The 57,671-nt window shown below is 57.6% G+C and carries 47 protein-coding genes and 2 pseudogenes (1 of these 49 running past the window's edge); 25 read left to right on the top strand and 24 right to left on the bottom strand.

Annotated features, from left to right (window positions below):
• From hpaD to AC1Q6I_RS28185, 4 genes are all read right to left on the bottom strand, one after another.
• A protein-coding gene (gene hpaD, locus AC1Q6I_RS28200) for a 3,4-dihydroxyphenylacetate 2,3-dioxygenase (protein ID WP_024075634.1) crosses the window boundary here: on the bottom strand, positions 1 to 754 show its 5' portion. Its footprint begins 104 nt before the window's first position; 754 of the gene's 858 nt are visible here — the first part of the coding sequence; the start codon lies at positions 752 to 754; its stop codon lies beyond the left edge, outside the window.
• Between the two features lie 148 nt (positions 755 to 902).
• Positions 903 to 2,363, bottom strand: coding sequence for a 5-carboxymethyl-2-hydroxymuconate semialdehyde dehydrogenase (gene hpaE, locus AC1Q6I_RS28195; RefSeq protein ID WP_102624522.1), 1,461 nt, complete (start codon positions 2,361 to 2,363; stop codon positions 903 to 905).
• Between the two features lie 5 nt (positions 2,364 to 2,368).
• Entirely contained in the window at positions 2,369 to 3,139 is a 771-nt protein-coding gene (locus tag AC1Q6I_RS28190) for a fumarylacetoacetate hydrolase family protein (RefSeq protein ID WP_024075632.1), read from the bottom strand.
• The gene (locus AC1Q6I_RS28185; RefSeq protein WP_069075941.1) at positions 3,136 to 3,801 is read right to left on the bottom strand and encodes a fumarylacetoacetate hydrolase family protein; all 666 of its coding nucleotides are present in this window, start codon (positions 3,799 to 3,801) and stop codon (positions 3,136 to 3,138) included. The genes AC1Q6I_RS28190 and AC1Q6I_RS28185 overlap by 4 nt, the downstream gene beginning before the upstream one ends.
• Before the next feature lie 193 nt (positions 3,802 to 3,994).
• Here AC1Q6I_RS28185 and hpaA point away from each other — a divergent pair, with 193 nt between their 5' ends.
• Positions 3,995 to 4,885, top strand: coding sequence for a 4-hydroxyphenylacetate catabolism regulatory protein HpaA (gene hpaA, locus AC1Q6I_RS28180; protein WP_102624523.1), 891 nt, complete (start codon positions 3,995 to 3,997; stop codon positions 4,883 to 4,885).
• A gap of 111 nt (positions 4,886 to 4,996) precedes the next feature.
• Here the strand turns inward: hpaA and AC1Q6I_RS28175 are convergent, their stop codons facing one another.
• A complete protein-coding gene (locus tag AC1Q6I_RS28175) occupies positions 4,997 to 6,253 on the bottom strand; it encodes an OprD family porin (protein WP_024075629.1) in 1,257 nt (418 codons plus the stop codon).
• A gap of 211 nt (positions 6,254 to 6,464) precedes the next feature.
• On the opposite strand from AC1Q6I_RS28175, the gene hpaR reads away from it, so the two are divergent.
• Both hpaR and pqqA read left to right on the top strand, forming a co-directional pair.
• Entirely contained in the window at positions 6,465 to 6,887 is a 423-nt protein-coding gene (gene hpaR, locus AC1Q6I_RS28170) for a homoprotocatechuate degradation operon regulator HpaR (protein WP_024075628.1), read from the top strand.
• Between the two features lie 114 nt (positions 6,888 to 7,001).
• Entirely contained in the window at positions 7,002 to 7,073 is a 72-nt protein-coding gene (gene pqqA / locus AC1Q6I_RS28165) for a pyrroloquinoline quinone precursor peptide PqqA (RefSeq protein WP_081329280.1), read from the top strand.
• Positions 7,074 to 7,129: 56 nt separating this feature from the next.
• On the opposite strand, the gene AC1Q6I_RS28160 is transcribed toward pqqA, so the two are convergent.
• Positions 7,130 to 7,873, bottom strand: a complete 744-nt coding sequence (locus tag AC1Q6I_RS28160; RefSeq protein ID WP_102624524.1) for a GntR family transcriptional regulator — start codon at positions 7,871 to 7,873, stop codon at positions 7,130 to 7,132.
• A 136-nt stretch (positions 7,874 to 8,009) separates the two neighbouring features.
• Here AC1Q6I_RS28160 and AC1Q6I_RS28155 point away from each other — a divergent pair, with 136 nt between their 5' ends.
• From AC1Q6I_RS28155 to AC1Q6I_RS28140, 4 genes are read left to right on the top strand one after another with little or no spacing between them, the layout of a single operon-like run.
• Positions 8,010 to 8,852 (top strand): ABC transporter ATP-binding protein, encoded by an 843-nt coding sequence (locus tag AC1Q6I_RS28155; RefSeq protein ID WP_102624525.1) that lies wholly within the window; start codon positions 8,010 to 8,012, stop codon positions 8,850 to 8,852.
• A complete protein-coding gene (locus AC1Q6I_RS28150; protein ID WP_069075943.1) occupies positions 8,849 to 9,850 on the top strand; it encodes an ABC transporter substrate-binding protein in 1,002 nt (333 codons plus the stop codon). The genes AC1Q6I_RS28155 and AC1Q6I_RS28150 overlap by 4 nt, the downstream gene beginning before the upstream one ends.
• A gap of 13 nt (positions 9,851 to 9,863) precedes the next feature.
• Positions 9,864 to 10,613 carry an ABC transporter permease gene (locus tag AC1Q6I_RS28145; RefSeq protein ID WP_024075624.1) on the top strand — a complete coding sequence of 250 codons (750 nt, stop codon included), beginning with the start codon at positions 9,864 to 9,866 and terminating at the stop codon, positions 10,611 to 10,613.
• A gap of 51 nt (positions 10,614 to 10,664) precedes the next feature.
• Positions 10,665 to 13,037, top strand: coding sequence for a CehA/McbA family metallohydrolase domain-containing protein (locus tag AC1Q6I_RS28140; protein WP_102624526.1), 2,373 nt, complete (start codon positions 10,665 to 10,667; stop codon positions 13,035 to 13,037).
• Between the two features lie 135 nt (positions 13,038 to 13,172).
• Here the strand turns inward: AC1Q6I_RS28140 and AC1Q6I_RS28135 are convergent, their stop codons facing one another.
• On the bottom strand, positions 13,173 to 14,063 hold the full coding sequence (locus AC1Q6I_RS28135) for a LysR family transcriptional regulator (protein WP_024075622.1): 891 nt from the start codon (positions 14,061 to 14,063) through the stop codon (positions 13,173 to 13,175).
• Positions 14,064 to 14,230: 167 nt separating this feature from the next.
• Between AC1Q6I_RS28135 and AC1Q6I_RS28130 the strand changes: the two genes are divergently transcribed.
• From AC1Q6I_RS28130 to AC1Q6I_RS28105, 6 genes and pseudogenes are all read left to right on the top strand, one after another.
• Entirely contained in the window at positions 14,231 to 15,313 is a 1,083-nt protein-coding gene (locus AC1Q6I_RS28130) for a 4-oxalomesaconate tautomerase (RefSeq protein ID WP_024075621.1), read from the top strand.
• 43 nt (positions 15,314 to 15,356) lie between these two features.
• The gene (locus tag AC1Q6I_RS28125; protein WP_069075946.1) at positions 15,357 to 16,682 is read left to right on the top strand and encodes a dicarboxylate/amino acid:cation symporter; all 1,326 of its coding nucleotides are present in this window, start codon (positions 15,357 to 15,359) and stop codon (positions 16,680 to 16,682) included.
• 141 nt (positions 16,683 to 16,823) lie between these two features.
• Positions 16,824 to 18,128, top strand: coding sequence for a CitMHS family transporter (locus AC1Q6I_RS28120; protein ID WP_024075619.1), 1,305 nt, complete (start codon positions 16,824 to 16,826; stop codon positions 18,126 to 18,128).
• A 93-nt stretch (positions 18,129 to 18,221) separates the two neighbouring features.
• Positions 18,222 to 19,475, top strand: coding sequence for an OprD family porin (locus tag AC1Q6I_RS28115; protein ID WP_102624527.1), 1,254 nt, complete (start codon positions 18,222 to 18,224; stop codon positions 19,473 to 19,475).
• A 78-nt stretch (positions 19,476 to 19,553) separates the two neighbouring features.
• Positions 19,554 to 20,372, top strand: a pseudogene (locus tag AC1Q6I_RS28110) (cache domain-containing protein); the annotation flags it as partial.
• Between the two features lie 36 nt (positions 20,373 to 20,408).
• Complete coding sequence (locus AC1Q6I_RS28105; protein ID WP_370694641.1) at positions 20,409 to 21,230, top strand: methyl-accepting chemotaxis protein; 822 nt, start codon at positions 20,409 to 20,411, stop codon at positions 21,228 to 21,230.
• Between the two features lie 96 nt (positions 21,231 to 21,326).
• Here the strand turns inward: AC1Q6I_RS28105 and AC1Q6I_RS28100 are convergent, their stop codons facing one another.
• From AC1Q6I_RS28100 to AC1Q6I_RS28085, 4 genes are all read right to left on the bottom strand, one after another.
• On the bottom strand, positions 21,327 to 22,625 hold the full coding sequence (locus tag AC1Q6I_RS28100) for an MFS transporter (RefSeq protein ID WP_069075948.1): 1,299 nt from the start codon (positions 22,623 to 22,625) through the stop codon (positions 21,327 to 21,329).
• A 47-nt stretch (positions 22,626 to 22,672) separates the two neighbouring features.
• The gene (gene tcuB / locus AC1Q6I_RS28095) at positions 22,673 to 23,830 is read right to left on the bottom strand and encodes a tricarballylate utilization 4Fe-4S protein TcuB (RefSeq protein WP_102624528.1); all 1,158 of its coding nucleotides are present in this window, start codon (positions 23,828 to 23,830) and stop codon (positions 22,673 to 22,675) included.
• Positions 23,817 to 25,268, bottom strand: a complete 1,452-nt coding sequence (tcuA, locus tag AC1Q6I_RS28090) for an FAD-dependent tricarballylate dehydrogenase TcuA (protein WP_102624529.1) — start codon at positions 25,266 to 25,268, stop codon at positions 23,817 to 23,819. The genes tcuB and tcuA overlap by 14 nt, the downstream gene beginning before the upstream one ends.
• 172 nt (positions 25,269 to 25,440) lie before the next feature.
• The gene (locus AC1Q6I_RS28085; RefSeq protein ID WP_024075613.1) at positions 25,441 to 26,376 is read right to left on the bottom strand and encodes a LysR family transcriptional regulator; all 936 of its coding nucleotides are present in this window, start codon (positions 26,374 to 26,376) and stop codon (positions 25,441 to 25,443) included.
• Between the two features lie 395 nt (positions 26,377 to 26,771).
• Here AC1Q6I_RS28085 and AC1Q6I_RS28080 point away from each other — a divergent pair, with 395 nt between their 5' ends.
• On the top strand, positions 26,772 to 27,566 hold the full coding sequence (locus tag AC1Q6I_RS28080) for an SDR family NAD(P)-dependent oxidoreductase (RefSeq protein ID WP_102624530.1): 795 nt from the start codon (positions 26,772 to 26,774) through the stop codon (positions 27,564 to 27,566).
• A gap of 6 nt (positions 27,567 to 27,572) precedes the next feature.
• Here the strand turns inward: AC1Q6I_RS28080 and AC1Q6I_RS28075 are convergent, their stop codons facing one another.
• A complete protein-coding gene (locus AC1Q6I_RS28075; protein WP_069075952.1) occupies positions 27,573 to 28,193 on the bottom strand; it encodes a TetR/AcrR family transcriptional regulator in 621 nt (206 codons plus the stop codon).
• Positions 28,194 to 28,355: 162 nt separating this feature from the next.
• Between AC1Q6I_RS28075 and AC1Q6I_RS28070 the strand changes: the two genes are divergently transcribed.
• Positions 28,356 to 28,796 carry a hotdog fold domain-containing protein gene (locus AC1Q6I_RS28070; RefSeq protein ID WP_024075610.1) on the top strand — a complete coding sequence of 147 codons (441 nt, stop codon included), beginning with the start codon at positions 28,356 to 28,358 and terminating at the stop codon, positions 28,794 to 28,796.
• A 521-nt stretch (positions 28,797 to 29,317) separates the two neighbouring features.
• On the opposite strand, the gene AC1Q6I_RS28065 is transcribed toward AC1Q6I_RS28070, so the two are convergent.
• Together AC1Q6I_RS28065 and AC1Q6I_RS28060 are read right to left on the bottom strand one after the other, a co-directional pair.
• Positions 29,318 to 29,674: a type II toxin-antitoxin system RelE/ParE family toxin gene (locus tag AC1Q6I_RS28065; protein WP_102624531.1), complete on the bottom strand. Its 357-nt coding sequence runs from the start codon at positions 29,672 to 29,674 to the stop codon at positions 29,318 to 29,320.
• A 2-nt stretch (positions 29,675 to 29,676) separates the two neighbouring features.
• Positions 29,677 to 29,967: a type II toxin-antitoxin system ParD family antitoxin gene (locus AC1Q6I_RS28060; RefSeq protein ID WP_057010991.1), complete on the bottom strand. Its 291-nt coding sequence runs from the start codon at positions 29,965 to 29,967 to the stop codon at positions 29,677 to 29,679.
• A 302-nt stretch (positions 29,968 to 30,269) separates the two neighbouring features.
• Between AC1Q6I_RS28060 and AC1Q6I_RS28055 the strand changes: the two genes are divergently transcribed.
• From AC1Q6I_RS28055 to AC1Q6I_RS28045, 3 genes are all read left to right on the top strand, one after another.
• The gene (locus AC1Q6I_RS28055) at positions 30,270 to 31,253 is read left to right on the top strand and encodes a 5'-nucleotidase (RefSeq protein ID WP_173903821.1); all 984 of its coding nucleotides are present in this window, start codon (positions 30,270 to 30,272) and stop codon (positions 31,251 to 31,253) included.
• A gap of 202 nt (positions 31,254 to 31,455) precedes the next feature.
• Positions 31,456 to 33,360: an ATP-dependent nuclease gene (locus AC1Q6I_RS28050; protein WP_102624532.1), complete on the top strand. Its 1,905-nt coding sequence runs from the start codon at positions 31,456 to 31,458 to the stop codon at positions 33,358 to 33,360.
• On the top strand, positions 33,360 to 35,111 hold the full coding sequence (locus tag AC1Q6I_RS28045) for a UvrD-helicase domain-containing protein (protein WP_102624544.1): 1,752 nt from the start codon (positions 33,360 to 33,362) through the stop codon (positions 35,109 to 35,111). The genes AC1Q6I_RS28050 and AC1Q6I_RS28045 overlap by 1 nt, the downstream gene beginning before the upstream one ends.
• Positions 35,112 to 35,205: 94 nt before the next feature.
• On the opposite strand, the pseudogene istA reads toward AC1Q6I_RS28045, so the two are convergent.
• Positions 35,206 to 35,869 (bottom strand): annotated as a pseudogene (gene istA / locus AC1Q6I_RS28040) (IS21 family transposase); the annotation flags it as partial.
• Between the two features lie 240 nt (positions 35,870 to 36,109).
• On the opposite strand from istA, the gene AC1Q6I_RS28035 reads away from it, so the two are divergent.
• Complete coding sequence (locus AC1Q6I_RS28035; protein WP_102624534.1) at positions 36,110 to 38,803, top strand: hypothetical protein; 2,694 nt, start codon at positions 36,110 to 36,112, stop codon at positions 38,801 to 38,803.
• Positions 38,804 to 38,938: 135 nt separating this feature from the next.
• Complete coding sequence (locus tag AC1Q6I_RS28030; RefSeq protein WP_404940813.1) at positions 38,939 to 39,865, top strand: ComEC/Rec2 family competence protein; 927 nt, start codon at positions 38,939 to 38,941, stop codon at positions 39,863 to 39,865.
• A gap of 76 nt (positions 39,866 to 39,941) precedes the next feature.
• Here AC1Q6I_RS28030 and AC1Q6I_RS28025 read toward each other — a convergent pair whose 3' ends face one another.
• From AC1Q6I_RS28025 to AC1Q6I_RS27990, 8 genes are all read right to left on the bottom strand, one after another.
• On the bottom strand, positions 39,942 to 40,700 hold the full coding sequence (locus AC1Q6I_RS28025) for a hypothetical protein (protein WP_102624536.1): 759 nt from the start codon (positions 40,698 to 40,700) through the stop codon (positions 39,942 to 39,944).
• A 343-nt stretch (positions 40,701 to 41,043) separates the two neighbouring features.
• Positions 41,044 to 41,481 (bottom strand): hypothetical protein, encoded by a 438-nt coding sequence (locus AC1Q6I_RS28020; protein ID WP_207238138.1) that lies wholly within the window; start codon positions 41,479 to 41,481, stop codon positions 41,044 to 41,046.
• Positions 41,417 to 41,722, bottom strand: coding sequence for a DUF5710 domain-containing protein (locus AC1Q6I_RS28015; protein ID WP_256581267.1), 306 nt, complete (start codon positions 41,720 to 41,722; stop codon positions 41,417 to 41,419). The genes AC1Q6I_RS28020 and AC1Q6I_RS28015 overlap by 65 nt, the downstream gene beginning before the upstream one ends.
• Positions 41,723 to 42,022: 300 nt before the next feature.
• A complete protein-coding gene (locus tag AC1Q6I_RS28010; RefSeq protein ID WP_256581268.1) occupies positions 42,023 to 42,253 on the bottom strand; it encodes a DUF2026 family protein in 231 nt (76 codons plus the stop codon).
• Entirely contained in the window at positions 42,231 to 42,668 is a 438-nt protein-coding gene (locus tag AC1Q6I_RS28005) for a DUF2026 family protein (RefSeq protein WP_256581269.1), read from the bottom strand. Before AC1Q6I_RS28005 ends, AC1Q6I_RS28010 begins: the two co-directional genes overlap by 23 nt.
• Positions 42,669 to 42,724: 56 nt before the next feature.
• Entirely contained in the window at positions 42,725 to 43,486 is a 762-nt protein-coding gene (locus AC1Q6I_RS28000; RefSeq protein ID WP_102624537.1) for an abortive infection family protein, read from the bottom strand.
• A 445-nt stretch (positions 43,487 to 43,931) separates the two neighbouring features.
• Positions 43,932 to 44,300: a hypothetical protein gene (locus AC1Q6I_RS27995; protein WP_102624538.1), complete on the bottom strand. Its 369-nt coding sequence runs from the start codon at positions 44,298 to 44,300 to the stop codon at positions 43,932 to 43,934.
• Positions 44,301 to 45,057: 757 nt separating this feature from the next.
• A complete protein-coding gene (locus AC1Q6I_RS27990; RefSeq protein ID WP_102624539.1) occupies positions 45,058 to 45,303 on the bottom strand; it encodes a hypothetical protein in 246 nt (81 codons plus the stop codon).
• A 407-nt stretch (positions 45,304 to 45,710) separates the two neighbouring features.
• Here AC1Q6I_RS27990 and AC1Q6I_RS27985 point away from each other — a divergent pair, with 407 nt between their 5' ends.
• The gene (locus AC1Q6I_RS27985; RefSeq protein WP_102624540.1) at positions 45,711 to 49,631 is read left to right on the top strand and encodes a YobI family P-loop NTPase; all 3,921 of its coding nucleotides are present in this window, start codon (positions 45,711 to 45,713) and stop codon (positions 49,629 to 49,631) included.
• 365 nt (positions 49,632 to 49,996) lie between these two features.
• Here the strand turns inward: AC1Q6I_RS27985 and AC1Q6I_RS27980 are convergent, their stop codons facing one another.
• The gene (locus AC1Q6I_RS27980; RefSeq protein WP_024075600.1) at positions 49,997 to 50,911 is read right to left on the bottom strand and encodes a LysR family transcriptional regulator; all 915 of its coding nucleotides are present in this window, start codon (positions 50,909 to 50,911) and stop codon (positions 49,997 to 49,999) included.
• Positions 50,912 to 51,177: 266 nt separating this feature from the next.
• Here AC1Q6I_RS27980 and AC1Q6I_RS27975 point away from each other — a divergent pair, with 266 nt between their 5' ends.
• The 4 genes from AC1Q6I_RS27975 to pgm all read left to right on the top strand — a co-directional run bounded on the left by AC1Q6I_RS27975 (position 51,178) and on the right by pgm (position 57,513).
• Complete coding sequence (locus tag AC1Q6I_RS27975; protein WP_024075599.1) at positions 51,178 to 52,191, top strand: zinc-dependent alcohol dehydrogenase family protein; 1,014 nt, start codon at positions 51,178 to 51,180, stop codon at positions 52,189 to 52,191.
• A 713-nt stretch (positions 52,192 to 52,904) separates the two neighbouring features.
• On the top strand, positions 52,905 to 54,320 hold the full coding sequence (locus AC1Q6I_RS27970) for a hypothetical protein (RefSeq protein WP_102624541.1): 1,416 nt from the start codon (positions 52,905 to 52,907) through the stop codon (positions 54,318 to 54,320).
• A 36-nt stretch (positions 54,321 to 54,356) separates the two neighbouring features.
• Positions 54,357 to 55,763, top strand: coding sequence for an aminotransferase-like domain-containing protein (locus tag AC1Q6I_RS27965; RefSeq protein ID WP_102624542.1), 1,407 nt, complete (start codon positions 54,357 to 54,359; stop codon positions 55,761 to 55,763).
• Between the two features lie 106 nt (positions 55,764 to 55,869).
• A complete protein-coding gene (gene pgm, locus AC1Q6I_RS27960) occupies positions 55,870 to 57,513 on the top strand; it encodes a phosphoglucomutase (alpha-D-glucose-1,6-bisphosphate-dependent) (RefSeq protein WP_024075596.1) in 1,644 nt (547 codons plus the stop codon).
• Positions 57,514 to 57,671: the final 158 nt, after the last annotated feature.

Here is a 57,671-nt window from a genome sequence, read left to right as displayed (position 1 = left end):
GGAGCATCGCGGTATCGTGCATCTTGCCTTCGCCGAAACAGTGTTCGGCGTAGTCCGGGAGCATCGCGCAGAACTCCTTGAAGCGGCCTTGCTTCCACATCTCTACGACGTGCAGGTCCATCTGCTTGTCGAATTCACGGGTCCAATTGTGGATATTGGCTTCGGCTTCGCGGTCGTCCGAGAAGCGGTGGGAGAGGGAACCCGAGGCCAGCACCAGGACTTTGCGGTCACTCTTCTCGATGGCCCGGCGCACGGCGGCGCCAAACGTGAAGCTGTCTTCCAGCCGGTGCCAGGCGCACCAGGCGGCAATCGAGATGACGTCGAATTTCTGCGCGTCCGGCACGTCCATGTGCATGTAGCGCATCGGTACCAGGGTGCCGTATTCGAGTTCCAGGCTCGGGATGTTGTGGGCCATGGTGCGCACGCCCGCCAGGTTGGCTTCGGCGGCGATCAACTCGCCCAGCTCGGGGCAGCCGGGGTAGTCGTATGCCATGTTCTTGATGAAGTGCGGCAGCTCGTTGCTGGTGTACGTCCCTTTGAAGTGCTCGCCGCAATTGACGTGGTAACCACTGTTGACCAACCAATGCACGTCAAACACCACCGCCGTGTCGGCCCCCAGTTCACGGGCGCGGCGCCCGATTTCCTTGTGCCCGGCGATGGCCGCTTCGCGGCAACCATGGTGCTTGCCGGGCAGTTCCGACAGGTACATCGAGGGGACGTGGCAGATCTTTGCGGCCAGGACGACTTCGCCCATGATGATTCTCCTGAATATTTATTCTTTTGTAGGAGCGAGCTTGCTCGCGAAAAACGTCAACGATAACGCAGCACTTCTGTTAGCCAGCGGCGCCTGCGGATTCTTCGCGAGCAAGCTCGCTCCTACCGGAAGCGGTGTTGTATCCGGGTCACACACCCCAGCGTGGAATGTGATGACTGCCCATGGAAATGCACACGTTCTTGATCTCGGCGAACACTTCGAAGCTGTACTGGCCGCCTTCACGGCCGGTGCCGGAACCTTTTACCCCACCAAATGGCTGGCGCAAGTCCCGCACGTTCTGGCTGTTGATGAACACCATGCCGGCTTCGATGCCGTAGGCCAGACGATGCGCCTTGCCGATGTCCTGGGTCCAGATGTAGGACGCCAGGCCGTACTCGGTCTCGTTGGCCAGTTGCAAGGCTTCGGCTTCGTCCTTGAATGGGATCAGGCATACCACCGGGCCAAAGATCTCTTCCTGGGCGATGCGCATCTGGTTGTTCACATCGGCAAACACTGTCGGCTGGATGAACTGCCCGCGGCTCAAGTGCGCCGGCAGGTTGGCCGGACGCTCCAGGCCGCCGGCGAGGAGGGTGGCGCCTTCCTCGATCCCAATCTTGATGTAGCCGGTGACCTTGTCGTAGTGGGCCTGGGTGATCATCGAGCCGACCTGGGTTTTCGGGTCTTGCGGGTCGCCGACGATCAGGCGCTTGGCGCGCGCGGCAAACTCGGCGACGAACTGTGGATACACGCTCTCCTGAATGAAGATCCGGCTGCCGGCGGTGCAGCGTTCACCGTTGAGCGAGAAGATCGTGAACAGCGCGGCGTCGAGGGCGCGTTCCAGGTCGGCATCTTCGAAGATCAGCACCGGCGACTTGCCGCCCAGTTCCATCGAGTATTTTTTCAGGCCGGCGGTCTGCATGATTTTCTTGCCGGTGGCGGTGCCGCCGGTGAACGAAATCGCCCGCACGTCCGGGTGGCGCACCAGCGCATCTCCGGCGGTGGCGCCGTAGCCCTGGATCACGTTCAGCACCCCCTTGGGAATGCCGGCCTCGAGCGCCAGGCGCCCCAGTTCATTGGCCGTCAGCGGCGACAGCTCGGACATCTTCAGCACCGCGGTATTGCCCAGTGCCAGGCATGGCGCGGTCTTCCAGGTGGCCGTCATGAACGGCACATTCCAGGGCGATACCAGCGCGCAGACACCCACCGGCTGGTACAAGGTGTAGTTGAGCATCTGGTCGTCCACCGGGTAACTGTGGCCGTCCATGCGGGTGCAGACTTCGGCGAAGAAATCGAAGTTGTGGGACGCCCGGGGAATCAACACATTCTTGGTCTGATGGATCGGCAGGCCGGTGTCGAGGGTTTCCAGCTCGGCCAGGTGCGGCACGTTCTGTTCGATCAGTTCACCAAGCTTGCGTATCAGGCGCGCACGTTCCTTGGCCGGTGTGCCTGCCCACTTCGGAAAGGCTTCCTTGGCCGCCGCGACCGCTTGCGCGACTTCCTCGGCGCCGCCGCTGGCGACTTCACCGATGGCTTCGCCGGTGGCCGGGTTGTAGTTGACGAAGGTGTCTTTGCTTTCGACCTCACGGCCGTTGATCCAGTGTTTGATCATATTGCTCAAGCCTCTTTACGGGCGGCGAAAAAGTCCGCCTCGCTGACAATTCGATTAACCAGGCGACCCACGCCTTCCACTTCCACGATCACTTCGTCCCCTGGCACCACATCGGCCAGGCCTTCGGGCGTACCGGTGGCGATCATGTCGCCGGGTTGCAGGGTCATGAAGCTGGACAGGTATTCGATCAAGTACGGGATGTCGAAAATCATGTCTTTCGTGCTGCCTTCCTGGCGCAGTTCGCCGTTGATCCAGGTGCGCAGTTTCAGGTTGCCGGGGTCTGGCACATCGGCGACATCGACGATCCACGGGCCCACCGGCGTGGTCGCATCGCGGTTTTTCACCCGCAGGTTGGGGCGGTAGTAGTTTTCCAGGTAGTCGCGGATCGCGTAGTCGTTGCACACCGTGTAGCCGGCCAGGTAGTCCAGGGCGTCTGCGCGCTTGACGTTGCGCGCCGGCTTGCCGATCACCGCTACCAGCTCGCACTCGTAGTGCATGTAGGCGACGTTGTCCGGGCGCCAGGTCACCTGGTTGTGGCCGGTGTAGGTGCCGGGGGACTTGATGAAGGCCAGCGGTTCGGTCGGCGGCTTGAAGGCCAGTTCGGCGGCGTGGTCGGCGTAGTTCAGGCCGAGGGCGAACATGCTGCCGGTGGCCGGTGGCAGCCACTCGACCTGGTCTTCGGCGAGCAGGCGACCGTCTGCCAGGCGCACGGCGTTTTGGGCTTCGACCTGCACCTGGTGCGTGGCGCCTTCAAAGCGAATACGGGCATGTTTCATGACAGCTCCTCTGCCTTGATGTGGTTGACCAGCCGGCCCAGGCCACTGATCTCGACTTCAACCGTGTCGCCGGGTTGCACATCCACGCGGCCTTCGGGCGTGCCGGTGATCAGCACATCGCCTTCATGCAGGGTCATGAACTCGCTGATTTCGGCGATCAGTTGGGGAATGTCGCGCACCCAATTGGCGGTAGAGTTTTGCTGGCGCAGTTCGCCGTTGACGAACAGTTTCAGGCTCAATTGGTTGGGGTTGCCGATCTGGTCGCGGCCGACCAGTTCCGGACCGAGCGCACAGAAGCCGTCGCGACATTTGGCCTTCACGGCCGGGCGGTAGTAGCTGTCTTCGGGCAGGCTGAACTCATTGACGATGGTGTAGCCGGCTACGTGCGCCATGGCGTTCTCAACGCTGACGCGACTGGCGCTTTTACCGATCACCACGCCAAGCGCAGGGCCGGCCTGCAGGCGTTCACCGGTGGGATACACAACGCTGCCGTCATGGCCATTACGGGTGTTGGGGGTCTTGATGAACAGCACCGGCTTGACCGGTGGCTTCTGGTAAGGCGCTTGTTCGAATTCGGCGAGACGTTGGTTCAGCAACCCCTGGTAGTTCAGCGCAACGCCGAACAGGGTGCCGTTCGCAACATCGTGCAGGGCACGGCTCATGCTTTTCTCCTGGCAGTGACGGAGCGGATCAAGGCCGGCTCCTGGAATTATTGTTAACCTGTTAACGTTATAATTAAGATGTTAACTATCGTCAAGCGTGGCAAACTCTTCCGAGCGTGGTGCAGGGCTAAAATCCGGCGCAGGATGAGCGTTTCAGGCCGGCTGAGCCCCCAATAAAAAAGAGAACGTCGCGATGATCGATCGTAAGCCGATCCCCAACATCAACATCGGCCAGGTGTACGACCAGCGCTACAGCGATGCCGAAGTGCATTACGACAAGCTGGGCAACCTGGCGGAGTTTTTCGGCCGCAACATGCCCGTGCATCGGCACGACCGTTTTTTCCAGGTGCATTACGTCAAGAGCGGCGCGGTGCGCGTTTACCTGGATGACCAGCAATACCTGGAGTCGGGGCCGATGTTTTTCCTGACGCCGCCGACGGTGGCCCACGCTTTTGTCACCGAAGCGGACGCTGACGGGCACGTGCTGACGGTGCGCCAGCAACTGGTCTGGGGCCTGGTCGATGCTGACCCGACGCTGGTGCCCGGTTCGCAATTGCCGGCGGCCTGCGTTGCGCTGGCCCAGTTCCCGCCTGAAGTCAGGCGGCTGGAGTTTCTGTTCGAGGAACTGAGCAATGAAATCAACATGGCCAGCGCCGGGCGCAGTGCGGCGTTGGACAGCTTGACCCGCCTGATCATGATCAGCCTGCTGCGGCTTTGCGCCAACTCGCTGCAAGCCCGGCCTGCGCGTCATGAAGACCTGCGGATCTTCCATCGCTTCAACGAGTTGATCGAGGACCATTACCTGCAACATTGGCCGCTGTCGCATTACGCTGACCGCATAGGCGTCACGGAGGCACGCCTCAATGACGTGTGTCGACGGATCGCCGATTTGCCGTCCAAGCGCTTGATCCTGGAGCGGGTGATGCAGGAGGCCAAGCGGCTCCTGCTGTTCACGGGCAGTTCCGCCAGCGAAATCTGCTACCAGCTGGGCTTCAAGGACCCAGCCTATTTCAGCCGGTTCTTTCAGCGTTACGCGCAGATGACGCCGGGGGAATATCGCCAGCGGCAATCGGGTTTGCGGTGAGGCCGTCATCGTGACTTCTCTCAGGGCGTCATTGCACTCATGATCATTGCAGCGCTGTCGCCGAAAAATGGCTTTTACGGCGAACGGCTTGCACATTTCACAGCCCTGGGATCACCACAGCGCCACGCTGTAGCCGACGATGATGCGGCTTTCGTCGATGTCGCTGGTCAAGCCATTGCTCGATCGCAGGGTGGCATTGCGCAGCCGCACGTTGACGTTCTTCAACGGCCCGCTTTGTACGGTGTAGACCAGGTCGGTGTCGCGCTCCCATTCGCGGCCATTGCGCACGGTGGCGGTTTGCGCATGCGAGCCGTCGACATAGCGCGTCATGAAGGTCAGCCCAGGCACGCCGAGGGCGGCGAAGTTGTAGTCGTATCGCGCCTGCCAGGCATCGGTGTTGGCCTTGGTGAAGATGTTGATGGTCACCAGGTTGACCGAATAGGGGTCTTGGCCCGGGAAGGCAAAGTCGCCGTCACCGGACAGGTTCTGATAGCCCAGGCCGAATTTGTGGGCCCCCACCGACAGGCTGAACATGCCGTTGAAAAAGCGGTTGTCGATTCGCCCGCCATCGACCCTGGAAGGGCTGCGCAGCCGTGCGCTGCCTTGTTCACGGGTGTCGAAATAACGCAGGTCGCTGCGCAGGCTCACGCCTTCGGCCAGCGGCAGGTCATGCACCAGGCCGATAAAATTCTGCCGGTAAATGTCCTGCATTTGCGCGTAGTAGTAGGTCGCCGCCAGATGAGGGTTGATGGCGTAGGTGCCACCGGCCAGGTCCAGGTGGCTGCTGGTGACACCGCCGTAACTCATCGATTCATTGTTGGAGGAGTCGCGCAGGTTCTGTTTCTCCAGGCGGCCGACGTTGAGGGTCAGGCCGTCGATCTCCTGGGAGGTCACCAGCTCACCGTTATAGGTCGACGGTAGCAAGCGGGTGTCGTTGTAGGCGGCCACCGGCAACAACGGTTGCAGGGTGCCGAGCTTAAGGACGGTTTTGGAGACGCGTAGTTTGCCGGTCAGGCCGAGTTCGCTGTAGCTGTCGGCCGGCTCGCCGCTGGCACCCGCCGGCAGCAGGCCGGTACCTCGACGGTCACGGCTGGAGTCGAGTTTGAGCCCAAGCTCACCCAAGGCATCCACGCCAAAACCGACCACGCCCTGGGTGTAGCCTGACTCCAGGCGCAACACAAAGCCCTGTGCCCATTCTTGCGCCTGGTTCTGCGGCGCGTTGCTCTGGCGAAAGTCGCGGTTCATATAGAAGTTGCGCAGGTCCAGGTTGGCCTTGCTGTCCTGGATAAAATCGGCGTGGGCAACCAGAGGGGTAAACGCGGCGCACAGGCCAGCGCTTGCCGCCGTGCGTAAGAAGCACGAATGCATGAGGGACGTTCCTTTTGTTGTTTTTGTGGGTATGGCCCCTGTCAGCTCAGGGCTGGCATATTGTTAACATGTTATCGTTGTGCGCGGTAGGTGGTTTTGCAATATTTTGAAAAAATGTTTCTAGGTTAACGTTTTTTCGGGGCGGCCTTATTGCACGGGCGTAGCACCGACTCTAAGCTTCGACGCTTCGACCTCAACTGTGCGTGGAACCATGTCAACCCCTAGACCATCCCTTACGCTGACTTTGCTCCAGGCCCGCGAGGCGACCATGGCGTTCTTTCGGCCGTTGCTCAATGAACATGACCTGACCGAACAGCAGTGGCGAGTCATTCGGATCCTGCGCCAGCAGGGCGAGTTGGAGAGCCATCAACTGGCGCACCTGGCGTGCATCCTCAAACCCAGTCTGACCGGCGTGCTGAGCCGTCTGGAGCGGGACGGTATCGTCCGGCGCAGGAAGTCATCCGAAGATCAGCGCCGCGTGTTCATCGCCCTCACTGAACAGGGGCAGCAGTGCTTCGTCGACATGAGCGCAGGGATGGAAAGCAACTACCTGAAGATTCAGGAGCAGTTTGGTGAAGAGTCGTTGGCGCAATTGCTCGAGCTGCTTAACAAGCTCAAGAGCCTGAAGCCTTAGTGGTCTTGCCTGGCAGGCAATGACAAGAAGGTTTGTCACGTCCAGTCAAGTGCCGCGCTCTGGCCTGGCCTCTAATAAGCTGACTTACCGCCCCCCCCATAAGAGGACATGATCATGTGGACCAAACCCGCCTATACCGATATGCGCATTGGCTTTGAAGTGACGATGTACTTCGCCACTCGATGAGCCCCCCGATACGCCTGGAAACGGCGCGCCAGCCCTAGGTGTGCGCTGTACATCGACTATTTCGCCGGGCTGGACTTGAACACGCCGCTGAGGACAAAGGCGTAGCGTTCCGGACGGATAAAGAACGTGGTGCGGTCGCAGCAGCGGCCGTCGGCAAAGTACGAGGTGCGCTCCATCACCAGCAGCGCCGCGCCGCGTTTGACGTGCAAGGTGCTGGCCAGGCTTGCATCGGCGGCTTGCGCACGAATGGCCAGGTCGGCACGGGTGACGGCCTGGCCGGTGATCGATTCCAGGATCGAATAGATCGGTTGATGCTCAACGTCGGCCCAGACCACACTGGCCAACTCGGCCGGCAGGTGGCTGCGGCCCAGGGCGATGGGTTCGTCATCCACGAAATGCAGGCGCTCCAACAGCAGGCAATCGTGCGCGGCTTCAAACAATCCCTTCAAGGCTTCCGGAACAGGCTGCAGCGTGTGGCTGATCACCTGCATGCTCGGTTTGAGTCCTTGCAATAACAAGGCTTCATGGAAACTGCGCAACGCATCCAGGCCATGTCGAACCTGTTTCGCCGCGACGAACGTGCCTTTGCCTTGCTTGCGCTCTACCACGCCGTCGTCGCTGAGCTTGCCCACCGCCAGGCGCACCGTGACGCGGCTGACCCCAAAGCGTTCGCCCAGTTCGGCTTCTGAAGGCAGTTTGCCGGAGGGTTCGAAATCACCGCGCTGAATCTCCTCCAGCAAACGATGGGCGATCTGTTCGTAGAGCGAGGTGGTGCTGTCGCGAAGAATGGACGTAGACACGGTCGGCTTCCAGGGGCCTCGGAGTGGGGCGGTGCGCCTTCACTTCTAAGGTTATAAAAATAGGTTATTGGGACAACTTGTATTAATACGTATTATGTCAGGTATTCCCATTGTAAACGACCTGACGATACTTGCCATGCCCGACTCCTTGCCTTACGCACCGCTGCAAGCCGACGCCCTGACGGTCGATGCCATCAGTTTCAGCTACCCCAACGGGCATCGGGTGTTCAACGCTTTCAGCCTGAACGCCAAGCCGGGCGAATTCGTCGCGATCCTCGGGCCGTCCGGCTGCGGGAAAACCACGTTGTTGAATCTGTTGTCGGGTTTTCAACAACCCCAGAGCGGCCAGATCAGCATCAACCAGACCGCCGTGCGGCCGGAGCGCTCGGAGTTGGGCTATGTGTTTCAGGCACCGCAGTTGTTCCCCTGGCTGAGCGCGCTGGAAAACGTGCGTTTCGGCCTGCGGATGACGGCACAGCTCAACGAGGATCAACAGCGCGCGCAGGCCTTGCAGTACTTGCGTCTGGTCGGTCTGGAAAGCGCGGCGCAACGCTTGCCCCATCAACTGTCGGGGGGCATGCAGCAGCGCGTCTCCCTGGCCAGGACCTTGGCGTTGGAGCCCAGTGTATTGCTGATGGACGAACCCTTCGCCGCGCTGGATGCGATCAGCCGCAACAGCATGAATGAAGAGACGCTGCGGATCTGGGCCGAACTGGGCCAGACGGTGCTGTTCATCACCCACGACATCGACGAGGCGGTGTTCCTGGCCGACCGGGTCATCGTGCTCAACGTCGCCCCGGGCGGCATCCATAGCGAACTGGACATTCATCTGCCACGTCCGCGTTCCAACCTGAAAACCCGTCGCCTGCCGGCCTTTCTTGATTACCGCAATGAGCTGATGGAGCGCATTTCCCACGTCATGGAAGCGGCCGACGCCATCGCTGATCCCACCCCCCGTCAACCTGAGTTAACCGCATGATCAAACGTTCGCTGCTTGCTCTTTCCTTGTCTGTTGCCGCCTTGGCAAGCAGCACATTTGCCGTGGCTGCCGAAGAGAAACCCCTGCGCGTGGGGTATGTGTTCGCCATGGCCAACGCCCCGGCGCTGATCGCCGACAAGCAGGGTTACTACCGCGAGGAAGGCTTGAATGTCGACCTCAAGGCCCTGGGCGATGGCCCGGTGATCCAGCAGGCGTTGGCGGCCGGTGAACTGGACGTGGCCTATGTCGGCACACCGCCGGTGTACCAATGGTTTTCCCGCGGCCTGCAAAGCCGGATCCTGGCCAAGGTCAACTACGGGCAAGCCGCGGTCATTGTCGACGCCAAGAGCCCGATCAACAGCCTGGAGCAGCTCAAGGGCAAAAAACTCGCCGGGGTCAAGAAGGGCAGTGGCATGGACGTGCTGTTGCGCGGCTATGTGCTGAAAGAAAAAGCCGGGCTCAATCCGGACAAGGACCTGGACATCATCGACATGCCACCGGGCAACATGAACGCGGCGCTGGAGCGCGGGATTGTCGATGCGGCGTTTTCCTGGGAACCCTTTGTCAGCCAATCGTTGCTGCGCGGGTCGAGCCGGATTCTGCTCGACGTCAACCAGGCGCTGCCGAATTACCCGTGGTACGTGGTGATCGCGCTGCCGAAAACCTTGCAGGAACGTCCGGACGATGTGGTCAAGCTGCTGCGCGCGCACCGCAAGGCCATCGCGTTCCTCAATGAGCATCCTGACGAGTCGAACCGGATCATCGCCGAGGCGTTCAAGCTTGAAGCGGTACAAGGGCCCGACGGCCAGACCATTGCCCCGCAGGCCATCGTCGCCCAGGCACGGACGCGATTGGGCTGGTCGGCGGACTTGCAGGCTGCGGACATCCAATTCATCCAGCGGCTGATGAATTACTCCCACGCGCTGGGCTTTATCGACACCACGCTCAAGACCGAGCAGATCGTGGATACCTCCTACCTGGAAAAAGCCTCGCGCTGAGTCTGAGCCTGTCATGTCCTTGCCAAAACCGAATTGGGGATGGGCTTCGCTGCCATTCCTGCTGTTGATCTGGATGGCCCTGGCCAGCCGCTTTCCCACCTACATCCTGCCGCAGCCCTGGGATGTGGCGCGCGAAGCCGTGCGCTGGCTCAGCGACGGTTCGCTGTGGCAGCACCTCAGGGCGAGTGTCCTGGAAGAAGTCGGCGGCTTCTGCGCCGCAGTGCTCGTGGCGATTGGGTTGGGCACCGCCGGTGGCCTGTCTTCGCGCTTTCGCGATTTCATCTCGCCGCTCAACAGCCTGTTCATGGCGATCCCACCCATCGCCTGGGCGCCGCTGATCATGATCATTTTCGGCCTGGGCTATGTCTCGATTGTGCTGGTGATTTTCATCGCAGCGGTGTTCCCCATGGCGGTCACGATCCAAGAGGGCGTACAGAGCATTCGCGGTGGCGAAGTCCGCGCCGCACGCACCTTGGGCGCCAATGCCGGGCAACTGCTGGCCCACGTTTATCTACCCGCTTCATTGCCGTTCGTGACCGCAGCCTTGCGCATCGGCTTCAGCCAGGGTTGGCGGGCATTGGTTGCGGCGGAAATGATCGGCGCTTCCCAAGGCATTGGCTGGATGGTCTCCACGGGCGGGCAGATCGGCAACAGCAGCCAGGTGCTGCTGGGCATCGTGCTGATCGGCCTGATTGCCTGGCTGATGGAGAGTTTTGTGTTCCGGCGCATCGAGCGTCACTACCAGAAATGGCGCGTGCAGTGAGCATCGCCATGTGTCTTCAAACCTTCAGTGGACCACTGCACGAGGTGTCATGTGAGTAACGTTTTCGATCCCCGCGAAGCCGGGCACTACATTGCCCCGCAAGGCCTCTACGAACGCAACAAGAAACGCCCGTTCCTGGGCAGCATCCACTGTGATCGCGACACGCTGGTCGCTGGCCAATGGGATGAAATCACCCTGGTCTACGAGGTGGGAGGCAGCGGCCTGGCCGACGGCGCGTGGTTGAAACTGGCCTTCAAGTTCTACTCCGACTGGGCGCTGTTCCAGACCTCGAATCCGGCCGGGCCCAACTACGTCAGCGCCGAGTATCAGGCGGGGGAACTGGTCCCTGGCCAGAGCCAGGCCACGGTGCAGCATTTGAAAGTGCGCTTCGACCAGAAGGGGCATGAGCGGCCGTTCCAGAAAGCGATCATCATCGACATCATCGACGGCTACCTGAACCCCGGTGACAAAATCACCATTCGCCTGGGCGACCGTCGCCAGGGCGGGGCGGGCACGCGGGTGCAGAGTTTCGTCGAGAAAGACTTCCGTTTCCGTCTATTCATCGACCCCTTGGGCAGCTCGAAATTTGCCGAGGTGCCAGGCGATCCGTTGCTGAACATCGTGCCGGGGCCAGCGCAGAGCGTGCAGTTGATCGTGCCGCGGCTGGTCAGCGCCGGTGAGGCGTTCGACGTGCTGCTGCGGGTCGACGATGCCTGGGGTAACACGTGCCGCAACCTGCCGCTCAAGGGGGTGTTGAGCCTGCTTGACCCTGAAGGCGGCGAGCGCCAACAAGCGTTTACCCTGGCCAATGAAGGGTGGGCGACGGCGCGGCTCGAGGGGTTTGACCTCGGGGCGGTGGGCGAGTGGCGATTGTCTGCCGAGGTGGAAACGCCTGGCGTGCGCGGCGCCCAGGCTTTCGTCAGCGTCGACCCGGCCGGCAGCGCATTGCGTCCGCTGTACGCCGACCTGCATGTGCACTCCGATGACACCGTGGGCACCAACGACACGCTGTACAACCTCAGTTACGGTCGCGATGTCGCCGGCCTCGATGTACTCGGCTATACCGCCAACGACTTCAATATCACCGAGCAACGCTGGGATCAGGCGGTGAAGCTGATTCATGAACTCAACGAGCCCGGCCGTTTCGTCTGCTACCCCGGCACCGAGTGGTGCGGCAACTCCTGTGCGGGCGGCGACCGCAATGTCGTATTCCTGCATGATCGCAAGCCCGAGTTTCCGTTCGACAACCAAGGGCGGTTGGTGCGCTCCTTTGAATGGAACGAGTTCACTGCCGGTACCATCAAGCCGGGCGCCTGGCCGGTGGATGAGTTATACGCGGCCTATGCGAAAGACCCGGAAGGTCACCTGATGATGCCCCATGTCGGCGGGCGCCGCTGCAACCTCGACTGGCACCACCCGGAGCTGGAGCGCTTGATCGAAGTCGGCTCGGCCTGGGGCCAGTTCCATTGGGTCTACGCCGAAGCCCTGCAGCGCGGCTATCGGGTCGGCGCCGCGGCGAACAGTGATGAGCATCAGGGCCGTTGCGGCGGCGGTGTACCGGCCACGGCGGTGTTCGGTTCGCGCGGCGGGCTGACCGGCGTAGTCGCCGACGGCTTCGACCGCGCGAGTGTCGGCAAGGCGCTGCGTGCCCGGCGCACGTTTGCCACCACCGGCGAGCGTTCGTTTGCCAGCCTGCGTCAGGGCCGGCACTTCATGGGCGAGGTGTTCACGGCGGATTCGAACGCAACGTTGGACTATCGATTGCTGGGCGAGGCGGGCTGGGAGCAGGTGGATTTGTTCGATGGCGATCAACGCATATGGTCGCGCAACCTGCATCAGGAGCTGGGCTTTTCCACCCAACGTATTCGCCTGCGCCTGGGCGGCGCGCGGATCAAGGATCGTTATCGCGGTGCCTATTGGACCGGCGAGGTTCGGGTAACCGGGGCGGTGATCAACGGCTTTCGCGCCTTGGGCCTGGATCATCCGGAGCAAACCGTGTGGCGCAAGGACGCCACGACCCTGGCCTTTCGCACTGACACCAACGGCGACACCGACAGTATCGAAATCGACCTGTCGCAGTTGGTCGGCGCGAGGTTGCAGGTGTGCAGCCGCATCGACAACTACATCAAGGTCGGCGATCCGTCTGAACCGCAACCCTACGTGCATGCGCCGACGGTGCTGATGGAGCTGTCCGGCGAAGAACTGCTGGCGCAGTCCCAGGTGATCGAAGAGTTGCCGGGCGCCGAATTGAAAGTCTCCCTTGAACGAACCACCGCTGCACCGCTGCCGCGCGAGCTGCAAGGCACGATCGAGCTGGCCCGACTCAACCTGCAAGCGGGCCGTGAGCATCCGCTGTTCATCTGTGCGCGCCAGCGCGATCAGTCCCGGGTCTGGACCTCGGCGCTGTTCCTGACACTGACTTGAGGCCGTCGCGTTCAGACCGTACGTCAGCACGTTTGATGACTGGACAGGGAAGTCCGCTACGTCAGTTGGCCGGCATTCGCGGACCGAGCGCCCTCTCATGAGGGCCATGCCCAGTGAAGGGTAAACGGGACGAACTCACTTCTCCCATTGTTCAAGCAGAATCGAAACAAACTTCTCTGCGGCTGGAGATAACGAAGCGCCGCGTCGGTAAACCAGCCCCAGTGAGCGGTTCACCACGGGCTCTACCAACGGGATGCTGACCAACGTTGGGTGATCCACGGCCGGCATCGCCAGGCTGGGGACGGCTGATACCCCGAGGCCCGCTTCCACCAGGCCCAGGGACGTCGAAAGATGCTGCACCTCATAGAACCACTGCGGGCGCCAACTCAACCCCGACAAGGCATGATCGAGCAACATCCGGTTGCCGCTCAGGCGTCCGACACCGATCAGACGGTAATTGCTGAGTTCCGACCAGGTCACCGCACTGCGTTCGGCCAATTCATGATCGCGTCGACACGCTAAGACAAAAGGCTCGTCGACCAAGGGGACGAACTCTATGTCGGGGTGCTGGCCGCTCATCATGTTGATGCCGAAGTCGGCTTCGCCGCGCAGTACCGCCTCCAGCCCTTCGTTCGCGCTCAGATCAAGCAGGCGGATCCGGATCTGTGGATAGCGCTCGTTGTAGAGGCGTATGACCGAAGGCAGGAAATAAAAGGCTGCGGTGGGGATACAGGCCAGGGTCACGCGCCCGCTTTGGCGTTCGGCCAACTCGCGGATATTGAGTATGGAGTCGTCGAAGTCGTCCAGCAGGCGGCGAGCCTTGGGTAGAAAGTCCCGCCCCACGCTGGTGAGGCTCACTCTTCTTGTGGTGCGGTCGAGTAGGGCTGTACCCAAGCCTTCCTCAAGTTTTTTCATGCGTCTGCTCAGCGCGGGCTGGGACAGGTGCAAGGCTTCAGCCGCTTCGTGGAAGCTGCCGAGTTCTGCGATTTTCACGAAAGATCGGATGTCGTTTAGCTCATATTGCATTTTTTATACCTCAACCAGAGGGGGCGGCGGCGCTCGCTCATCCTAATTTTATCATTCGCCAAACGCAATAATCCGGCCGATTTTTGCATTGGAAACATTTTTCAAAGCCTGCGACTCTTGCTTCAAGAGCATTAATCACCCCGATTGATCAATAAGAGTTAGTTTTCATGCAACGAATTCCTTGTGTGCTTATGCGCGGTGGTACGTCCAAGGGGCCGGTATTTCTCGCCTGGGACCTCCCTGATTCGATCGAGCAGCGCGATGAGTTGTTGCTCAACCTGATGGGCTCTGGCCACGAGCTGGAGATTGACGGGATCGGCGGTGGCAGCCCCCAGACAAGCAAGGTCGCGATCGTCAGCCCATCCCTGCACCCGGATGCCGATGTCGACTATTTGTTCGTTCAGGTCATGGTGTCCCAGCGTCGAGTCGATACAGCGCCCAATTGCGGCAATATGCTGTGCGCCGTAGGCCCGTTTGCCGTTGAGCAAGGGCTGGTCAAGGCCTCTAAAGGCCGCACGCTCGTGCGTATTCGCAACCTCAACACCGGGACGTTCGTGAACGCCGAGGTCTACACCCCCGAAGGAACCGTCAGCTATGAGGGCGACACCGCCATTGACGGCGTGCCGGGGACTGCCGCTCCGGTGCAACTGACCTTCCTCGATGCCGCGGGCAGCAAAACCGGCAAGCTTTTCCCGACGGGGCAGACACAGGACGTGATTGACGGCATCCCGATGACGTGCATCGACATGGCCATGCCAATGATGATCATCGAGGCGGGCCAATTGGGTAAGCGCGGTGATGAAAGCCCGGCTGAACTGGACGCCGACAAGGCGTTCCTGGGGCGTCTGGAGTCCCTGCGACTGCAGGCCGGCCTGGCAATGGGCCTGGGCGATGTGAGTGACAAAGTGATTCCCAAGCCTGTCCTGGTGTCTACGGCCAAGGCGGGCGGAACCATTCAGGTGCGTTATTTCATGCCGCATAATTGCCACCGCGCACTGGCGATTACAGGCTCCATTGGCCTGGCGACCGCATGTGTGACCGACGGCAGTGTGATTGCGCAATTGCTGGGCGGGGTGAGTGAGCCGCGCTTGAAACACGTGCGGATTGAACATCCAAGTGGTGGAATAGACGTTGTCTTGTCCTACACCGGTGCTCAGGGTGAGACAATTCGTGCCTCGGTCGTGCGTACGTCGCGCAGGCTGTTCTCCGGTTATGTATACGCTGCGGCTTCCCGACGACTCGCCGGGTAACTCCCCCTAGTCGTACCGTTTCTGCATCAGAACAATTCTAAAAATGGGTGATGCCATGAAGTTTGTAAAATCGCTCTACGTCCAGATTCTCTTCGCCGTTGTGTTGGGCGTGCTGGTCGGGCATTTTTGGTCGCAACAGGCTGTTGCCTTGAAGCCGCTGGGTGATGCCTTTATCAAGCTGATCAAGATGATGATCGCGCCAGTGGTGTTCTGCACGATCGTCACCGGTATCGCCGGCATGAGCGACAAACGCTCCCTCGGGCGTTTGTTGAGCAAGACCCTGCTGCTGTTCCTGGGCCTGACCGTGATCAGCCTGATCATCGGCCTGGTGTCGGTCTACCTGTTCAAGCCCGGCGTGGGCATGAACATCGACCCTGCGCAATTAAGTACCAAGGGGCTGTCGCAGTACACCGAGTCCGCGGCGAAGCTGGGCGTGGTCGAGTTTTTCATGCACATCATCCCGGAGACGTTCATCGGCGCTTTCAACAAGGGTGAAGTGCTGCCGGTGCTGTTCATTGCGGTGCTGTGCGGTTTTGCGCTTTCGTCGATTGGCGAGCGTGGCAAGCCGGTATTGGATGTACTGGAATCGGCTTCACACATGGTGTTCAAGATCTTCTCCTACCTGATGCGCTTCGCTCCCATCGGCGCCTTTGGTGCCCTGGCGTTCACGGTAGGGCAGTACGGCATCACCTCGCTGGGCTCGTTGGCCAAGCTGATCATGACGTTGTATATCGCCTGTGCGTTCTTTGTCTTTGTGGTGCTGGGCAGTATCTGCCGCGCCCATGGCTTCAGCCTTTGGAAGTTGCTGCGCTACTTGCGCGAAGAGTTCCTGGTGGTGCTCGGGACGTCTTCTACCGAGCCGGTGATGCCGCGGATGCTGGAAAAGCTCCAGGCCCTGGGTTGCAAGAAAAGCGTGGTGGGGCTGGTGTTGCCCACGGGCTACTCGTTCAACCTCGACGGCACGGCGATCTACCTCTCGCTGGCCGCCGTGTTCATTGCCCAGGCCTGCAACATCGACCTGAGCCTGACACAGATCGTGACCATGCTGGCAATCATGCTGTTGTCCTCGAAGGGCGCGGCGGGTGTCACCGGCTCGGGTTTTGTCGCACTGGCGTCGACCCTGACGGTGATCCATGACATTCCCCTGGCCGGCCTTGCCTTGCTGATCGGTATCGACCGCTTCATGTCGGAAGCCCGGGCGTTGACCAGCCTGGCCAGCAACGCGGTGGCGACCGTGGTGATATCGCTCTCGGAGAATGCCTGTGACCGCGAAGTCTTGATGCGGACTCTGGAAGGCAAGCCTTCGCCTGACGTGCCCCCGGTCCTGACGCCACACTGGGATGATGTGAAGGTCACCAAACACGTCTGACCGGTCACGGCTCAGGCCTGCCCCCCCAATTAAATCAATGAATACCCCCCGCCAGGCACCGTTGGTCGTGCCATCTGGCGGGAACGGGGTCGCGCGCCTGTGCGTCGGCCACGCTACTCATAAGAACAAGAGAACTTACCTATGCTCGCATTGCTTGGCTTGGCCATGGTGGTGGTCTTCACCTTCCTGATAATGACCAAACGCTTGTCGCCGATTGTCGCCCTGACGGTGGTGCCTATCGTGTTCGCCGTCATCGGTGGGTTCGGTGGCACAACCGGCAAGATGATGCTCGATGGCTTGAAAATGGTCGCGCCTTCAGCGGCGCTGTTGCTGTTCGCGATCCTGTTTTTCGGCTTGATGATTGACGCCGGTTTGTTTGACCCGCTGATTCGCAAGATCCTCAAGCGCGTCAACGGCGACCCGATGAAAATCGCTGTCGGCACCGCGTTGCTATCGCTGGTGGTGGCATTGGACGGCGACGGCACCACCACCTACATGATTACCTGTGCGGCCATGCTGCCGCTGTATAAACGTATCGGCATGAACCCGATGATTCTGGCCACCATTGCCATGCTTTCCCTGAGCATCATGAGCGGCATGACCCCTTGGGGAGGCCCCGCCACCCGAGCGATCGCAGCGTTGGGCCTGGACGCCGGTGCTTACTTCGTGCCCTTGCTGCCGACCATGATTGGCGGCGCGATGTGGGTGGTGTTCACCGCATTCCTGCTGGGGCGTGCCGAGCGCAAGCGCATCGGTAACGTGCAATTGCAAAGCGGCGGCGGTAACTGCTACATCGAAGCGATCCTCGAGGACACGCCGTACAAACGCCCGAAACTGGCCTACATCAACCTGTTGCTGGTGATCGCGGTGATGGTTGCCCTGGTCATGGGCATCATGCATTCGGCGATCCTGTTCCTGATCGGGTTCGTGCTGGCATTGATGATCAACTATCCGCAACTGGACATTCAGAAGGAACGCATCCTGGCCCATTCGGGCAACGCCATGACCGTCGTGCTGCTGGTGTTCGCCGCGGGTATTTTCGCCGGGATTTTCTCCGGTACCAAAATGGTCGATGCCCTTGCGCAAACCCTGGTTGACTGGATCCCACCCTCCTGGGGGCATCTGTTTCCGCTGGTGGTGGCAGTTACCAGCATGCCGCTGACGTTCGTGCTGTCCAACGATGCTTATTACTTCGGGGTCGTGCCGATCCTGGCTAACGCTGCCGCCGCCTATGGCATCGATCCGGTGGAGATCGCCCGCGCGTCGATTCTGGGTCAACCGGTCCACCTGATGAGCCCGTTGGTTGCTTCAACCTTGTTGTTGGTCGGCATGGTCGATCGCGATATCGGCGACTTCCAGAAAGCCACCGTCAAATGGGCTGTGCTCACCTCCTTGGTCATCACGGCGCTGGCGCTGTTGACCGGAGCGATCAGCCTCTTCACCTGATTCAACCAGGCCACTGGGTTCTTCTTCTGACGCGCCTCACCCGCGAGGCGCGCGACTTCCTGCACTTCAAATAACAACAATGAGTAGTTTGCCATGAGCACTTTGCATTCCCGACGCGCGCTGTTTTCAGTTATTGGTTTGTTGCCGCTTGCCACTGCCAGTGCAGAAGGATTTATCGACGACAGCAAACTCAAGCTGCAATTACGCAACGTCTATTTCAATGAAAACTTCCGTGACGAGCATGGCATGAGTGCCCGAGCCGCGAGGACGGCGAAGAGCGAGCGGACTGAATGGGCCCAGGGGTTTCTGTTGGACTACCAATCGGGATACACCCCAGGCACCCTCGGGTTCGGGGTCGATGCCCTTGGCCTGCTCGGGGTCAAGCTCGACTCCGGCCGTGGTCGCAGCGGTACCGGGTTGTTGCCCGTCCATGATGACGGGCGTGCGGCTGACGAATTTGCAAGCCTGGGTGTGACGGCCAAAGCCCAACTGGCCAAGACCACCGTCAAATACGGCACCTTGTTACCCAAGACACCGGTACTGATCTACAACGATGCACGCCTGATACCGCAAACCTACCAGGGCGCGCAGATCAGCAGCCTCGACATCCAGAATCTGAGCCTCACCGGGGGCCGCCTGGATCGCTTCAAGTTGCGTGACTCCAGCAACAGCATGCCGATCGTGCCCGATGGCTACAGTGGCGATAAATCCGGCGACTTCAGCTACGCCGGTGCCGAATACAAACTGGGGAAAAACATCCGGTTGAGTTACTTCTACGGCGAATTGGAGAACTTCTACCGCCAGAACTTCGCCGGTATCCAGCACGATCTGCCGTTGGGCGGCGGCGTGCTGACCAGCGACCTGCGCTACTTCAACAGTGTCGATAGCGGTTCTGCCTACGCAGGCAAGATCGACAACGACATGTTCAGCGGCCAACTGTCTTACGCCATTTCAGGTCACACCTTCGGCGGCGGGTACCAGGCCCTCAGGGGCGACGCCGGTTTGCCCTATATCAGTGGCGCCACCGTTTATTCGTTCAGCAATGCCGGGATAGGCAAGTTCATCGAGGAGGATGAAAAGACCTGGATGCTGAGCTACGGCTATAACTTTGCCGCCCTCGGGGTGCCGGGCCTGACGTTCTCCACCCGCTACTTGAGCGGTAACGACGGCAAGTCCTCGACCACGGTCAAGGAATGGGAGCGGGACGCCGAAGTGGCCTACGTGGTGCAACAAGGCACCTTCAAAGGGTTGGGCGTGCGGTTGCGTAACTACGTGTACCGTGCCGACTACTCCCGTGGCCGGGACAGCAACCGTATTTACTTTACCTACGACATCGCACTCTGGTGAAATCGCCGATCGCGGCTCTGCGACGTTCGCAGGCCGCGTTTTTATTGGCGGCTTCATCGGATAAGACGAAGGAAATAAATGATGTCGTTCAAAACTAAAATACTGCTGCTGACCTTATTACCGGTGATGTTGTTTGCGCTTGTTTTAGGTTTGAGCGCCCGTGGCACGTTGCAGTCCCAGGCCGAGCAGGAAGTCGCACAGACTCGCGAGCGGCTGCTCGAGGAAAGCCGCACTCGACTCACGGACTACGCGAGCATCGCTCGTACTTCCATCGCCGAACTCTATGATCGGGCCGCGACCGGGGACCTCGCCAGCCGCGCCTTGGCAATCAGCCGCTTGTCCAAAGTGAAGTATGGCGACGACGGCTATTTCATCGGCTACGACAGTCAGGTTGTGCGCCTGTTTCGCGGTGACAGCAGCGAAGGCGTCGGCACCAATATGAGTGATCGCAAAGACATCAACGGGAAGTTCTTGAACCGTGAAATGGTCGAAGCGGGAAAAAACGACACCCACTTCGTCACGTACTCAGGTGGGGTCGTCAACACCGATAAAGTCGTGCCCAAGCTCGCTTACAGTTTTTATTTGCCCAAGTGGGACATGGTCGTCGTCACCGCGATCAACCTGGACAGTATTGAAGTTCAGGTGGCCAAGGTGCGCGCCGCCGTGGACCAGCGCATCAGCAACCTGATGTACAGCATTGTGCTTATCGCCGTCGCGCTGATCGGCATTATCGGGGCGCTGGCGCTCGTGCTGGTCAAACGCAGTCTAGGCCCCTTGACCTTGATTCGGGCGCACCTTGATGAAATCGCCGCGGGGGAGGGGGACCTGACGCGGCGGCTACCGCAGGTCAGTCGAGACGAACTGGGGCAACTGGCCGGTTCGTTCAATGCCTTTATCGAAAAAATCCACAGCCTTGTCAGCCAGATCGTCGCCATGAGCGAACAGTTGACGGGGTCGGTCAGTCGGGTGGCCGAGCAGAGCAGGCAGATTGATCGGGCCATGGACCAGCAGCGCCAGGAAACCGACCAGGTGGCGGCGGCGATAAACCAGATGTCATCGGCGGCGCAGGAAGTGTCGCTCAGCGCGCAAAATGCTGCGGAAGCTGCCGTCGAGACCGACAAGCAGTCCCAGCACGCGCGGCAAATCGTCAATGGCAGCATTACTCGGATGCAGGCACTCAGGGGGGAGCTGGATGAGAGTGGGGTCTCCATGGCGAGTCTGCAAAACGATGTGACGTCGATCGTCACTGTGCTGGATGTTATTCGCTCGATCGCCGAGCAGACCAACCTTCTTGCGCTGAATGCGGCCATTGAAGCGGCCCGTGCCGGTGAGGCGGGGCGCGGTTTTGCGGTGGTTGCTGACGAAGTGCGCGCGTTGGCCAGTCGTACTCAACGCAGCACCCAGGAAATCCAGGTGATGGTTGAGCGTCTCAATAGCGCAACCGGCGGTGTGGTCAAGGCGATGCACCAATCGACCGAAGCCGCGCAAGGCGCGAGTGCGCAGGCTGATCAGGCGGGTGAGTTCCTGGGCAATGCTGTCGAGCTGATTGCGACGATCAATGCGATGAACGCACAGATCGCCAGTGCCGCCGAGGAGCAGACCTCGGTGGCTGAGGAGATCAACCGTGGGGTCCATCAGATCGCGCGGGCCATTGATTCGGTGGCCAACCAGACTCAACTGGGGGTCAAGACGGTCGATGAGTTGTATACCATCGGCAGTCGTATGCAAGGTTTGCTGGGGCAGTTCAAAATTTGATGGCCTGGGCCTGGATTGACACGCAGCACGCGTCAATGCAGGCCAAGGCGATGATTGCTTTCATGCGCTATCCGGGTAAACGAAAACGCTCTTTCATCACGCGTTGACGGCCACTGCGCGTTGTTTGCGATACAGGATTGTCGTCGCGGTGAACCCGCACAGCGCAGCAAACATCAGCCAGTAGGCCGGCGATGCCTTATCGCCTGTCGCCTGCACGAGCATGGTCGACACGGCAGGCGTAAACCCTCCAAATACAGCCGTCGCCAAACTGAAGGCCAGGGAAAACCCGACAACCCTTACGTTTTGCGGCATCACCTCTGTCAGCGCAGCGACCATCGCGCCGTTGTAAATACCGAAGAAGAAAGAGAAGTACAGCAGTACGCAGAGCAGCCGTTCGAAACTTGCCGCTGCGGCCAGCCAGTGCATGGCCGGATACGCGGTGAATATGCACAGCAGGGAAATCGCCAACAATAAGGGGCGACGGCCGATGCGGTCCGAGAGTGTGCCGCCGATGGGCAACCAGATGAAGTTGCTCAGGCCGACGAAGAGCGTGACGACCAGGCTGTCGGTGGTGCTCAGGTTGAGTACGGAGCGGCCATAGGTGGGGGTGTAGACCGTAATCAGGTAGAACGTAGTGGTCGTCATGGACGCCAATAGACCGCCTGCCAGCACCGTGCGCCAGTTGTCGCGCATGGAGCGAAACACTTCATTGGCACTTGGGTGATGCCGGCGCGCTTTGAACGCCTCGGTTTCCTGCAGGGAGCGGCGGATGATGAAGATGAACGGAATAATCACGCAACCGATGAAGAACGGGATCCTCCATCCCCAGGCAGCGACCTCGGCAGCTGCCATGGAGGCGTTGATGGTGTAACCCAGCGCTGCCGCAAGAATGATCGCCACCTGTTGGCTGGCCGACTGCCAACTGGTGTAGAAACCGCATCGCCCCGGTGTGGCGATTTCAGCCAGATACACTGAAACACCGCCCATTTCCGCGCCGGCGGAGAAGCCCTGCAACAGCCGCCCCAACAACACCAATATGGGCGCCGCGATACCGATGCTGGCATAGCCGGGTACCAACGCGATCAATACTGTTCCGGCGGCCATGATCGAGAGCGTCACAATCAGGCCCTTGCGCCGTCCAACCTTGTCGATGTAAGCCCCGAGCACGATAGCGCCCAGTGGACGCATCAAGAACCCGGAACCGAATACGGCGAAGGTCATCATCAGCGAAGCGAACTCGCTGGTGGCAGGAAAGAACGTCTGGGAAATGTAGGTCGCGTAGAAGCCGAACAGAAAGAAGTCGAACTGTTCGAGAAAATTGCCGCTGGTGACCCGCAGGATGGCGCCCAGTTTTGAACCCTTGGACGGGGTGTCTTGCGTTGTTGTTTTCATCATGGCTACCGTGGTGATCAGTCTTGTTTTTGGAATGACGGTGTTAGCGATCAGTCGCTTGCGGCGTTAATCGGGTTGGGTTGGCGTTTTTCGATGGAATATTTGAGCAGCGCGGCGCTGCGGAAGATGCCGTGGGCGAATTTGCTGTAGGGCATGGTCAGGAAAAAAGCCATGACCAGGCCGAGATGGATCGCCAGCAACAGGCCCAGGGCAACGGTTTCGCGAAACGCCAGGAGCGCCAGGCCGCTGGCGCTGATGAGAAACAGCAGCGCGATAAAGCCGCGGTCCATGGGTTTCTGGTGTTCGTCGCCCTGTTCGGCGTTGCGGCGCAGGTTCAACCACAAGAGCCCCGCCGGGCCAACCAGCAGCCCGAGCCCGCCGGCGATGCCGAGCATCACCGGCACGCTCAGGACGGGGTAAGGCGCCGACCAGCCCAGCAGGAAATGGTAGAGCGTGGCCACACCGGTAGCGGCGAAGCACAGCATGAAGCCGTAGAAGGTGAAGTGGTGCATGCGCCGCCGCCACAAGGTGAATTGATCGTCGGCGTTATTGCAGCCCTCGCCATGGCCGCCATCCAGGTACTTGAGCGTGGCAACATTGGTGGTCGCTTCCAGCGCCGCCGACGTTGTTTGCCGGGGTGAGGCATCGACCGGCGAGACATTGCGCCAGAAGCGCCGCACGCCGATCGTCAACGCGAGGACCGCGAAACCAAACACTGCGCCGAACATCAGGGCCAGGGTGTTATGCGGGAAGATCCCGTAGAAATTCCCCCCGGGCATTGGCGTGAACAGATTGCCCATCACCATCAGCGTCAGGCAGAGAAACAGGGCTAGCCCCGCGCCGGATGACAGCGCCAGGGTCAGCCCGTTGCGCCGGTATAAGGTGCCCATCACCTGCGGCCAGGCGTACTCGGCGTACGTGTCGAGGCGGACTTTGGCCATGGCTTTGGGCACATTGATAGCAAATTCATGAGGGGCGGCGTACTGGCAGGCATGCAGGCAGGCGCCGCAGTTGTGGCAGAGGTTTGCCAGGTAGTGGATGTCCGCCGCCGAAAACGCCAGGCGTCGGGTCATGGCCGGGAAGACCGCGCAGAAGCCTTCGCAATAGCGGCAGGCATTGCACACGGTCATTTGTCGCTGGACTTCGCTTTCATCAAGGTTGAGGACGGGAATCAGCGTGCCCGGCGCCTGGGGATCAAACAGCTGCATGGTGCGGCTCCTGGAATGAAGGGAACATGAAGCCGGCCGCGGCGGCGGCTTGCGCACCGGCGATGCGACCGAATGCGGTACCAATAGCCATGCCGATACCGGCGGTATAGCCCTTGCCCAATACGTTGCCTGCCATCATTTCTCCGGCGACAAACAGGTTCGGGCTGGCCTTGCCGTTGAAGTGAACGGCGGCCGTTTCTTCGGTCGCGAGGCCTAAATAGGTGAACGTCACGCCTGGCTTGAGCGGGTAGGCGCAGAAAGGCGGTTTCATCAAGGGGCGAGCCCAATGGGTTTTGGCGGGCGTCAACCCTTCGGTGTGGCAATCGTCCAGGGCGGTGTGGTCGAACGTGCCGACGCGGCAGGCCGCGTTGTAGGCCTCGATGGTTTTAACGAACGGCCCGACGGGCAGGTTTAACTGGCGGGCCAACGCTTCCAGAGAGTGGGCGGTGGTCCCTGAAAATACCGGCGGCATAAAACGGCCGACGGCCTGCTGGTCGATGATCGAATAGGCTTGTTGGCCGGGTTGACCCGCTACCAGGCGACCCCAGATCGCATAGCGCTTGGGCCAGAAATCCTCGCCTTCATCATAGAAACGTTCGCCGTCGCGATTGACCACTACGCCCAGCGACACGCAGTCGATGCGGGTGCAGATACCACCGTCATACAAGGGCGCGCGGGCGTCGATGGCCACCATGTGCGCTTGGGTGGGGTCACCGATAAAGTCGGCGCCCAGTTGCTGCATGCGCCGAAGCAGCACGCCGGTATTGAAGCGCGTGCCGCGAATCAGGAAATTGTCCGAAGGCCACTCGCCGCGCGCGTTTTGCCCCCACGCTTCACGTAGCCATTCGCGGTTGGATTCGAACCCTCCCGCCGCCAGCACGCAGGTCCTGGCCTGGATACGTTCGGCGGGCACGCGTTGCCCATCCACTTCACGTTCACCCAAGTGGGCCGCGACGAAGGTTCCATCCTTCAATTCAATGTCGGTCACTTGAGCGTTGTAGCGGATGGTCACGCCCAACCGCTCGGCGCTGCGGTAATACGCATTGACCAAGGCCTTGCCGCCACCCATGAAAAACGCATTGGTGCGCGCGACGTGCAGCGCACCGGACAGCGACGGCTGAAAATGCACACCATGGGCGCGCATCCAGTCACGGCAGTTCGATGAGGCGCGGATGACCAGGCGCGCGAGCTTTTCGTCGGTCATCCCGCCGGTGACCTTCAACAGGTCCTGCCAATACTCCTCTTCGGGGTAGGCGTCGACCAATACATCCTGCGGTGCGTCGTGCATGCAGCGCAGGTTGCGGGTGTGTTGCGAATTGCCGCCGCGCCAGGCCTTGGGCGCACCTTCAAGCAACATAACGCTGGCGCCGGCCTCTCGGGCTATTAACGCCGCGCACAAGGCGGCATTGCCGCCGCCAATGACTAATACGTCGATCATCATCACTCCTCGATCGCGAGGAGGCATGAACGAAGGGCTCCTCGCGAGTGGCGAGACCTTAGGGCAGCGAGCGTGGGGTCGAAAGGCGCGTTATCGGTTGGGGTGTTTAGTTTTCGTAAAGGCTTTGCGGGTTAGCGCATGCCGTGAAAGATAAGAGGGGGGGCGCTTGAGATCAGGGTGTGATGTCTTCGATCCACGAGGCGCCGGGCCATTGCCGATCCATGACCAGCTGTCGCGCCACGTCGGTGATGACCCGTCGCGCGGCCAGTGCGGCGGGCGCCAGCTCATCATCCGGCAGTGTCGCCAACAGGTTTCGTCGACCCACGTGAGCATCGGCGATTTCCACCACCGAAAGCCCCGATTCACCTTTGAGCGCCACCGCGGCGCCGGGCTGGATGGTCGCGGCGTGACCCGCGCGTACAGCGTTCATCAACACGGCCAGGCCATCCACTTCCATGATGATGTTGGGCGTCAACCCCGACCGTTCAAAGGCCGCCATCAGCGTTGAGCGCAAACCGTGTTGCGCGCTGGGCATCACCAGGGGAAGTTGCCCCAGGTCGGCCATTTGCACACGGGGGCCTTGGGGCGCATCAGGGAGGTGTGGCGAGCAGATGACAAATAGTTTCTCGTCAAGCAAAGGCGTCACGCTCCAGCGCTTGCCGCCTTCGAGTTGAAACAGGACGGCCAGATCGATTTGGCGGGCATTCAGCTGTGTGGCCAGGTGCCCGGACAGCATCTCAATCAGGTGCAATTGAATATCCGGATAACGCGCCCGCATCGCACTGATCAATGGCAGGGCAAGTACCGTGGCCGTCGTGGGCGGTAATCCAACGGTCACGTAGCCACTCATCCGCCCACGGTGCGCGGCGAGGATCGCATTGTCTGCTTGCCGCAGGCACAGCTGGGCAGGGTGCAGGAAGGCCATTCCGGCAGGGGTCGGTGTGACACCGGTGGTCGAGCGGTTCAGCAGGCGAGTCGAGAGTTCGCTTTCAAGTTTGGCGATTTGCTGGCTCAGCGCCGATACCCCCACGTCCAATTCGAGGGCTGCACGCCCCAGGCTGCCGTGCTCGACAATTTTTACGAAATAGCGCAGTTGTCTTAGTTCCAAGCGTTACGGCTCCATTTCAAATTGATACCGGTCCAGGTGACGGTGGGGAAGAGACATCCAACCACTCCGCGCCGCGCGATGATAAAGGTGACGTGCCGTTTCTGGAATTGGCGGTATGGAGTGGGCGCGGCTCGCGGCGTGAGCCTGCCGGTCGCTCAGTTGGCTGACATTCTCCACGACCGAGCGCGAAGCGGGCACGTTCAGACTATGCTCGCGGCCACTGATGGCAAAGTAATAGTTTCTCTCGCAGCCCCTCAGCCCCGAGTTTCGTGGCTCACCCACCTGAATTGACATTTATCCAGGAGCGGCTAAGCCATACAGGGGTCGCTTTGTTTCACATAACGGTTGGAACTGATGGCGGGCATAAAAGCCCGTCCATGCCTGACGGAGAAATCATGAATATTCAGTTGAAGGCTAAACGCGCACTGGTTACCGCCTCGACGGGCGGCATTGGTTTTGCAGTGGTCAAAGGGCTTGCCGAAGCGGGCGCTGCCGTTGTTATCAACGGCCGCAGTGAGCGTTCGGTGAACGAGGCGGTAGTGCGTTTGCTGTTGGCAGTGCCCGATGCGAGTGTCAGCGGTGTGGCCGCAGACCTGAGCACTGCCGAAGGTGTCGCCACCTTGCTGGCCGGTGTCAGTGATATCGACATCCTGGTGAACAATGCAGGCATCTATGGGCCTCAGGACTTCTTTGAGACCGGCGATGACGTTTGGGACCGCTATTGGCACACCAACGTGATGTCGGGCGTGCGCTTGAGCCGTGCGCTGCTGCCGGCCATGGTTGCGCGCGGGTGGGGGCGGGTGGTGTTCGTTGCTTCCGAGTCCGCCCGCAATATTCCCGCAGACATGATCCACTACGGCGTCTCCAAGACCGCCCAATTGGCATTGGCGCGTGGCTTGGCCAAACGTGTCGCGGGCAGTGGCGTGACCGTCAATAGCGTGCTGCCTGGGCCAACGCTGTCCGACGGCGTCGCTGAAATGATGAAGGGCGAGGTCGAGCGCAGCGGGAAATCCCTTGAGTCGGTGGTCACCGAGTTCGTCATGCAACGTCGCCCAAGCTCGATCATCCAGCGCGCATCCAGCGTGGAAGAAGTGGCCAACATGATCGTTTATGTCTGCTCGACGCAAGCATCAGCCACCACTGGCGCTGCGCTCAGAGTCGACGGTGGTGTGGTAGACGATATTGTCTGACGGCCTTTAGTCCTCACGTCCTACTGCGCGCCAGGCCGCATCTGCAAGCTGCTGCCGCAAGAGCCCAGGGTTGCGTTGGACGCGGCCAGAGAGCCAGGCGCGGCAGTAGCTCTCCGCCGAACCGATGATCAGTGACGGTATCAGCTCGGAGGGCAGGGCCTGCAAATTCTGCCGGTGGGCCGGGTCGCTGAACCACTTCTTGAGTGCGGCGTTCCTGGCGAGATTCGCCTCGGCGAGCCGCTCGTTGAAGCTGCTGCGGGCAACCGCAAAGCGCGCCTGGTACTGGAAGCGCGCCCAATCGGGTTGGCTGACCACCCAATCCACGTAGCTGAACACCAGAGCATGCACCCATTCCTTGGTCGACGTCACAGCGGCAAGGTAGCTGTCCCTGAGGCGCGCCTGATCGTCCAGGGCGGTCATGTACAACGCCGCGACCAAGCCTTCCTTGTTCTCGAAATGATGATAAATGGCCCCCACGCTCATCTGGCTTTCGGCACGGATGATGTCGATGGTGGTCGCTTCAATGCCCTGCTGGTTGAACAGCGCCAGGGCACATCGAAGGATGTGCCGCTTGGACTCGGCACGACGGCCTGGGTAGCAGCGTTCGAGGAGATCGACAGGTTCCATTTTTCGGCCCAGGCAAAAAGGGGCCATGGTAATTGAAACCGAGGCTTGGCACGAGAGATTGACAGGCTGAGCATTTACAGAATATCGTTCTGTAACAGAGCAATATTCTGTAATTGAGTAATGTTCTGTCCACGACTCCAGCCACCTGACCCGAGATATCCCATGAGCCAGACTCTCAGCATGTACCAAAGCGTTGGTCCGTCCGCTTTCAGCAATATGGCCTGCCAGATGGCACCGTACTTCGGCACCATCAACCCGGAAATTTCTGTATTGGCCCCCGGCCGCGGTGAAGTGAAGGTGCCGTTTCGCAAGGAAATCACCAATCACCTGGCGTCCGTTCACGCTATCGCGCTGTGCAACGCGGCAGAACTGGCGGGCGGCATGATGACCGAAGTGTCCATCCCCAGCGGCGCTCGCTGGATTCCTAAAGGCATGAGCGTCGAATATTTGGCCAAGGCCAAAACGTCCATCCACGCGATTGCCGACGGTAGTGAAATCGACTGGCAGACCTCGGGCGACAAGATTGTTCCGGTCGATATCTTCGACGAGGCCGGGGTGAAGGTCTTTACGGCACGCATCACCATGAATGTGAAAGTCGGCTAGATCGCCTGGGTTACCCGCCGTTCCAGGCAGGAGCGGCGGGTCGGGGTTAGGCAACGCGATGTGAACGACATCGGGCGGTCGTACCAATAAGGGGTCACTTGCGGTGTGATCGAATGTGCAGTCAATTGCGGCTTTTCGTTTGGAACGTCCTGACGGGCCGTTCCGGGATGAGGACCTCAAATTAGCGGGGCAGCGTTTTTTTAAAGTCGAAATTTGTCCCTGGCTATGCCCTCGTAAGTCTTGGAATTCATTGGATTCAGACAGAAGGCAGTAGACACTAATTGCCGCTAAGTAATTGTTATAAAACAGTTTGTTGAATTTTATGGGGTGCCATTACAGGCTATCGGGGTCTCCAAAGAACATTTTGACTTGGCTTTGGGACAATGTTTTCAGGTCGATAACACTTTTGTTTGCCCCCACTTTTGCCCCCATTCATACCGAGTGTGCGAGTGATCGCAAATGGCGATCTCCGACGGACTTCGCTATTCCTGGCCAGTTAAGCCGTTGGGCCAGGTCGCTGATCAGTCGTTAGGCAAGTGCAACTGCACTTCCATGGCGTCATGAAGGAGTCTGACGACCTCGATCACGTCGTCGTTTGTCACACGATAGAACACGATATGGCGTGGGCTTTTGACCGTTCCATGGGTTTGTTTGGCCTGCTGGCGTGAATAGATGAGGTGATAGCTGCGAAGGCCCGGTGCAAGTTCATCGCGGTCGTGGCTGCCAATGCGATAAGGCGTGTGGGCAAGCGCTTGCAGCGCCGCGAGGATCAGCGCCTGGTAGCGCTGGCGTGCTTGATCGCCGAACTGCGTCTGGGAGAGCCTAAGGATGTCGACAATGTCGGCACGAGCCGGGTTGGAGATCCGATACTGCGGCATGCTCAGTGTTTCTCTCTCGCAGGGAGGGTTGCCTCCAGGCTCAAGCTCTCGAGGTAGTGCTCCAGATCACCCTCGTTTACCTGAGTAAAGCGCCCGTGCTCAAGATCCATGATGCCGATCGAGGTCGCCTGACGCAGTGCCTCAATTTTGGCGGTGTCTTCGGCGACGCGCTGCTCCAATAAACGTAAACCTTCTCGCATCACTTCGCTGGCATTCTGATAACGGCCGGACTGCACCAAGTCATGGATAACCTGGTCCTGGTGAGGGGTGAGCACAACGTTTCGCGTCGCCATAACTAGCTCCAGTTCTATGCAAACAGATACTTTTGATGTTGGCATATTATGCCAATTTCGCTCTGGAGAATAGCTTGGGGCCGACATCCGGCGATCAGGTGACGGCTGACTTGGCGCCAATCAGCAAGGTTCAAAGTCATCCTCCCATAATGAAAGCAACCGGCAGATTGATTTGAAGATTGATATGCCTGACTGTGCGTGGGAGGAGGCGCGCGATGTGTGCTTCTCGATCCGCCCTGAAATCGATCGGCATGTTCGATGCCCATCAATATTTGCGTTTAGAGGCATCAAGAGAGGTTCCAATGCCCTACGAGTTAGAAAATCGCCTAGTGATCGGCGTCGCTTCCAGCGCTGTGTTTGATTTGCTGGCATCGGACGCAGTGTTTCAGAGTCAGGGGGAGGAGGAATACCGCAAGTTTCAGCAAGACAATCTGCACGTCCCGCTTCCTAAGGGGATAGCGTTCCCCTTCATCAAGCGTTTACTGTCAGTGAATGACCTGAGCGTCGATCCTACGGATCCGCTCGTCGAGGTGATACTTCTTTCGCGCAATGATCCCGACACTGGGCTGCGCGTACTGAAGACTATCGAGCACTATGGGCTTGGGATGACAAGGGCGATTTTCATGCAGGGAAAATCTCCTTATGAATACATACCAGCACTGAATATCGCTTTATTTTTGTCGGGTGACAAAAAAGACGTGGAAGCGGCTATCAGGGCCGGGTACCCGGCTGGCCAGGTTCTCGATTCAAAATTTGAAGACGACGAGACTGATAAAACCCTACGCATCGCATTCGACTTTGACGGCGTGCTCGCTGGCGATGAGTCCGAAACAATCATGCAGGCCTCTGGATTGTCTGAATTCCATGCGCACGAAGTGAAGAATGTCATGCAGCCCCATAACCCTGGGCCGCTGAAGGAATTCATGGTGCGGATATCCAAAATCCAGTCGGTCGAGGAGAAGCACAAAAAGCTCAATCCTGAATACGAAAACCGCATACGCGTCTCGATCGTCACAGCCCGCAATGCTCCGTCTCATGAGCGTGCGATGAATACACTCAAGAGTTGGGGTGTCATGGCCAATGACGCATTCTTCCTAGGCGGCATCGAGAAAGGAAAAATTTTAGGTGTATTGAAACCACACATCTTTTTCGATGACCAATCAGGGCACCTTAAATCGACTAGCGCAGTTGCTCCATCCGTGCACATTCCTTTCGGCATCACCAACCATGTCGCTACTGTGGATGCGCTAGAGCCTGAAGCGGATCAGGTCCAGCAGGTGGTGTAACACGGTGGCTTGAGCGCGTAGTACCACAGGAATTCGTATCGGTTCTGTGCTGCGAAAAACCGATAACACGGCCTATATTTGCCAAAGATTGAGCACAAGCCAATTCGCCGGGCTATTAGCGTCTTGAAGGCCTAGCATGCATTTTTGGCTTAGCGTTACGCTCCAATAACGAATACGTCGGATAGAGGAAGAAAGGACTCTCATGTACCTACGAACATTGGGTATCAGTGGTTTCAAGTGCTTCGGTGATCCTTTCACCATCGAATTCCAGGACGGCCTTAACGTCTTGGTCGGTGAGAATGGAGCCGGCAAGACGGGCGTTATTGCCGCGTTACGGCAGCTATTCAACGACTCTGAATCTGGTAAACGTGTGATCAATGAACGTGACTTTCATCGAGGTTTTGAGCCTGGTGCTCTAGCGGCGCAAAGAATTGAGATTCAAGCATCGTTTTCTGGCTTGGATGAAAATGACGTTGTTGCGTTCGAGGATTGGTGTGGGGACCACGACGACGCGAAGCTCACTTTTACGGCGATCAATGTGGAGTCTCGTGGTCGGTTCAAACACCATACCTATGGCGGCCACGAATACACCACCGCTCTGGATACGGAGACGCTTGATCTCATCCATTGCATCTATCTTCCCCCGTTGCGGGATGCAGAAAACAAGCTGCGTGATGGTCGTCAGTCACGATTAGCGAGGTTGTTGAAAGCGCTCTGCCGCAGGGAGTTGGATACGGCCCGCAAGGAGGGTGTGCCTCACCCCCTGGAAAAACGAGTGGGCGAGTTCAACCAAGAGTTGTCGGAGAGCGACGACTACGCAATCAAAGCGGCCAACCGCCGAATAGGGGAAAGCCTTAAATCCGCGCTGGGCATGCATCTTTCCCAGAGCACACTGATCCAATTCTCCGAGGTTAGCTTTTCGCGCATCGTTGAGGGCCTGCGGCTGCTTTACTTTCCGAACCTCGCCGAAGCCCAATCGTCTCAGTTCCGGTCGTTGGAAGAGAACAGTCTCGGATACAACAACCTTCTGTACATAGCCTCGATCTTGGCAGAGTTAACTCTGGAAGTTGAGGTGGAGCGAGGTGAGGAGACCTACTTACGTCTCTTGTTGATCGAGGAGCCGGAGGCCCATCTGCACCCGCAGCTTCAGATACGTCTGCTAAGGCACCTTAGCGCAGTAGCCGAAGAGCAGGGAATACAGGTCATCATCACGACGCATTCGACGGTTATATCGTCGGCGGTGTCAGTCGACCAGATCATCCATATCTCCAACGCCGACACACCTGTGGCCGTACCACTGAGGACATGCGGACTAAATGACCAGAGTCGACGATTTGTAGATCGCTGGCTGGATGTGACGAAGTCAAATCTGCTCTTTTCCAAAGGTGCAATTTTGGTGGAGGGCATCGCCGAGGCGATCGTCATACCAGAACTGGCACGCATCGTTTTGCGCCAATATGGAGAGGGCAGAGACACCTTGGATGATTACGGTGCCTCGGTCATCAACCTCGGCGGAATTTACTTCAAGCATTTCATGCAACTGTTCTGCGACGTGAGCGACGAGAGCACTGGTCAGAATGTTCCGGTGCGGTGCGCTGGGTTGACCGACAATGATCCACCGAAAACTTTCATCATAGAGGATGGTGAGGGGGCAAAAACGACAGTCCGTTACCTTCCGCATGCTGGCGATTTCCAGGTAGGCAGCAATCACGCGCTGACGCTGATTCCTACGATTGCTGAATCCCAGTATGCCCGACTGTTTGCCGGCCAGTACAAAACATTTGAATATGACTTGGCGCTAGAGGGAGCTAATCTCAAGACGATGCTCGCCGTCGCAGCCGATCTTTGGCCAGTGCAGGACGGCACAGTCGTCCCGACCTTAAGAGCTGACGCGGAGCTTGATTTCGTGGCTATGACAAGCGAACGCAGAGCAGGGTACGCGGCGGATTTGCTTGATCGCATCGACTCTAAAGAAATTGGAAAAGGGTTGTACGCTCAGGCCTTCGCAGATGCTCTGTTAGCGCTGGAGGATGATTTTTTCGTGCCCGACTATATCCGTTCCGCCATTCTATGGGCGTGCGGGATTGAGGACGGGCAAGCTCGATGATTTCACTGACCGACGAACAGAGGAATTACATCAACGCGCCACTTGATCAACATGTGTATCTGAGAGCTTGTCCGGGTAGCGGCAAGACTGAGGTGGTGGCCGCCATGGTGTCCAAGGTCGTCAAGGAGTGGACACGATTTCCATCGGGAATAGCTGTACTCACTTTCTCCAATAGCGCAACGGATGAGCTCAAGACCAGACTGAGAACCTACCTGGGAGAGCCTCTCGCATTCCCTCACGCGGTGTCGACTTTCGACAGTTTTGTGTTGTCGCGCCTCGTGGCCAATATCGCCAGCAAAGTGACCGAGTATCCAGGCAGAAACGGTGACTTTCGGATAAGAATTCTGGAAAACAAGGCGGACATTTTTCGTACCCGCAACAGCATCTGTGACCGTTGGATTTCTGCGTGTAAGTACGATTATGACTTGGATTCAGCGAGCTTCATTTTTTCGACTGGGGAGCGAACCCTGGATGTACAGCTCAATGCTGCCCGCATCAGTGACAATGTGCGGAGCGACTTGATCGAAACAAAGAAGCGGTTCTGGAAAGGAGGCTTTGCCACATACGGCGACGTCGATATGTTGGCTTTGTCTGCGCTGAAGAAGCCGCAGCTGCAGGCGTATTTCGCGCGCCTTGCACGCAGGTTCCCTGTTGTAGTGGTAGACGAGTGCCAAGACCTTTCAGTCGAACAGATGCGCATCATCAAAAAGCTCAGCGCTCTAGGGGTTAAATTTCATTTTGTGGGCGACCTGAATCAATCGATTTACGGGTTCAGAAAGTCGAACCCTGACAGGGTCAGGGCCTTGCTTGATGAGCTCGCGTTCACAGAGCATGCACTTACGACCAATTGGAGAAGCGGACAGGCCATTGTGGATCTCAGCAGCAATTTACTGGGTATCGAACGGGTGACGGGTAATCCGGAAATTGCCTCTCTCAAGCCTAGGCTTCTGGAATACACGAACTGCCCGTCCGAACTGTTACCAAGGATCATTGAACTTACTCGGGGATACAAAAGAATCGTCGTGGTTGCTCGCGGGCACACCACTCTTCAGCGCTTTCGCAAGGGGGAAACGTTTAGCGGTACTGAAACGCTTGCACTGGCATGTGTTGCGGCCGGCAGTGGAAGCCTGAAGGAGCTCAAAATTTCAGTGAACCTTTTTGCGCAATGGCTCGCAGATAAACTCAAGCTGCAGGTGACCCGAGCGGGCCCTTACTGCCCGGTCGCGGTCGAATCCAAGCTAGCCTGGCGTAGATTTGTGCATGAGTGCCTGAAGTTTCTGATTGCCGGCGGCGTGGCCAATGTCGATTTGACCTGGACACAATGGGCGTCGGTGGCGAAACAAGCCATACAACAGATTCCCGATCAACCATTCGCGTTACCTGAGATCGAAGATGAGCTGGGTGCACTCAGGACCTTGAGCTTGAAAGCCCCCGCACGCCAGGGGAAACAACTGCTTTCGATTCGGCTCGCTCAAGGTGTGGATCAGCAGCACTCAGTTGATCAATTGCGCTACGAGACCATTCACCAAGTCAAAGGCGAAACTCATGATGCAACCGTGGTGGTTTCCTCGCGTCAGGGCGGTGTGCACCAATCTCATTGGCAGGACTGGCTGAAAGATCCAACCTCTGAGGCGGCCAGGTTTGCGTATGTGGCGAGTTCACGGCCGCGCCACTTGCTCATCTGGGCGGTGAAAAAGCTCAAACCTGCGCAGGCAGAAGTGCTCACTGCGCTGGGCTTTGAATTCGCCTAAACAATATTCGGGAAAAATAGAGCGCTGGCAGTTTGGCAAGCGCTCTAAGACGCTGGTCCAAGGTTTCATTTATAGCTGCAGATATTCTGATGGTGTTGCAGAAGTCCGGATCGAACAAGTGGTGGGCACACATGACAGCAAACCAGGCATTGACCGTGCGACCTTTGACTTTGTTGACAGCCGTTTTCATGTTGTCGTAAATGCCGCGACGCGGCACTCCGCCTAGCGCCCAAAGAGCGGGTATGGGCATCGAACCACATCTCGCGGCCTTGGCTGGGCAACCAGAACGCACGACTGGCGCACAGCTTCATGCGGGAGACCTGGATGCGTCGAAACAGGCCGCCGATCAGCAGACCTTCTTCGCTCCAATCAAATTGAAAGGCCTCACCCAAGGCAAAAGTCAGCGGTACAAAAGCGCGTAAAGACTTGCCTTGCTCGCCTTGCCAAGAGCGTACAAATGCGCTGAGCTAGCTGTAGCCGTCATAATCCTCGGTCATGATCTGTTCGAAAAGTGCTTTGGCGCTTCTGCGGTTGTGCTTTGCCCGGAACGAATCGGCTTTCAGCGCGTGTTCTAGCATGTCGTGGAATGGGCTGAGTTGATTGAAGATTGCGCACCGCTGGTACGCCGGTTGAGTGGCTTCGGGCTCTCTGACCCACTTTCGGATGGTGTTTCTCGACAGCCCGGTACGCTTGGCTATCTGATGCAGCGAGAGCTTGTCGCGGAAGTACATCCGCCGGATTTTCCCCAACATCTCCATGCTGATCACCCTAGGTTTTCCTGCTCGAAAAGTGAGCAGAAGCAGTTGAACACCTGGGTCAGTTTTCAGTCGGCAGAACAGCCTCTACCGGGTCATTTTTCGGTCAGCGGCAACACGCCTAGTGCATGTTTTCGTTCGAGTGGCGTATTGCTACTAATACACGCTATCTTCGCAGGCCAAGTTTCAAAGCAGCTTGCGCCGATCATTCAGGATGAAAATCTAGGTAGTAGGGATTGAGAGATGGATAGGAATCAAAGAGATGTCCAGTGGCTGGGCGAAGAGGAGGCTCATCTTGGACCAGCAGCACGAGCGGCGCTCGGCATTCTGATTGAAAGGGACGATTGGGCCTGGTGGGAGGAACCACTCAAAACTCAGGCCTCCCTGGAGCGAGCCGCGGCAGGGCAGGGTCCTGTTAAGTGGGGAGGGGACTCAAGTGTGATGGACGCCGATCAGTGGGTCGACTCGCAGCGGGCAGTTATACTTGGGAGAGCTTTCTACCAGTTGAATAGGCAAGCACCACAAAAAATCAAGGTGATGAGAGCGGTTTGGGGCTGGCCGGATGGTGCTCAGATAATTGGTCAGGTCGCTCTTGAGCTGTCGCAACTGGTGGGGCCGGGGCACGTATTTCCTGAATGGGAGCGAAACGCCAAGCCACGCTTTCCCGATGTCACAAGATCGCAGCGGGGGCTCGGTGTGGTGGCGAGCCCAGATCTTCTACCCTATCAGCTTCTGGATGCTGTACAGGGGTATGTGGAGTGGAGTCCCGATAACCGCATTGCCGATATCGTCGTCGCAGCCTCCGCGCAGGCTCTTGGGACGACCAGAGCCGCGCGACTGGTGATTTTATACGGACAGAGTGTTGAGGATGAGTTAGCTCACGTCAGTAGCCTGCGTGATGACCTGAGTGCGCAATGCGTAGTACACGTTGAAGCCAGCGAAGAGAGCATCTCGAATTGGCTGAAAGCCATGCTCACATCATGGGCTGAGTGGGGAGAGACATTTACAGACGCGATCGAAATGGCGGCGATCGGCACAGGCTTAAGAACATTAGTTCTTTCGTCTACTCAATCTTTTCTATTTGGCCGAGGTACGTTTTCAGGCCTGACCACGACAGTGGAAGCTCGTCAGAGTAGCCATGAATACCGTCTAGAGCCACTTAAGGAAAGCCTGCCTCCCAGGGCAAGCGTCTTACCACTGCCGGACTCCGTACTCGCAGATCAGGTCAGTAGCGATGACTCTGAATCATCCTCTATTATCGAAAAAACACCTTCACCGAGGGCTGGGGCCGCTAGTCGCGATACTGATTATCTCGGCCAAGAGACAGGTGCCGCTCGACAATACAGACCGACTCCTCGTGTTGTGCGTCCTGCTCCGCCCGTCGAGAGAGTGCTGAATGCTCAAGCCCGGCAGTACCAGCAGGAAATTGAAGAGTGGCCCACGCACGGTGTAGTAGAGATCGACGTCGACATTCGCGTTAAGACGCCGTTGCGAGACCGAGGTGATCGTCCATCGTTTCCTGATGATCGAGTGGAGTGGGGCACGCAGAGCAAGCAGCTTCAGGTTCACATGTTCGAATTTGGGCGTGAGCCAATGAGTCAAACGCTGGATTTGTCGAGAACTGGAGATTCTACCGCCGCGACATTCGTTCGTGAAAGTGGCAATGGCCCCGTCGATCTTCGCTTCCTGGTGAGCGAGGGGGCACGGATTCTTCAAACGGCCCGACTCCAGACTGCTCCAGGTGAGACGATTCGCTTCTTCATCGAGAATATCGTTACGTCAGTACATCGTGCAAAAACAGCGTTTGACGCCGCATTGTTGATCAATGACAGCCTAGGGAATCAACCGAGCGCAACCATTATTGATGAGGGCGGTGAAGCCCACTTTTGCCCTCTCTCTCTGAGTGGTATTGCAGATGCACGTAATGACTTGCTGCGGACGCTTGAGCGAGCTGTCGCTAACCCAAATGCTCTGCTGTCACCATTGATGGTTGAATTGGCTAACAGCGGCGTACTGCTCCAGAACCACATACGATCAATCGTTCCTGCTTGGCCTGGCAACGAAGCTCGTGTTCAGTTGGTAACGCAAAGTGACGTTTTTTTTCCGATCGAGTACCTCTATGACGGAAAAATACCTGGGTCGCCTGATGCAGTGCTCTGCACTGAGAGTGCCGGGTGTTTGAAAGAGGGGAGGGCAATCACTGGCTGTCATATTCGCGAAGCAGGCGAACAGCTGTGCCCAATGGGATTTTTGGGCATTTCAGGTGTTGTTGAGCGACATACATGGAAAGCTGGGCAGGATCCTCGCTTGTGGGGCGCACCAGGAGACTATAAGTCAAAGCGACATCGAATCGACGATTTATCGACAATTGCGTTCGCCGCCAGTGATAAGGCTGATGACTTCAGAGACTCCGATACCAAGCATCATGAAATTGTGCGAGTTGCTAATATTGAAAAAGCACTTGGCGTAAGAAAAATTTCCGATTGGACAAGCTGGCAGGCCGGGCTTGAGATGGATTCTCCGTTAATGCTGGTGTTGCTGGTTCACTTGGAAAAAAAGGCCATGTACGTTGGCGAAAATGTTGGCCTCAATTTGGGGGCGATCGGTGTTCAGCATGTCGGTAATGCGCCGGTGGTTATCGCTATTGGCTGCTCTACAGGTGTTGGAGATCTTCCTGGGAGCAGCTTGCCCCTGGTCCTTCAGACAAAGGGCGCTCGTGTTGTTGTTGCTGCGATGACTGGGGTGCTTGGCCGTCATGCAAATCGCGTGGCTCGTGATTTGGCAATTCTCCTCCAAAAGGCAGCCGTATCGCACAGATCCGCCTTTGTCGGTGAGGTCATCAGTGCAATGAGGCGACAACTGCTGGCCGAAGGGCTCGCTTTGGGGATGGCAGTCGTCGCGTTTGGGGACGCCGACATTGTGCTCGGCAGAGAATGAATTCAGGGAGTTGTCATGTTTCGTGTCAGAGCATTTCAAGTTGCACACGGTGACTCATTGCTGGTCAGCTACGGCAGGGATGATCGGCCCTACCATCTGCTTGTCGATGGTGGCCCGTCTAGATCCTGGTCAACTCTGAGGCCGCTGCTGAAGTCTGCACTCGTTGGAGAGCGGCTTCGGCTCGAAGCGTTGGTCGTCACTCATTATGATCGTGATCACATCCAGGGCGTAATTGAGTTACTAGAGCACATCCCTGATTGGCTGGAAATTGGCGAGGTGTGGTTCAACGGCTATCACCATCTAAGTCCTTCGGACCTTCTTGGACCCCGCGAGGGCGATACGCTAACCCAGTTGATCCGCCGCTATGGGCTTTCATGGAATACAAGTTTTCGGAATCAGAAAAATGGCCAGAACGGTGCGGCTATTCTTCAATCTTCCAATGCCGTCTCCTTGCCTGGAGGGCTTGAGGTAAGCGTGCTGTCGCCGGATCAAGATGGATTGACCGCGTTGGGGAGACATTGGACCGATCCTACATCACCTCCAGTGGATTCTGAGTCAGCCCCTAACGACTTATTGGGACCGCGTGATGAGTGGCCCCCGAAGCGATTCAATCTCAACGGAGGCTCTGATTTTGTGTCCGATACGTCGATACCCAACAGAAGCAGCATTGCATTACTTCTCACTTTCGACAGCAAGCGTGTGCTCCTCGCCGCAGACGCATTCGCCGATGTGATCAAGCGGGGACTTGCGATATCTTTGCCAGGCAAAGAGCCCATCGACTTGTTGAAGGTCTCGCACCATGGCAGCAAAGGCAACACGAACAAGTCACTGTTAGATGGGCTCGGGTGCAAAAGGTTTCTGATCAGCACCAGCGGAGAAATTCACAAGCACCCCGATCATGCGTTGATAGAGCGTTTGGTCGCACGTTATGACAATCCTGAGATTTTTTTCAACTACTCCCAGGATTGGCCTGGGAACTGGAAGGTCAGACCAGCCAATTGGCCAGATTTCCAAACGCGGTATCCGCAGGAAGGAGAGCAATTTGTGGACGTTTTGCTCTAAGAATTGCGGGAGCGAACACCAACTTGCGTGTGGCCGGAGAGGGATGAGATAGAAATCTCTCATCCCTGTAAATAAATCAGGTTGCAGAGTCATCTTTCTGAGGCGCAGGCTCGGCTGGCACGAAGTCCGGTACAATCACGTAGTCGTCCGCACGCTCACGGAGCTCGTATAGGAATTCGGGTATATCTTTGTTTTTGAAGACGTTAACCTCGTTCTTGGCCTTCAGCTCTTCCACCAGTTCTATCATGGGATCACAAAGATCCAAGATGTCCTGCATTTCCTCAACAGGCTTGATTGCCGTGCCTTGAGCCAGGTAAATCGGAAGGGCTCGGCCATCAGAGGAGAAGGCTAAGACTGATACCATGGATTCGTGATCGCTGGCTCCACCGTGGGCAATCCAGTTGTGCCGTAGATGCTTCAGCCTGGCATGAGTTTTGACCTGCTTTTCAGACAGCTTTTTATTGAGGCTGGACTCCTCGAGCTTCGCTTTACGTCCTTTCGAATCGGTGAAGCATTTCCCATACAGCGATACTGCCGAAAGGTACAGGCTGCTGCAAATGACCTGATCCCTGTTGCCTGGGTCGAATTTGTTCAGCGGTAAGTTGCTTTCGAGCTTCTGTGTGGCGATTTCACATGCGAGCGAAAGATAAGTGCGCATCTTGTAAATGTCAGTCAGCAGTGCTTGAAAACTGGCAACTCTTTCAGCCGGATCACTCTCAAGCCTCGCAACCTTGCAGTGCTCTCCGTTCCGATAAATGGTGTGCTTCTTGCCACCATCGACTATCTCGATATCGATCTCCACATAATTAGCGGCAAGCGTATCTGGTATTTCCATTTTTATATTGCTTCCAAGTTTTTTTAGTTCATGCAAAAACTACCACTGCCTCTACTGCCCAAGCATCTCATACTTCGCCGGACTGCAGGCGGCTCTGAGGCTTCTGTGATGAAGGGGGGCTGGCTGGAGGTTCACTCACAGATAGATGACAACGTAATCGTCCGGTAGCTCCGTCTTGAAGCTGGTGTAGAGATGTCGTTCACCCTTGCTGTTAGTGTCGCAAGGTCTGTGGTCAGGAATCATCCTTGCCATTGATGCAGCGCCTTCTACTGATTTTATTCAATACCGCAGGTGGGCCTGAGGCGCGTGAGGTCCTTGGGCAGTCCGGGATCGGATAGGGTAATTAGGATTGCTCGCGAATCTGCATCCAGTCGAAAAAATCTTCGGATGCAAAGCCGACGCTGCAGTTGGCGTCGAACCGCTCGTTGATTCTGATGAGAGTCATCCGCTTAGCTTCTTGTGGTGAGGTCGGGAAGAAAGCTCCACCAGGTTCGCTGTGCATGAAGAAATCGCCGAGCTTTGCTCCGCAGTTTTCGCAGTGATTCATCAGGTAACGGCTGCCTGCCGTTTTGCTGTAGGCCTGCTTGAACTTGTTGGTGAAGTGATGGATCTGCTTCGTGACCAAGGGGGAGAGGCTGTCGACGTTGGAGACCGTTCCGCGATACCCATGGCACGTCCATTCGCCGAGGTTGCTTGTGAGCGCGAAATCTTCGTCCTCATCCTCGTAGTATTCGAATTCTTCGTGTTGCTCGGGCAGCTTGAATGAGAACACGCGAGTCAAATTGGAGCAGCCCCAGCAGTCGGACACCGACGTCCATGACGTAGTAGTAAGGCGCTCTCACGCAAAATTCTGGTCCATGCTCCAGGTCCGCGTGCTCTGTTACCGGTAGCCATTGAGCCAAGGGGCCGATGTCGACACCCTCGGGGATGTACCAAGTCTTCAGGCTCGGGTCCCATTTGGCACCGAGTGATTTTGCTTCTTCTTTCTCTGCGAAGGGGACTTTCAGATCAATCCTTGCCATTTCTGTATCCGTACGTATTGGTCATCAGTAAGCGCTGGATCCCATGCTAGAGGCTTCTGTCCTTGTTGGGGACCCCAGAATTCTAGAAAACGAGCGACAAAGCAGACTGATGGAGGGATGTGCTGCAATAGCCTGCTGGTCTGTCTTGGTCAGAGGCTGGTCCATAACCGCGCTCAATGGTTGGGTCTTCAATCAGGCTGTACACGTAGCCCGCTACGCGGAAAGTCGCCAGGGCGGTGTGGGAGGAGTGGGGCTCCTCTCAGGGGCAACCACCTTGTGAATAGCCCAACCCTGTTTCGCTTACCAAGAACCGAATACTGACACATCCTTGAGCTTCACGGTGGTCATGTGGCCTTTTTCATCACCCACCGTGATGGTCGGAGGGACTGTTTTCGGGGGCCGCCTGTACCAGTCACAGCATCCATTTATCACGTCACTGAGAAATCGGCTTTCTAGGACTTTCCGCACAAGTTTGTCGGTCAGCACTGGATTCGGATCGAAGAAAAAATCACCAGCCTGTTCGAGTTCCATAGGGGATGGATTCATGGTGTCGAATTTTCGCTGAAAGGACTTGGCTGGTGGGGGGGAATGCGTGGTGGGAAGATTTAGCCGTCTCAGGAAAAATCGGGCTCATAAAGTCGATTAGATAACCGTCGCACGCAACCATCGCGTGGAAGGCGCTGGAGCTGCTATGGGCTTCGCCATTTTCAATTGTTGCGAAGCACATGACCTTCGAGTCTTCGACATCCGTCATCAGACACATTGCGCCCGCGAGGGGGTGAGCCTCCCTCCTATAGTGCTGACGGAGAATTGCAGCGCCCGCCATGCTGAAGTACCAGCAGGCGTGAGCAGTGTCTGCCTGACACGAGTCCAGCACGCTGCGGATGACACGATGAATCCGCAAATAGTCGAGGAGCGGTATTAGCTCAGGCGATTTCTTGCTCATGGTTGTCCTTTTCAATGAGGGTGGCCCGGTCCTCCGGCTTCCACCGGTGCACAGAGTCAGTGCCCAAGCTTGTTGTTCAGGTAATGAAAAAGCGTTCTGACCGCATTGACGAACAGGAAGGCTTCTGGCGCCTCGATGAGGTGTTCGTTTGGATGAGCGACGCTTCCGTGGTTGCGGACGGTGTTCAGTGCATCCAGAACAGAGGCGAATGACTGAAGTACTTTGGCAACATCTGTTGTATGGGCACCCAAATCAGCCAATGCCGGGTGATTGGTGCGGAGTGCTTTGAAAGCTTGGGTCAGGGTTGCATCGGGGGGAATTGCAATGCTGGCCGCTGCACATTCGGCCTTTAGGTAGCCGTGCATTGCGGTATGGAGGCGATCCACGGCGCTCTGTGCACCATTCGTCTCGATGAGTTGATCAGCGTCCGTAAGCGCCCGCCGTACAACCTCAGAAGCGCTTAACGAGGGCGCAACTGCTCGGACGTGACCGACGCTGATTCCTAATTGATGGAGATGGTTCGGCACGGATACTTCTAAAAGGGGTAGTACCTTCGGATGCTCAATCAGTAGCGCCAGTGCCTGGCCGTTGTGATGCTGCAAACGGGTGATCACTTCAAACACGCAGTCACTGTAATCCGGGTCTCCCCAGTCGAGGCTCCGCAAAAGCCGCTTGTGGCCGGTGATGTAGGCGTGCAGGCCTGTGAGGTGCCCAACCTCATTCCAATCGGATTTGGAGAACGTCTCGGTGATCGCTCGTTGTACGGCGACGATCAGGGTGCCATTCCAAGAGGGGTCATGGAGCAAATACTCATTCATACGAAAATCCTTTTCGCTGTGTCCGCAGTGCTGTGGGGCCACTGACCGAAAGTCTGCGATTGGTAACGACTTGATTTCTCCACCCGTTCCAGCCTTGATGACGACCTTGTCTCGTAGATTTGCAACAGTCACCAACGCGCTGGGTAGCGAATACATTTCCCGAACGATGAACCCCAAGGTGGGTAGGGTATCCAGCAGAGTACAACGTGACTATCGATTCGAGAGTCGCGTGCGAAGCTGGAGGAGAATGCAAATGCATCGCTGGGTGCACGGCAGTTGGCCATGGCGCGCACGGTTTGCGTATCATCCCGAGTTCGTCCTCGCTAGTCCGGCTTCTGCATTTCAAACCTTTATTGCAGCTACAGCAATGCGGAAAGATTTGCTATCAGACCGCGCATTTAGAAAAGCCTCAGTGTTTTGAGGCTTTTCTTGATTTTAAAAAAAGCTAAGCGATACTAGGAACCTTAAAAGTAGCTTTGCTTTCGGTTTTAACGATATGAACTTTGTCTCCCTCCTCATTCCAAACGGACGATTTCAGCCCCCAGTAAAAGTAGCTGGCAGGGTTTTTCTGCTGTGTTACGCCTCTATTATTTGACCCGGGGCGAGTAAAAAGAAATATAAACTCACCTTTTTTTATTGTCCAATCGGGAAAGATGAAAATGTGGCGGTGCTTATTGCTAGCGCTACCATCATCTTTGTAGGTTTCGTCAAAGATCATGTAGTTGTTCAGGTTGCAGTCTTTTGTTGCTTGGAGTGCAACATATTCACTTTTTTGATCTCCTTGCCCTCCCACTGACATAACTTTCAAGTCCATTACAAAAGCTCCATGTTCTGCATCGTGGTTTGGCAAAGTGCCAGCAGGCACTAGGCTAGCTTGGAAGATTGGGTAAATGGAAGGTTTTTTTGAAGCGCTGCTAGGCTGATGAAGGAGTGATGACTCCTTTGTGGTGATTTAGGAAACGGCGTCTCGTACTTCGTCAGATCTCACGGTTTGTGCGTGCCCAATTGACACTCCTCGTAGCCAGAAAGCATGCTTTAATTCGCTCCCCAGAACCTCCAGTCGTTTTGAATTCGGCAAGCTCCGCACAAACACGTTCAAGCAGGCCTCAGAGCGCTAGGTCAAGGTTATTCCTATGGCCGAGTACGTGTCTGGGCGAGCGCTCCTCATTAACTTGAGTGCCCAGATAGTAATGCTTGCTGAGTATGAGACATCGACTAATTTGACGGTACTAAAGTTGGCGCGGTTAGCCGGGATGTCGTGGGACTAGATGTGATGGAGCACAAGACAAGGCGGTTGCTAGCTGTCAGTCTAGGTGGTCGTAGATTGGCAGCTTGGCTTTTTGCAGCTGGCAACGCAATTGGCCTAGGGACGTCTCTTTGTCTTTCTTAAGTCAGCAAATGATTCCAGATTGGATATCTCTCTGAATACGAAGTCGGTCTATGGCACCTTGGATACCTCGTCGGCCACCATCAAGCCAAGATTTTAGTGAGCTGACTCGCTAGCATGGGTTTGCTCCGCGCCAGTGCTGTGAAATAACGAAGAAAAGTTTATATTCCAGTATAGATGTACCTTAAATGCGAAGTGCTTCCATAAACTTTTCAAGCCAGGCACCGGCCATCGAAGCATATGGGGCTTCCGGCGCGGTGGTATCCTTCAGTTCGGAGAGCAAGCGATCTTGGAGAAGGCGAAGGCGCGTGGCCACACCAGCTGCAGGTGTGCCCATCAATAGGCGCTGTGTTGCGGGCTCTTCCAGCGCAGTAATCGACTCAGCCAATTCCGTGATCAAATCACCGAGGAATTGCAGTTTCCTTAGCAAACGGTTGCGATCCTGGAACAGTTTCAGACGGTTCAGACCATAGATGTGAATCGAAGCATTGGCGCGTGCTAGCTGTTGTGCATTGCCTGTGGCTACGATCAGGCCCGTGGGGGTGCCGTGGATCCAGGCTATGCATCAAGTACGTAGCAGGATCATCCTCGCAAGGATTGATGAGTAGCGGCAGCTCTCTGGAAAAGTCAGTCGTCTCTGCCGTGGCGCGCACGCCGTTGTCTTCTAGTGGGAAGCTATTTTCTTACCTGTCTGGTTAGACACATCGCTTAGAGAGATGGCGGTGCGCTATCATTTGGGATCCTGAAAGCAGGCCAGCCGTTATCGGCTGTGTATTCCAGATCAGGGCTTTTGGCGGGGGTATCCTCGGCAGATTTATCGTCAGATAGGAGACACGGATGCTCAGGCCTGTAGTGGTATTTTTCCATTCAATTCATAACCGTGGCACTGCAATTATTTGCCAGGGCATTGGACAGTACCGGCGATACACCACGGCGTTGCGTAAGGCGCTGCAGGCAGCGCAGGATTTTTTGAGGGTTGCGAATGGCACCACGGTCTTCGAGCCGCTGACGCCTGTTCTGTTAGACCTGCCTTCGTCGCAACGCTATGAGCGTGAGCTGATGAGTGCGCTAGCCAATGACCAGGTGCGTAATATTGCAATCACCGGTGAGTATGGCGCTGGCAAAAGCAGCGTGATCCGTACGTTTGTGGATCGGCATCCGGAATTCAACTTTGCGTTTATTTCATTAGCCGCCTTTGGCAAGGAGCGCGACCAGACTGGTGACAACCAAGACCCCTCGGTGCCCGCAGCTAATGGCCAGCCCACTGCTCGGCCGCCAGAAAAACCAACCTCAGCACCTGCAAACGACGCCGATCTTTCAACGCGAATTGAGGAAGCTATCGTTCAGCAGTTGCTGTATGCCGTGCCGTCAAAGCAACTGCCCAAAACCCGCTTGAAACGCATCGTTCAAGCTTCATTGTCTGCGCTCTGGGGTTACACCGCGTTCTTCGTTTTACTGATGGTATGCGCCCTAAGGCTATATGCGCCCGTGGCAGAGAAACCACTGATCATCATCCCTGAGTGGTTACGCGGCTGGCTGTTGCTACTTCCGGATTGGATGGCGGTCGCCGCGCTCGGTGTGGGCGGCGTGTACCTGGTGTTCTTGGGGCTAAGGTTGCTGTCCTCGTTCAGCATTGACGGCCTCACCATCAAGGGCGGTAAGTTGGAAACGACGCACCACGGTTCGGTGCTGCACAAAAATGTCGACGAGATTATTTACTGTTTTGAACGCAGCAATATCAATGTCGTGGTGATCGAAGACCTGGATCGCTTCGGCATTCAAGACGTGTTCACGCGCTTGCGTGAGATCAATTTCATCATTAAGCAGTCTCCGCAGATTCGGCGTCGCGTGTATTTTGTGTATGCGCTACGTGATGAGCTGTTTGCAGTCGGGGAGAAGACCAAGTTTTTTGATTTGATTATTCCGATCATCCCAGTGGTTAACTCGGAAAACTCCCGCGAGAAGATGATCGAGTTGCTGGGCCTGAGGAAACTCAACGGGGTGCCGTTAGACACCGGGCTTGACCCTCATCTGCTTGAAACCGTGTCTTATTTTATTGATGACATGCGTTTGATCAAAAATATCGTCAACGAATTTGACATGTTCTCCAGCATCCTGAGAGCGGGTTCAGGCTTGAAGCTGGACCCCAATAAGCTCTTTGCGATTATCGCGATTCGCAACTTGCACCCGAACGAATATGCCGAGCTGGTAAAGCGCCGAGGGCCTATTTACGAGACGCTTCATGGCTTCCGTGAATGGCGGAGCCAGCTGCACAAAGACGCTGAGAGTGTTTATCAGGCGCTGCGCGAGGAGCGCGAGCGGAAGGTGCAGGAAATCGCTAGCAGTACAGCCGAACTACGGACGTACGTTTGGTTGGCGCTATTGGAGAAATCCGGTGCTGAATTTGCTTCTCATGTGCGCATTCGAGATGTGGGCCACTACTCATTGCGCGAGTTTGTTCGCGACGACATCTTTGACACCATTTTTTCTCAAAGCGCTAAGTTAGCGATGATAACGCTTGACCGATATGGCCAGACACTCAACACGACACCGGTGCCTGATACTCCACTGGAACTGCTCGCTTCGACTACCTACCAAAAGCGTTATGACCTGCTTCGGCAAACGATGGGCAGCATTGATACAAAGATATCTGAGCAGCGTTTACAGGCCAGTCTGATCAATCGCCTGACCTTTCGTGGCGCGGCCAAAAAAGGCTATGGCGAAGTAATCCTTAAAAATCTAGCAGGACTGGAAATTGTCATCTACCTGATGCGCCACGGCTACCTTGATACCGATTACCCAGACTATTTTGGCTATTTTTACCCCGGCTCGCTCACCGCGGAAGATAAGAACCTGCTGCTAGGCCTCAGAGGTGGCGCGATTCCGGACGTGACGACAGTCATTAGCGCGCCCAAAACGGTGGTGGAAAAACTGGATGTCGACGACCTTGGCGATGGAAGGGGCATCATCGCAACGCTGATCGATTACCTAGTGAGTGATGCCTACTCCGCGCCCGATTGGAGCCACGCGCGCGAATTGCTTATGACCATTTTCAGGAGCGGATTGAAAGATCATCTAGGCAGGATGGCGGAGGCGGCCGAGTTATTGATATCGGGGCCGAGTTCTCATCGTTTTGTTCGCTCCGTATTTGAATTTGAACCCAGTTTGTTCCGTGCACTACTGACGGAGGCACCTCGTTTCGAGACGGCGATCCTGAAGCAGTTGCTTATTGGCGCCATCCTGGACGGGTTGACGGCCGACCAGATGCAAGCACTCGATAGTCATCCGAGCACTGAAGTTCGCAGCGCCATTGAGGCGCTTGAAGATAACTCACGCTTGATGCCGCAACTCAAAGTGGGCGAGGGTGGGTGGAGCTGGTTGAAGACCTTGCCTGTTCAGTTCAGTCACTTGGGCGAAAACACGCCTCTGGATGATCTTGCGCAACTGATCGAATGGGGCTGTATCGATTTTAACCTGCACATGCTTACCCTGATTTGTCAGAAGGGTGACCCTAAAACTGCCGATGACCTACAAAGCAAATCCGCTCACGGCAGCGAGAACGTCACTTACAGTCGCCTTAACGCGCTGAATATCAAGGGCCTTGATGAGCAGTTGCTTGAATCGCCTGACGCGCTGGTAAGTGTGCTTTTGAGTCAAACGGGAGAATTGGAGGAATCAGCCGAGCCACTATCAACGTTACTGAAAGTGCTCGACGTTGCAGCGGAAACCACCAGCATGCACCTGCTGTTTGCACGCACGACCTGTGAGGTTGAGCGCTTGGAGGACTTACCTCAAAAACTGTGGGCGATTGTGCTATCAACTGATCGCGTTTCGATGCGCGTTGACGCCGTCTGGTCTTTCTTCAACACCGTCTTGCTGCCAGCCCTTGCTGGTAAAGGTTGCGAGCCGGCAGACATGGAGGCCTTCGCGGATTTCATCAAGCACCATACAAAATTGCTGAACCAACATTTATGGGTAAGCAATCAGGCCCGACATATAGATTTGCAGAGTTATCTACTGAGCACACCAGCAGTCGACAACGAAACCGTTGTCGAGCTATTCGCTGGGCTGAACCTGAATAATCCGGTGATCCTAAGTGGTTCCTTAGGCAGATTGCCAGCAGAACGCTGGACGATGCTGGCGAGCGCGGATTTCTTGGCATTCACTCCTGAGATCCGAGACTGTATCCGCACATACGACCTCAACTTGGAGGTTCCTTATCTCCTTGCGCACTGGAGTCAGGCACGAGAGCATATCGACTTTACCCAACTGCCCACCGAAATGGTGCTCACGCTCAGCCAAAGCAGCGTGCCAACACTAGATGACAAAATCAACCTGTGGACTGCTGTACCGCACGAAACGTTTGATACCTCCAGCGTAGCCACTATGGAAATTGCCCGGCTCTGCAGTTGGCTCAACGCTGGTACGTCGCGTTTCCCCGCCTCGTTTGCCCCCATACTTAGAAAGCTCATGGCTGAGGATGGACTGTCGTCAGAACAGCGACAGGAAATGCTCGTCCAATGTTTAGCGTCCAGCACGTGGGTAGAGGTGACAGCCCTGCTTGGGCTGCTAGCGGAAGGTTTCGACCGGTTAGCGCCCAATGTGAGAAAGATTGAGGTGGCATCCAGTGCAGCCAATCTACGATTGCTGGAGGCATTGCAAGCACGAGGTTTTGTTGGCAGCGTGACGGCGAAGGACGACGTTCTCACAGCGAACACCCGACCGAGTGAAATGAAGGACACGGCAAGCGCCGAATAGACAGCTTTGTTAGCTCGGTTACATCAGCGTGCTTCTTGAATGGCGCTGAGAGGGTTGCCTATACAGGCATCAATCACGGCGTCGGAGTGGGCGCGCCGCGCCGCGTGAGGCTTTAAGGGAGTCTAGAAAACTCGGGCCGATTCAAATTGAGGTGATCTGATAGCGCTCGACGGCGGTTTGGGAGCAGCAGCGTATGACTTTTTCGAGAAGTGGCTGTTGGACTTCAGCCTGGGGGCATCCTTTTCGAACTATCCAAAGAATGCCCCTAGATGTGCCCCCAATGTAGCAATCGTCTGGAAGTGAATGGATCTCCGTGGTCTATGAAAGGCCAGAAATGATCAGCCAAACAGCCTGCCCGGCGACGCCTAAAGACTCTCAGGGTCGCCAAAAAACATCTGAATCCTCGACCGCAACCACCGCTCCCCCGGATCATTGTCCTGCGATCCCCGCCAGGCCATATGCAACTCAAACGAGCGCACCGGCAACGGCGGTTCCTCAGCCCGCAAGCCGCCCGCGGCGGTCAGTGCTTCGGCGGCGTAGTCCGGCACGATGGCGACAATATCGGTCCCCGCCAGCAACGTACCCAAGCCATTGAACTGCGGTACGGCCAGCACCACATGGCGTTTGCGATCGAGCTTCTCCAGTTCTTCATCGATAAACCCGCTCAAGTCGCCGGCAAACGACACCAGCGCATGGGGGCGGGCGCAGAAGTCGTCCAGGCTGAGGGCGCCGGGTACGCTGTCAGCGCGCAGTAGTTTAGGCAGGCTGCGGCGCAGCACCTTGCGCTTGGCGTTGGCCGGCAAGTCGGCGGTGTAGCTGACGCCGATGGAGATTTCTCCGGAAGCCAGCAGGCCTGGCATCAGGATGTAGTTGACGCGGCGTACCACCAGCACGATGCCAGGGGCTTCGGCACGCAGGCGCTTGAGCAATTGCGGAAGCAGGGCGAACTCGACGTCGTCGGACAGGCCGATGCGGAACACGGCGGTGCTGGTGGCCGGGTCGAACTCGGCGGCGCGGCTGACGGCGGTGGAAATAGAGTCCAGGGCCGGGGAGAGCAGGGCGAAGATTTCCACGGCGCGGGCCGATGGCTCCATGCTGCGCCCGGTACGCACGAACAGCGGGTCGTCGAACAGGCCGCGCAGGCGCGATAATGCTGCGCTGATGGCCGGTTGGCCCAGGAACAATTTCTCGGCCGCGCGGGTCACACTGCGCTCGTGCATCAAGGTTTCGAATACGATCAAGAGGTTCAGGTCGACACGACGCAGGTCGTTACGGTTCATCTTGTGTCCTGGAAGAGTCAGCAAACTTGACGAGAGCGGCCATATAGAGCCCTTGGGTTCTATTTGGAAGCATGACCGGCATGAATCTTACGGGGAAAGGCTGGTACTCTGCACCGGCTAATTGAGTTTTCCTACGATACTTGAGGGTTATTCCTCAGATGCGGAATCAATGGCAGACATGTCGACTATTAACGGCGACCGGTGGTCTTACCCGGAAAGCCCAGATAGAGTTCGTGGCAATAGAGGTTACTTTGACGAGGTTTGCGATGTCCCGCACGATCCGTTTTCACAAGTTTGGTCCGGCCGAGGTGCTCAAATGCGAAGAGCATGCAGCCGCGCAGCCTGCACCGGGCGAAGTGCAGGTGCGTGTCGAGGCGATTGGCATCAGTTGGTATGACATTTTGTGGCGCCAGAACCTGGCGTCCTCCCATGCACGCCTGCCGTCTGGCCTTGGCCATGAAATGGCGGGTGTTGTGGTGGCGCTTGGTGACGGCGTGGATGATTTGGCCGTGGGCGATAAGGTGGCCAGTTTTCCGGCCGAGAGCCCCAATGATTATCCGGTGTATGGCGAACAGATCGTCTTGCCACGCACCGCCCTGACCCGTTATCCGGATGTCTTGAGCCCGATCGAAGCCAGCGTGCACTACACGCCGCTGTTGATTGCCTACTTTGCCTATGTCGACCTGGCGCGGGTCAAACCCGGCCAGTTTGCACTGGTGACTGACGCCAGCCACTGTGCCGGTCCGTCCTTCGTGCAACTGGGCAAAGCCTTGGGTGTTCGGGTGATTGCCGCGACCAAGGACAGCGCTGAGCGCGAGTACCTGCTGTCCCTCGGCGCCGAAAAGGTCATCGTCACCGAAGAACAGGACCTGCTCATGCAGGTCAACAAGATCACCGACAACCGCGGTGTCGACGTTGTGTTCGATGGCTTGGGTGGCCCACAAATGTCGCTGCTCGGCGATGTACTGGCTCCGCGTGGCAGCCTGGTGCTGTACGGCTTGCAAGGTGGCAACCAGACACCCTTCCCGGCGTGTGCCGCGTTCCAGAAGAACATTCAGTTCTTTGTACATTGCATCGGCAACTTCACGGGTAAACCGGAGCTGGGCATCATCCAGGACCAGGTTGCGCTGCAACGAGCGTTGCGTGATATCAACCAGTTGACCGCCGACCGTGTGCTGGTGCCCCTCAAAACCACGGTGTTTCCGTTCAACCAGTTCGTCGAAGCGCACCGCTATATGGACGAATGCCCGTGCCGAGAGCGTGTTGCATTGCAGGTTTAAGCTGTTTGAGCTGTAGGAGTATTCGCAAATGAATGCTCGGTCGTCTGGATGAATGAGGCAAATGTGCCATTTGTCAGGGCTTAACCCGCGCGAGGGTTGAGCCATCGTTCAGGCACATCGTCCCGCAAAACCCGACCTTTCTCCCCAATGCCGCCCTGAATCCCAGTGCGGCATCTTTACGTTTGCGTCAGCTTCGCCGTACCCATTTACCATCTGAACGGATTTCTCGTCCTGTTCTGTATCTGTTAATCATTATTCCAGCACTGATAATTGTGTCTTCACTGTCATCTCAAGGATTGAGCAATGATTGAATATCTGACATTTGCGCTTCAAATGTATGAAACTGGAACTTCTCGACGGTTACCGATGAGGAAGATCGTGGGTGTCCCGGCAGGCGATCCCCGCTCTTTCAAGAACAATTCATTTAGTCGGATAAATTATAGTTGTCGGAAACTTCTTTAGTTTTCCGGATAAGCCAGTGTAGGACGCTGTCAGAGCGTTCCTAGGGCCTAATCAGGGCCTTGGTACAAGGGTTTCAGGGAAGAAGGGCGCGACGGGTGCGTAATTGGCAAGCCCTGGGACTTTGTTGCAGCGTGCTAAAGTTTATCCAACGTCATACCGCGCGATGGACCACGCGTCTACATATGTAATAAGTCGAGCAAATATGCTCAATAGTTGCTTGAAACTGATACTTCAACTCAGGTAGTAGAACGATGAGCTCTATTCACGAACAAGCCATGAACTATGTTTATCATCAAGTTCTGCAACGTTTAATCGGGCACTTTACGCGTGCCGAACGTACAGCACTTCAATTGCTTATTCAGCGAATCGTCGTGGCGGCCGGCGGCATGGAGCAAGTGGGGCAATACAAGATCATGGTGGCCCATGGGGGTGGCGAGGTCAGCAGCTACACCCTGGCGCTGTTGCGTGCGGCGCAACTGAGTATCGCCGTTCGCGCCCCCGGGACGTTCCAGCTACGGGTTGCCACCTTGCGGCATACGGGCATGACCCAGGCGACGCTCGATACCTTGCATCATGGCTACGGCATGTTGTTTTTCCATGACGACCCCCGGGTGGAGTTGTTGATGGTGGAAAATCAGGAAGTGCTGCCTTTCAACCACCAACGCCCGCCCTCCAGTGCTGGCACCGCCGTAAGTCAGCGCAATAGGGTGATGGTGGGGCACATGACCTCCGGGGATGTTCGCGCCACGCTGTGCAATGACACTTACCTGGCCCTGGCGGATTTCTACCCGCGCGTCACCAGTTGGAACGCAGGCGTGCATGCCTTGGTCAGCGGCGACTCCCCGCGCAAGCAGGGCCAGTACCTGGCCTGGCTGAAAAAGAATGCGCTGGCGGCGGGTGTCGCCACCCCCCCCGGCAGCCCCTCGTCGCTCAACCGTCTGTTTGCCTGTATGGAAGAGTGGAGCAACGGCTGTTACCAGGACCTCTACGGCGACCAATACACGCCCCCGGAAAGTCCCGGTCGGGGCGGGCACCGCCATCTGGCGTATATCGGGATTGCCGACTTGCTCAATGGCATGAACCCGGCCACAGCGCCGTTGCTTACCGAGTTTTTGAGCTATAGGCCTGATCCATTCGGTGTCCACTTCAGCCATCCCACTTACCCGAACCCTTTGCTGATGGCCCATCTGCGAGGCTTGCAGGCCGAGTGTCTGCGCGATCTTGCCTATGAGGATGGGGTGGAGGCGTTTCTCCGGCAGGCGCAGGATTACATGTGTAGCCGGCAGATTCCCGAACACTTGATCGCGCAAGCGCCGACGGGGGACGGTCGTGCCCTGTCAACGGCCTATGCCCAGGCGTTCTTTGGCCTGGATGAGAGCCAATTGACCTGCCTGCTGTTTTCGCCCTTCATTCACCATGGCGAGCGATTGGAAGGTTACCTGCGCCAATGCCATCCGGGCATGCTGGTGGCGCTCCCCGAATTGCACAAGGCGCTTCAAGGCAAACCCGTCGCCGATATGCTGTTGCAGTGGGTCATTGACGCCAGTGGCTTGCCGTTGTCCTTGTTGCAGCATCTGTACCGCAAGCGGCCTCTGGAGGCCGGGCATGCGCGGGGGCGGCGCGGTACGCATGCCGAGGCGCAAGCCTTTCAGTTGTCCGGGCGTTGAGTCCGTGCGCTGGCGTATTGGTCCGGGTGCGTGGCAATGACCCTGCGTGGTGAGCGGCAGGCGGACTTTGCCTACCAGGCGGTGTACCGCTACATGATCAACCTTATCAACGAAGTCAGCCTGGATACCCCGGCCAAACTGCCGTCCCTGCGGCAATTGTCGACGCGCCTGAATGTGTCGATCTCGACGATCCAGTACGCCTACTCGCTGCTGGAAAAGGAGGGCCGGGTCTACTCGGTGGCCAAATCGGGCTATTTCGCCTGGCCCGTAACGGCTAACCCACTGATGGCGGTGGGAGGCGACCTGCTCGAGCGCTTATATGCCGCCGCGCGGCGACCCGGGATGAGCGTGCTCAGCGGCGATGAGCCGACGCTGCTGGGCTCGCTGGATAGCGCCTTGCTGACGCTCGAGCGCCAACTGGTGCGCCTGCATCCGCGCCACCTGCAGCCCTGGTCGCAACCGTGCGGGGTGTGGGAGCTGCGCGCGGCGCTGGCGGCCCGTTATACCTCGTCGCCGACGCGCTGCTGGCAGGCGGATGACGTCTATATCGGTGCGGACCTGCGCGGGGTACTGGAGATCCTGATCGAGGTGCTGGGCCTGAAGGGTAAGACGGTCGTGGTCGAATCCCCCTGCGATTACTTGATCCTGCGCTTGTTGCAGGCCGCTGGCGTACGGGTCGTCGAATGGCCCTGGCAGGCCGATGGCAGCCTGGACCTGGCGTTATTCGAGCACTGGCTGCGCCACGAATCGGTGCACCTGGTGCTGCTGTCGTCGGTGGTCAGCATGCCTTCGGGCCACGCCTTGCCTGCCTATGATCAGCTACGACTGGCGAGCCTGTTGGACCAATCTGGCTGTTGGTTGCTGGAGAATGATTGTTTTGGTGAGCTGTGCTTCGCGCCACGCCAGAGAGCAATGCGTGACCTGATCAACCCTGAGCGGCTGATCGTGTTCTCGTCGTTCGAGAAAATGCTCGGCCCGGAGGCGCCCTTCGGGTATGTGCTGTCTCGTCATCTGGCCAGCGAGTTGCAGCGCCAGTTCCTGTTGCGCGCGTTTCGCCTGTCGTCGATGCGCCAGCATGCGATTGCGCGCCTGTACCAAAGCGGGCGGCTGGACCAGCACCTGGAGGCATTGCGCCAACGCTTGCGGGAACAGGCCGCGGCCATGAGTGAACGCCTGGATATGCGCCTGGAAGGGCGCGTGACCTATCGAATGCCCGTCGCCGGGGCCAGCTTCTGGTTGCAGTCGGTGGCGGCGGTGGACATGCGCCAGGTATTCCAGCGTGCAGTGGCCCAGCAGGTCGTGATTGCCCCCGGCGAATTGTTCAGCCTCAGTGGCCTGCATCACCAGCATCTGCGACTGAGCCACACGTTCAATGGGCAGCCCAACCTGGACATTGCCCTGGATACCCTGGCGCAGGCGCTGTTGCAGGCACAGACCGGCTAGGATGTTAAAAAATTCTCTTAGGCTTGTAGGATCGATACCGTCGCGCAGTAGTCCAACTCTCAGTAAACTGTCATTTTTTCCGAATCCATCTCTCTGAGGTTTATGCATGACAATCAGTCCTTTTGCGGGCAAGCCGGCGCCAGCCCAGTTGCTGGTGGATATCCCGCGACTGGTCACGGCCTATTACACCGGTCAGCCTGATGCAGCGATCTCCACCCAGCGCGTGGCCTTTGGCACTTCCGGTCACCGTGGCAGCTCGTTCGACCTGAGCTTCAACGAATGGCATGTACTCGCCATCAGCCAGGCCATTTGCCTGTACCGCGAAGCCCAAGGCATCGACGGCCCGCTGTTTGTCGGCCTGGACACCCATGCGCTGTCGACGCCCGCGGGTGCCAGCGCCCTGGAAGTGCTGGCTGCCAATGGCGTCCATGTGATGCTGGCCGAAGGCGATGAATACACGCCAACCCCGGCGATCTCCCACGCGATCATCTGCTACAACCGGGGCCGCACCCATGGCCTGGCCGACGGGATTGTCATTACCCCGTCCCACAACCCGCCGCAAAGTGGTGGCTACAAGTACAACCCGCCCAACGGTGGACCGGCCGATACCCACGTCACCAAGTGGATCGAAGCCAAGGCCAACGAACTGCTGGCCGCCAAACTGGCCGGGGTCAAGCGCATCACCCACGCCCAGGCGCTCAAGGCCGACACCACCCATCGCCATGACTACCTCAACAGCTATGTGGCCGACCTGATCAACGTGATCGACATGGACGCGATTCGCAGTGCCGATCTGCGTCTGGGTGTCGATCCGTTGGGCGGGGCAGGGGTGCGCTACTGGTCGGCCATCGCCGAGCATTACCGCCTGAACCTGGACGTGGTGAACACCGAGGTCGATGCCACGTTCCGCTTCATGAGCGTCGACTGGGACGGCCAGATTCGCATGGACCCGTCCTCCAGCTACGCCATGCAGGGCCTGATCGGCCTGAAGGAGCGTTTCGACGTGGCCTTCGCGTGTGACCCGGACCACGATCGCCATGGCATCGTCACCCCATCCGGTGGGCTGTTGGCGCCGAACAATTACCTGGCGGTGTCCATCGACTACCTGTTCCAGAATCGGCCTGACTGGCGCGCCGACGCCGCCGTGGGTAAGACCGTGGTCAGCAGCGGCTTGATTGATCGCGTGGCCGCACGCATCGGCCGTCGCCTGTACGAAGTGCCGGTGGGCTTCAAGTGGTTTGCCGACGGCCTGTTCGACGGCTCGCTGGGCTTTGGCGGCGAAGAAAGCGCCGGCGCGTCGTTCCTGCGCAAGGACGGCACGGTGTGGAGCACCGACAAGGACGGCCTGATCCCAGCGTTGCTCGCGGCAGAAATGACCTCGCGCAAAGGCCAGGACCCAAGCCAGATCTACCGTGGCCTGACGGACGCCCTGGGCGAACCCTTCGCCATCCGCGTCGACGCCAAGGCCACGCCGGCGCAGAAAGCCCTGCTGGGCAAACTGTCGCCGCAGCAAGTGACCTCTACCCAATTGGCGGGGGAAAGCATCCAGCAGATCCTCAGCCATGCACCCGGCAACAACCAGGCGATTGGCGGCTTGAAGGTCATGACCGAAAACGGCTGGTTCGCCGCGCGCCCATCGGGCACCGAGGACATCTACAAGATCTACGCCGAGAGTTTCATTGGCGAAGATCACCTCAAGCAGTTGGTGGAAGAGGCGCAGGTGCTGGTCGACGGCGCCATTACTCAATAACGCCAGGTGGGAGGGGACAAGCCCCAATGCCAGCCAGTCAAGGCGGCACGCTGTAACTGTGGCAAGCGGGCTTGTTGTGGTGAGCGGGCTTGCCCTAATGCCGTTCAGTTAAGGCTTTTTTGTAGGAGCGAGCTTGCTCGCGAAAAACTCACAGGCGC

The sequence above is a fragment of the Pseudomonas sp. MPR-R2A5 genome (assembly GCF_058793055.1).
The sequence above is the reverse complement of the archived record's forward strand: the minus strand, read 5'-3'. Positions and strand labels throughout refer to the sequence as shown.

Coding starts and splice junctions, on each gene's coding strand:
- hpaE (WP_102624522.1), bottom strand. CDS start 2,363: ATGATCAAACACTGGATCAACGGCCGTGAGGTCGAAAGCAAAGACACC.
- AC1Q6I_RS28190 (WP_024075632.1), bottom strand. CDS start 3,139: ATGAAACATGCCCGTATTCGCTTTGAAGGCGCCACGCACCAGGTGCAG.
- AC1Q6I_RS28185 (WP_069075941.1), bottom strand. CDS start 3,801: ATGAGCCGTGCCCTGCACGATGTTGCGAACGGCACCCTGTTCGGCGTT.
- hpaA (WP_102624523.1), top strand. CDS start 3,995: ATGATCGATCGTAAGCCGATCCCCAACATCAACATCGGCCAGGTGTAC.
- AC1Q6I_RS28175 (WP_024075629.1), bottom strand. CDS start 6,253: ATGCATTCGTGCTTCTTACGCACGGCGGCAAGCGCTGGCCTGTGCGCC.
- hpaR (WP_024075628.1), top strand. CDS start 6,465: ATGTCAACCCCTAGACCATCCCTTACGCTGACTTTGCTCCAGGCCCGC.
- AC1Q6I_RS28155 (WP_102624525.1), top strand. CDS start 8,010: ATGCCCGACTCCTTGCCTTACGCACCGCTGCAAGCCGACGCCCTGACG.
- AC1Q6I_RS28150 (WP_069075943.1), top strand. CDS start 8,849: ATGATCAAACGTTCGCTGCTTGCTCTTTCCTTGTCTGTTGCCGCCTTG.
- AC1Q6I_RS28145 (WP_024075624.1), top strand. CDS start 9,864: ATGTCCTTGCCAAAACCGAATTGGGGATGGGCTTCGCTGCCATTCCTG.
- AC1Q6I_RS28135 (WP_024075622.1), bottom strand. CDS start 14,063: ATGCAATATGAGCTAAACGACATCCGATCTTTCGTGAAAATCGCAGAA.
- AC1Q6I_RS28130 (WP_024075621.1), top strand. CDS start 14,231: ATGCAACGAATTCCTTGTGTGCTTATGCGCGGTGGTACGTCCAAGGGG.
- AC1Q6I_RS28125 (WP_069075946.1), top strand. CDS start 15,357: ATGGGTGATGCCATGAAGTTTGTAAAATCGCTCTACGTCCAGATTCTC.
- AC1Q6I_RS28120 (WP_024075619.1), top strand. CDS start 16,824: ATGCTCGCATTGCTTGGCTTGGCCATGGTGGTGGTCTTCACCTTCCTG.
- AC1Q6I_RS28115 (WP_102624527.1), top strand. CDS start 18,222: ATGAGCACTTTGCATTCCCGACGCGCGCTGTTTTCAGTTATTGGTTTG.
- AC1Q6I_RS28105 (WP_370694641.1), top strand. CDS start 20,409: ATGAGCGAACAGTTGACGGGGTCGGTCAGTCGGGTGGCCGAGCAGAGC.
- AC1Q6I_RS28100 (WP_069075948.1), bottom strand. CDS start 22,625: ATGATGAAAACAACAACGCAAGACACCCCGTCCAAGGGTTCAAAACTG.
- tcuB (WP_102624528.1), bottom strand. CDS start 23,830: ATGCAGCTGTTTGATCCCCAGGCGCCGGGCACGCTGATTCCCGTCCTC.
- tcuA (WP_102624529.1), bottom strand. CDS start 25,268: ATGATCGACGTATTAGTCATTGGCGGCGGCAATGCCGCCTTGTGCGCG.
- AC1Q6I_RS28080 (WP_102624530.1), top strand. CDS start 26,772: ATGAATATTCAGTTGAAGGCTAAACGCGCACTGGTTACCGCCTCGACG.
- AC1Q6I_RS28075 (WP_069075952.1), bottom strand. CDS start 28,193: ATGGAACCTGTCGATCTCCTCGAACGCTGCTACCCAGGCCGTCGTGCC.
- AC1Q6I_RS28070 (WP_024075610.1), top strand. CDS start 28,356: ATGAGCCAGACTCTCAGCATGTACCAAAGCGTTGGTCCGTCCGCTTTC.
- AC1Q6I_RS28065 (WP_102624531.1), bottom strand. CDS start 29,674: ATGCCGCAGTATCGGATCTCCAACCCGGCTCGTGCCGACATTGTCGAC.
- AC1Q6I_RS28060 (WP_057010991.1), bottom strand. CDS start 29,967: ATGGCGACGCGAAACGTTGTGCTCACCCCTCACCAGGACCAGGTTATC.
- AC1Q6I_RS28055 (WP_173903821.1), top strand. CDS start 30,270: ATGCCCTACGAGTTAGAAAATCGCCTAGTGATCGGCGTCGCTTCCAGC.
- AC1Q6I_RS28050 (WP_102624532.1), top strand. CDS start 31,456: ATGTACCTACGAACATTGGGTATCAGTGGTTTCAAGTGCTTCGGTGAT.
- AC1Q6I_RS28035 (WP_102624534.1), top strand. CDS start 36,110: ATGGATAGGAATCAAAGAGATGTCCAGTGGCTGGGCGAAGAGGAGGCT.
- AC1Q6I_RS28025 (WP_102624536.1), bottom strand. CDS start 40,700: ATGGAAATACCAGATACGCTTGCCGCTAATTATGTGGAGATCGATATC.
- AC1Q6I_RS28015 (WP_256581267.1), bottom strand. CDS start 41,722: ATGGCAAGGATTGATCTGAAAGTCCCCTTCGCAGAGAAAGAAGAAGCA.
- AC1Q6I_RS28010 (WP_256581268.1), bottom strand. CDS start 42,253: ATGGAACTCGAACAGGCTGGTGATTTTTTCTTCGATCCGAATCCAGTG.
- AC1Q6I_RS28005 (WP_256581269.1), bottom strand. CDS start 42,668: ATGAGCAAGAAATCGCCTGAGCTAATACCGCTCCTCGACTATTTGCGG.
- AC1Q6I_RS28000 (WP_102624537.1), bottom strand. CDS start 43,486: ATGAATGAGTATTTGCTCCATGACCCCTCTTGGAATGGCACCCTGATC.
- AC1Q6I_RS27995 (WP_102624538.1), bottom strand. CDS start 44,300: ATGGACTTGAAAGTTATGTCAGTGGGAGGGCAAGGAGATCAAAAAAGT.
- AC1Q6I_RS27985 (WP_102624540.1), top strand. CDS start 45,711: ATGCTCAGGCCTGTAGTGGTATTTTTCCATTCAATTCATAACCGTGGC.
- AC1Q6I_RS27980 (WP_024075600.1), bottom strand. CDS start 50,911: ATGAACCGTAACGACCTGCGTCGTGTCGACCTGAACCTCTTGATCGTA.
- AC1Q6I_RS27975 (WP_024075599.1), top strand. CDS start 51,178: ATGTCCCGCACGATCCGTTTTCACAAGTTTGGTCCGGCCGAGGTGCTC.
- AC1Q6I_RS27970 (WP_102624541.1), top strand. CDS start 52,905: ATGAGCTCTATTCACGAACAAGCCATGAACTATGTTTATCATCAAGTT.
- AC1Q6I_RS27965 (WP_102624542.1), top strand. CDS start 54,357: ATGACCCTGCGTGGTGAGCGGCAGGCGGACTTTGCCTACCAGGCGGTG.
- pgm (WP_024075596.1), top strand. CDS start 55,870: ATGACAATCAGTCCTTTTGCGGGCAAGCCGGCGCCAGCCCAGTTGCTG.